The sequence below is a fragment of the Streptomyces sp. NPDC001219 genome (genome assembly GCF_053597915.1).
Window position 1 is genome coordinate 53125 of sequence record NZ_JBSFJF010000026.1, and the last position, 56118, is coordinate 109242.

General features: G+C 71.7%; 52 protein-coding genes (1 of these 52 only partly in view). 36 read left to right on the forward strand and 16 right to left on the reverse strand.

Going from position 1 to position 56118, the window contains the following annotated elements; genetic code table 11:
- The 10 genes from ACWC9R_RS19000 to ACWC9R_RS19045 form a co-directional block, all read left to right on the forward strand.
- Positions 1-1662, forward strand: partial view of an ABC transporter ATP-binding protein gene (locus ACWC9R_RS19000; RefSeq protein WP_450732898.1) — the 3' portion only. Its footprint begins 72 nt before the window's first position; only the last 1662 of its 1734 coding nucleotides appear in the window; the start codon falls outside the window, past its left edge; it ends in the stop codon at positions 1660-1662.
- Positions 1659-3677, forward strand: coding sequence for an ABC transporter ATP-binding protein (locus ACWC9R_RS19005; RefSeq protein WP_450732900.1), 2019 nt, complete (start codon positions 1659-1661; stop codon positions 3675-3677). The genes ACWC9R_RS19000 and ACWC9R_RS19005 overlap by 4 nt, the downstream gene beginning before the upstream one ends.
- A 210-nt stretch (positions 3678-3887) precedes the next feature.
- Positions 3888-4403 carry a hypothetical protein gene (locus tag ACWC9R_RS19010; protein WP_450732901.1) on the forward strand — a complete coding sequence of 172 codons (516 nt, stop codon included), beginning with the start codon at positions 3888-3890 and terminating at the stop codon, positions 4401-4403.
- 23 nt (positions 4404-4426) lie between these two features.
- Positions 4427-5677, forward strand: a complete 1251-nt coding sequence (locus ACWC9R_RS19015; RefSeq protein ID WP_450732903.1) for a sensor histidine kinase — start codon at positions 4427-4429, stop codon at positions 5675-5677.
- Positions 5674-6351 carry a response regulator gene (locus tag ACWC9R_RS19020; RefSeq protein WP_450732905.1) on the forward strand — a complete coding sequence of 226 codons (678 nt, stop codon included), beginning with the start codon at positions 5674-5676 and terminating at the stop codon, positions 6349-6351. Before ACWC9R_RS19015 ends, ACWC9R_RS19020 begins: the two co-directional genes overlap by 4 nt.
- A 762-nt stretch (positions 6352-7113) precedes the next feature.
- Positions 7114-7941: a response regulator transcription factor gene (locus tag ACWC9R_RS19025; protein WP_362609977.1), complete on the forward strand. Its 828-nt coding sequence runs from the start codon at positions 7114-7116 to the stop codon at positions 7939-7941.
- 24 nt (positions 7942-7965) lie between these two features.
- Positions 7966-8991: a LacI family DNA-binding transcriptional regulator gene (locus ACWC9R_RS19030; protein WP_450732907.1), complete on the forward strand. Its 1026-nt coding sequence runs from the start codon at positions 7966-7968 to the stop codon at positions 8989-8991.
- A 116-nt stretch (positions 8992-9107) separates the two neighbouring features.
- The gene (locus ACWC9R_RS19035) at positions 9108-10199 is read left to right on the forward strand and encodes a S1C family serine protease (protein WP_450732909.1); all 1092 of its coding nucleotides are present in this window, start codon (positions 9108-9110) and stop codon (positions 10197-10199) included.
- Between the two features lie 116 nt (positions 10200-10315).
- Complete coding sequence (locus ACWC9R_RS19040) at positions 10316-11050, forward strand: response regulator transcription factor (protein WP_450732911.1); 735 nt, start codon at positions 10316-10318, stop codon at positions 11048-11050.
- Positions 11047-12525, forward strand: a complete 1479-nt coding sequence (locus tag ACWC9R_RS19045; protein WP_450732913.1) for an ATP-binding protein — start codon at positions 11047-11049, stop codon at positions 12523-12525. Before ACWC9R_RS19040 ends, ACWC9R_RS19045 begins: the two co-directional genes overlap by 4 nt.
- A 129-nt stretch (positions 12526-12654) precedes the next feature.
- Here ACWC9R_RS19045 and ACWC9R_RS19050 read toward each other — a convergent pair whose 3' ends face one another.
- A complete protein-coding gene (locus tag ACWC9R_RS19050; RefSeq protein ID WP_450732915.1) occupies positions 12655-14052 on the reverse strand; it encodes an LmeA family phospholipid-binding protein in 1398 nt (465 codons plus the stop codon).
- A 299-nt stretch (positions 14053-14351) separates the two neighbouring features.
- Between ACWC9R_RS19050 and ACWC9R_RS19055 the strand changes: the two genes are divergently transcribed.
- The 4 genes from ACWC9R_RS19055 to ACWC9R_RS19070 all read left to right on the forward strand — a co-directional run bounded on the left by ACWC9R_RS19055 (position 14352) and on the right by ACWC9R_RS19070 (position 17687).
- Positions 14352-15209: an SDR family oxidoreductase gene (locus ACWC9R_RS19055; RefSeq protein WP_450732917.1), complete on the forward strand. Its 858-nt coding sequence runs from the start codon at positions 14352-14354 to the stop codon at positions 15207-15209.
- Between the two features lie 202 nt (positions 15210-15411).
- A complete protein-coding gene (locus ACWC9R_RS19060) occupies positions 15412-16338 on the forward strand; it encodes an aminoglycoside phosphotransferase family protein (RefSeq protein WP_450732919.1) in 927 nt (308 codons plus the stop codon).
- 314 nt (positions 16339-16652) lie between these two features.
- On the forward strand, positions 16653-17129 hold the full coding sequence (locus ACWC9R_RS19065; RefSeq protein WP_450732921.1) for a hypothetical protein: 477 nt from the start codon (positions 16653-16655) through the stop codon (positions 17127-17129).
- 75 nt (positions 17130-17204) lie between these two features.
- Positions 17205-17687, forward strand: a complete 483-nt coding sequence (locus ACWC9R_RS19070) for a hypothetical protein (protein ID WP_450732923.1) — start codon at positions 17205-17207, stop codon at positions 17685-17687.
- 148 nt (positions 17688-17835) lie between these two features.
- Here ACWC9R_RS19070 and ACWC9R_RS19075 read toward each other — a convergent pair whose 3' ends face one another.
- Entirely contained in the window at positions 17836-19653 is a 1818-nt protein-coding gene (locus tag ACWC9R_RS19075; RefSeq protein ID WP_450732925.1) for a bifunctional metallophosphatase/5'-nucleotidase, read from the reverse strand.
- A gap of 175 nt (positions 19654-19828) precedes the next feature.
- Between ACWC9R_RS19075 and mshD the strand changes: the two genes are divergently transcribed.
- Positions 19829-20746 (forward strand): mycothiol synthase, encoded by a 918-nt coding sequence (gene mshD / locus ACWC9R_RS19080; protein ID WP_450732986.1) that lies wholly within the window; start codon positions 19829-19831, stop codon positions 20744-20746.
- Between the two features lie 173 nt (positions 20747-20919).
- On the opposite strand, the gene ACWC9R_RS19085 is transcribed toward mshD, so the two are convergent.
- A complete protein-coding gene (locus ACWC9R_RS19085) occupies positions 20920-21537 on the reverse strand; it encodes a GNAT family N-acetyltransferase (protein ID WP_450732927.1) in 618 nt (205 codons plus the stop codon).
- Positions 21538-21637: 100 nt separating this feature from the next.
- Here ACWC9R_RS19085 and ACWC9R_RS19090 point away from each other — a divergent pair, with 100 nt between their 5' ends.
- From ACWC9R_RS19090 to ACWC9R_RS19110, 5 genes are all read left to right on the forward strand, one after another.
- Positions 21638-22756: an ABC transporter ATP-binding protein gene (locus tag ACWC9R_RS19090; RefSeq protein WP_450732988.1), complete on the forward strand. Its 1119-nt coding sequence runs from the start codon at positions 21638-21640 to the stop codon at positions 22754-22756.
- Entirely contained in the window at positions 22753-23799 is a 1047-nt protein-coding gene (locus ACWC9R_RS19095; protein WP_450732929.1) for an ABC transporter permease, read from the forward strand. The genes ACWC9R_RS19090 and ACWC9R_RS19095 overlap by 4 nt, the downstream gene beginning before the upstream one ends.
- A 787-nt stretch (positions 23800-24586) precedes the next feature.
- The gene (locus tag ACWC9R_RS19100; RefSeq protein WP_450732931.1) at positions 24587-26869 is read left to right on the forward strand and encodes an RNA degradosome polyphosphate kinase; all 2283 of its coding nucleotides are present in this window, start codon (positions 24587-24589) and stop codon (positions 26867-26869) included.
- Positions 26832-28202, forward strand: a complete 1371-nt coding sequence (locus ACWC9R_RS19105; protein WP_450732933.1) for a CHAD domain-containing protein — start codon at positions 26832-26834, stop codon at positions 28200-28202. The genes ACWC9R_RS19100 and ACWC9R_RS19105 overlap by 38 nt, the downstream gene beginning before the upstream one ends.
- 85 nt (positions 28203-28287) lie before the next feature.
- A complete protein-coding gene (locus tag ACWC9R_RS19110; protein WP_450732934.1) occupies positions 28288-28707 on the forward strand; it encodes an NUDIX hydrolase in 420 nt (139 codons plus the stop codon).
- A gap of 54 nt (positions 28708-28761) precedes the next feature.
- On the opposite strand, the gene ACWC9R_RS19115 is transcribed toward ACWC9R_RS19110, so the two are convergent.
- From ACWC9R_RS19115 to ACWC9R_RS19130, 4 genes are all read right to left on the reverse strand, one after another.
- Entirely contained in the window at positions 28762-29118 is a 357-nt protein-coding gene (locus ACWC9R_RS19115) for a hypothetical protein (protein ID WP_450732936.1), read from the reverse strand.
- Between the two features lie 105 nt (positions 29119-29223).
- Complete coding sequence (locus ACWC9R_RS19120) at positions 29224-30186, reverse strand: radical SAM/SPASM domain-containing protein (protein ID WP_450732938.1); 963 nt, start codon at positions 30184-30186, stop codon at positions 29224-29226.
- 131 nt (positions 30187-30317) lie between these two features.
- Positions 30318-30503: a hypothetical protein gene (locus ACWC9R_RS19125; protein WP_450732940.1), complete on the reverse strand. Its 186-nt coding sequence runs from the start codon at positions 30501-30503 to the stop codon at positions 30318-30320.
- Positions 30500-30709, reverse strand: coding sequence for a hypothetical protein (locus ACWC9R_RS19130; protein WP_450732942.1), 210 nt, complete (start codon positions 30707-30709; stop codon positions 30500-30502). Before ACWC9R_RS19130 ends, ACWC9R_RS19125 begins: the two co-directional genes overlap by 4 nt.
- A 201-nt stretch (positions 30710-30910) precedes the next feature.
- On the opposite strand from ACWC9R_RS19130, the gene ACWC9R_RS19135 reads away from it, so the two are divergent.
- Positions 30911-32245, forward strand: coding sequence for a hypothetical protein (locus tag ACWC9R_RS19135; protein ID WP_450732944.1), 1335 nt, complete (start codon positions 30911-30913; stop codon positions 32243-32245).
- Here the strand turns inward: ACWC9R_RS19135 and ACWC9R_RS19140 are convergent.
- The gene (locus ACWC9R_RS19140) at positions 32223-32756 is read right to left on the reverse strand and encodes an NUDIX domain-containing protein (RefSeq protein WP_393366652.1); all 534 of its coding nucleotides are present in this window, start codon (positions 32754-32756) and stop codon (positions 32223-32225) included. The two genes, ACWC9R_RS19135 and ACWC9R_RS19140, sit on opposite strands and share 23 nt — an antisense overlap.
- Positions 32757-32987: 231 nt before the next feature.
- The gene (locus tag ACWC9R_RS19145) at positions 32988-33995 is read right to left on the reverse strand and encodes an aldo/keto reductase (RefSeq protein WP_450732946.1); all 1008 of its coding nucleotides are present in this window, start codon (positions 33993-33995) and stop codon (positions 32988-32990) included.
- A gap of 198 nt (positions 33996-34193) precedes the next feature.
- On the opposite strand from ACWC9R_RS19145, the gene ACWC9R_RS19150 reads away from it, so the two are divergent.
- On the forward strand, positions 34194-35057 hold the full coding sequence (locus ACWC9R_RS19150; RefSeq protein ID WP_450732948.1) for a helix-turn-helix transcriptional regulator: 864 nt from the start codon (positions 34194-34196) through the stop codon (positions 35055-35057).
- Positions 35058-35073: 16 nt separating this feature from the next.
- Here the strand turns inward: ACWC9R_RS19150 and ACWC9R_RS19155 are convergent, their stop codons facing one another.
- Positions 35074-35910 (reverse strand): class I SAM-dependent methyltransferase, encoded by an 837-nt coding sequence (locus ACWC9R_RS19155; protein ID WP_450732950.1) that lies wholly within the window; start codon positions 35908-35910, stop codon positions 35074-35076.
- A gap of 177 nt (positions 35911-36087) precedes the next feature.
- Between ACWC9R_RS19155 and mshA the strand changes: the two genes are divergently transcribed.
- Both mshA and ACWC9R_RS19165 read left to right on the forward strand, forming a co-directional pair.
- Positions 36088-37458 carry a D-inositol-3-phosphate glycosyltransferase gene (gene mshA / locus ACWC9R_RS19160; RefSeq protein WP_450732952.1) on the forward strand — a complete coding sequence of 457 codons (1371 nt, stop codon included), beginning with the start codon at positions 36088-36090 and terminating at the stop codon, positions 37456-37458.
- Entirely contained in the window at positions 37451-38011 is a 561-nt protein-coding gene (locus tag ACWC9R_RS19165; protein ID WP_450732954.1) for a YbjN domain-containing protein, read from the forward strand. The genes mshA and ACWC9R_RS19165 overlap by 8 nt, the downstream gene beginning before the upstream one ends.
- Here ACWC9R_RS19165 and ACWC9R_RS19170 read toward each other — a convergent pair.
- Complete coding sequence (locus ACWC9R_RS19170) at positions 38008-39498, reverse strand: MDR family MFS transporter (protein WP_450732956.1); 1491 nt, start codon at positions 39496-39498, stop codon at positions 38008-38010. The two genes, ACWC9R_RS19165 and ACWC9R_RS19170, sit on opposite strands and share 4 nt — an antisense overlap.
- A gap of 247 nt (positions 39499-39745) precedes the next feature.
- Between ACWC9R_RS19170 and ACWC9R_RS19175 the strand changes: the two genes are divergently transcribed.
- Complete coding sequence (locus tag ACWC9R_RS19175; RefSeq protein WP_450732958.1) at positions 39746-40507, forward strand: phosphoglyceromutase; 762 nt, start codon at positions 39746-39748, stop codon at positions 40505-40507.
- A 260-nt stretch (positions 40508-40767) separates the two neighbouring features.
- Positions 40768-41412, forward strand: a complete 645-nt coding sequence (locus ACWC9R_RS19180; RefSeq protein WP_450732960.1) for a DUF4232 domain-containing protein — start codon at positions 40768-40770, stop codon at positions 41410-41412.
- 53 nt (positions 41413-41465) lie between these two features.
- Here the strand turns inward: ACWC9R_RS19180 and ACWC9R_RS19185 are convergent, their stop codons facing one another.
- Positions 41466-42230, reverse strand: coding sequence for a hypothetical protein (locus ACWC9R_RS19185; RefSeq protein ID WP_450732962.1), 765 nt, complete (start codon positions 42228-42230; stop codon positions 41466-41468).
- A gap of 198 nt (positions 42231-42428) precedes the next feature.
- Between ACWC9R_RS19185 and ACWC9R_RS19190 the strand changes: the two genes are divergently transcribed.
- Complete coding sequence (locus ACWC9R_RS19190) at positions 42429-42677, forward strand: SCO4226 family nickel-binding protein (RefSeq protein WP_362609912.1); 249 nt, start codon at positions 42429-42431, stop codon at positions 42675-42677.
- 406 nt (positions 42678-43083) lie between these two features.
- On the opposite strand, the gene phoU is transcribed toward ACWC9R_RS19190, so the two are convergent.
- Positions 43084-43761 (reverse strand): phosphate signaling complex protein PhoU, encoded by a 678-nt coding sequence (phoU, locus tag ACWC9R_RS19195; RefSeq protein ID WP_168480876.1) that lies wholly within the window; start codon positions 43759-43761, stop codon positions 43084-43086.
- Between the two features lie 534 nt (positions 43762-44295).
- Between phoU and ACWC9R_RS19200 the strand changes: the two genes are divergently transcribed.
- Both ACWC9R_RS19200 and ACWC9R_RS19205 read left to right on the forward strand, forming a co-directional pair.
- A complete protein-coding gene (locus tag ACWC9R_RS19200; RefSeq protein ID WP_450732965.1) occupies positions 44296-45618 on the forward strand; it encodes a sensor histidine kinase in 1323 nt (440 codons plus the stop codon).
- Entirely contained in the window at positions 45615-46295 is a 681-nt protein-coding gene (locus ACWC9R_RS19205) for a response regulator transcription factor (protein WP_018089768.1), read from the forward strand. Before ACWC9R_RS19200 ends, ACWC9R_RS19205 begins: the two co-directional genes overlap by 4 nt.
- 121 nt (positions 46296-46416) lie before the next feature.
- Here the strand turns inward: ACWC9R_RS19205 and ACWC9R_RS19210 are convergent, their stop codons facing one another.
- The gene (locus ACWC9R_RS19210; protein ID WP_450732967.1) at positions 46417-47055 is read right to left on the reverse strand and encodes a DUF461 domain-containing protein; all 639 of its coding nucleotides are present in this window, start codon (positions 47053-47055) and stop codon (positions 46417-46419) included.
- Positions 47056-47817: 762 nt separating this feature from the next.
- Here ACWC9R_RS19210 and ACWC9R_RS19215 point away from each other — a divergent pair.
- The 7 genes from ACWC9R_RS19215 to ACWC9R_RS19245 all read left to right on the forward strand — a co-directional run bounded on the left by ACWC9R_RS19215 (position 47818) and on the right by ACWC9R_RS19245 (position 54935).
- Complete coding sequence (locus tag ACWC9R_RS19215; RefSeq protein WP_003953493.1) at positions 47818-48300, forward strand: CarD family transcriptional regulator; 483 nt, start codon at positions 47818-47820, stop codon at positions 48298-48300.
- A gap of 453 nt (positions 48301-48753) precedes the next feature.
- Complete coding sequence (gene ispD / locus ACWC9R_RS19220) at positions 48754-49500, forward strand: 2-C-methyl-D-erythritol 4-phosphate cytidylyltransferase (RefSeq protein WP_450732969.1); 747 nt, start codon at positions 48754-48756, stop codon at positions 49498-49500.
- The gene (gene ispF / locus ACWC9R_RS19225; protein ID WP_450732990.1) at positions 49493-50005 is read left to right on the forward strand and encodes a 2-C-methyl-D-erythritol 2,4-cyclodiphosphate synthase; all 513 of its coding nucleotides are present in this window, start codon (positions 49493-49495) and stop codon (positions 50003-50005) included. Before ispD ends, ispF begins: the two co-directional genes overlap by 8 nt.
- A 142-nt stretch (positions 50006-50147) precedes the next feature.
- Positions 50148-50552 (forward strand): PPOX class F420-dependent oxidoreductase, encoded by a 405-nt coding sequence (locus tag ACWC9R_RS19230; protein WP_450732971.1) that lies wholly within the window; start codon positions 50148-50150, stop codon positions 50550-50552.
- 122 nt (positions 50553-50674) lie between these two features.
- Positions 50675-52069 carry a cysteine--tRNA ligase gene (gene cysS / locus ACWC9R_RS19235; RefSeq protein WP_450732973.1) on the forward strand — a complete coding sequence of 465 codons (1395 nt, stop codon included), beginning with the start codon at positions 50675-50677 and terminating at the stop codon, positions 52067-52069.
- 128 nt (positions 52070-52197) lie between these two features.
- Entirely contained in the window at positions 52198-53154 is a 957-nt protein-coding gene (gene rlmB, locus ACWC9R_RS19240) for a 23S rRNA (guanosine(2251)-2'-O)-methyltransferase RlmB (protein WP_362609898.1), read from the forward strand.
- Positions 53155-53309: 155 nt separating this feature from the next.
- A complete protein-coding gene (locus tag ACWC9R_RS19245; protein WP_450732975.1) occupies positions 53310-54935 on the forward strand; it encodes a DoxX family membrane protein in 1626 nt (541 codons plus the stop codon).
- Positions 54936-55102: 167 nt separating this feature from the next.
- On the opposite strand, the gene ACWC9R_RS19250 is transcribed toward ACWC9R_RS19245, so the two are convergent.
- Complete coding sequence (locus tag ACWC9R_RS19250; RefSeq protein WP_450732977.1) at positions 55103-55654, reverse strand: hypothetical protein; 552 nt, start codon at positions 55652-55654, stop codon at positions 55103-55105.
- Positions 55651-55896 (reverse strand): helix-turn-helix transcriptional regulator, encoded by a 246-nt coding sequence (locus ACWC9R_RS19255; RefSeq protein WP_227045847.1) that lies wholly within the window; start codon positions 55894-55896, stop codon positions 55651-55653. Before ACWC9R_RS19255 ends, ACWC9R_RS19250 begins: the two co-directional genes overlap by 4 nt.
- Positions 55897-56118: the final 222 nt, after the last annotated feature.

The window sequence follows — 56118 nt, forward strand, 5'->3', positions numbered from 1 at the left end:
CTGATCCAGACCCTGGCCACCCTCTACCTGCCCACCCTCAACGCCGACATCATCGACAACGGTGTCGTGAAGGGGGACACGGGCTACATCCTGCGCATCGGCGGCTTCATGGCCGCCGTCACCCTGCTGCAGATCGTCTGCGCCGTCGGAGCCGTCTACTTCGGCGCCCGGACGGCCATGGCGCTCGGCCGGGACATCCGCGCCGCCGTCTTCGACCGGGTGCAGTCCTTCTCCGCCCGCGAGATGGCCACCTTCGGCGCGCCGTCGCTGATCACCCGGACCACCAACGACGTCCAGCAGGTCCAGATGCTGGTGCTGATGACGTTCACGATGATGGTCTCGGCGCCGATCATGTGCATCGGCGGCGTGATCATGGCGCTGAACCAGGACGTGCCGCTGTCGGGCCTGCTGCTGGTCATCGTCCCGGTCCTCGGGATACTCGTCTCACTGGTCGTGCGCCGGATGCGTCCGCTGTTCCGCGGGGTGCAGGAGCGCATCGACACCGTCAACCGCGTGCTGCGCGAGCAGATCACCGGTATCCGCGTCATCCGCGCCTTCGTCCGCGACCGGCACGAGCGCGAGCGGTTCGCCGGGGCCAACACCGGTCTGTACGAGATGTCGCTGCGCGTCGGCCGGCTGATGTCGATGATGTTCCCGCTGGTCATGCTGATCGTGAACCTCTCCAGCGTGGCCGTCGTCTGGTTCGGCGGACTGCGCATCGACAGCGGCTCCATGCAGATCGGCGCACTGACCGCGTTCCTCAGCTACCTCATGTACATCCTGATGTCGATCATGATGGCGACGTTCATGGTGATGATGCTGCCGCGCGCCGAGGTCTGCGCCGAGCGCATCCAGGAGGTGCTGGCGACCGAGTCCGGCGTCACCCCGCCCGAGCACCCCGTCACCGGACTCCGCCGCCACGGCGAACTGGAGCTGCGCGGCGTCGAGTTCCGCTTCCCCGGCGCCGAGCAGCCGGTCCTCAGGGACATCTCGCTGGTCGCCCGCCCCGGCGAGACCACCGCCGTCATCGGCTCGACCGGCAGCGGCAAGTCCACCCTCCTCGGGCTCGTCCCCCGCCTCTTCGACGCGACCGGCGGCACGGTCCTGGTCGGCGGCGAGGACGTCCGCACCCTCGACCAGGAGACGCTCGCCGAGGCCATCGGCCTGGTCCCGCAGAAGCCCTACCTCTTCTCCGGCACCGTCGCGAGCAACCTGCGCTACGGCAACCCGGAGGCCACCGACGACGAGCTGTGGCACGCCCTGGAGACCGCCCAGGCGCGGGAGTTCGTCGAGCGGATGGAAGGCGGCCTGGACGCGCCCGTCGCGCAGGGCGGCAGCAACGTCTCCGGCGGCCAGCGCCAGCGGCTGGCCATCGCCCGCGCCCTGGTCCGCCGCCCCGGGATCTACCTCTTCGACGACTCCTTCTCCGCCCTGGACTACGCGACGGACGCCGCGCTGCGCGCCGCCCTCGCCCGCGAGACCGGCCGGGCCACCGTCGTGATCGTCGCCCAGCGGGTCGCCACGATCCGCGGCGCCGACCGGATCGTCGTCCTGGACGAGGGCCGGGTCGTCGGCACCGGCACCCACACCGAGCTGATGGCCGGCAACGAGACCTACCGGGAGATCGTGCTCTCCCAGCTCACCGAGCAGGAGGCGGCATGACCACCGCGGACAAGGGCGCGGCCCCCGGGGCCGGGACCCCGGCGGCCACCGGCGCGGCGCCGCCGGCCGCCACCCGGCGGGGCCCGGCCCCGGCGGTCGGCCCCGCCCGGATGATGGGCGGCCAGCCCACCGAGAAGTCGATGGACTTCAAGGGTTCCGGCACCCGGCTGCTGGCCCAGATGCGGCCGGAGCGCGGCATCCTGACCGTCGCGCTGGCCCTGGGCGCGCTGAGCGTGACACTGAGCGTCACGGGCCCCAAGGTCCTCGGCCACGCCACCGACCTGATCATGTCCGGCGTCATCGGCCGGCAGCTGCCCGACGGCCTCACCAGGGCCCAGGCCGCCGGCCGGCTCCGTGCCCACGGCCAGGACGGGCTCGCCGACATGATCGGCACGATGCCGGTCGTCCCCGGCCACGGCATCGACTTCGGCGCCGTAGGCCAGGTCCTGCTCTGGGTCACCCTGATCTACGCGGGCGCCTCGCTGTTCGGCTTCGTCCAGGCCCGGATCGCCACCCGCGTCGTCCAGCGGATGGTCTTCCGCCTGCGCGAACAGGTCGAGGAGAAGCTGGCCCGGCTGCCGCTGAGCTACTTCGACAAGCAGCAGCGCGGCGAGGTGCTCTCCCGGGCCACCAACGACATCGACAACATCCAGCAGACGCTCCAGCAGACCCTCAGCCAGATCGTCACCTCCCTGCTGACCATCCTCGGCGTGCTCGCCATGATGTTCTGGATCTCGTGGCTGCTGGCGCTGGTCGCCCTGGTCACGGTCCCGGTCTCGGTCGTCGTCGCCACCAGGATCGGCAAGCGCGCCCAGCCGCAGTTCGTCCAGCAGTGGAAGACCACCGGCAGGCTCAACGCGCACATCGAGGAGATGTACACCGGCCACAGCCTGGTGAAGGTCTTCGGCCGCCAGCGGGAGTCCGCCGCACTCTTCGCCGAACAGAACGAGGCCCTCTACACCGCCGGCTTCAGGGCCCAGTTCATCTCCGGCATCATCCAGCCCGCGATGATGTTCATCGGCAACCTCAACTACGTCCTGGTCGCGGTGGTCGGCGGCCTCCGCGTCGCCTCCGGCGCCCTCTCCATCGGCGACGTCCAGGCCTTCGTCCAGTACTCCCGCCAGTTCAGCCAGCCGCTCACCCAGGTCGCCTCGATGGCCAACCTCGTCCAGTCCGGTGTCGCCTCCGCCGAGCGGGTCTTCGAACTCCTCGACGCCACGGACCAGGACCCCGACCCCGCACGGCCGGCCCGCCCCGCACGCGTCGAGGGCCGGGTCGCGTTCGAGGACGTCTCCTTCCGCTACGCACCCGACCAGCCGCTCATCGAGGACCTCTCGCTGACCGTCCGCCCCGGCCAGACGGTGGCGATCGTCGGCCCCACCGGCGCCGGCAAGACCACCCTCGTCAACCTCCTGATGCGCTTCTACGAGGTACGCGGCGGCCGGATCACCCTCGACGGCGTCGACATCGCCGCCATGTCACGCGAGGAACTGCGCGCCCATATCGGCATGGTCCTCCAGGACACCTGGCTCTTCGGCGGCACCATCGCCGAGAACATCGCCTACGGGGCCCCCGCGGGCACCCCCCTGGACAAGATCGTGGCGGCCGCCCGAGCCACCCATGTCGACCGCTTCGTACGGACCCTGCCGGACGGCTACGACACCGTGCTCGACGACGAGGGCGGCAATGTCTCCGCCGGCGAGAAGCAGCTGATCACCATCGCCCGCGCGTTCCTCGCCGAGCCGGCCATCCTCGTCCTGGACGAGGCCACCAGCTCGGTCGACACCCGCACCGAGGTCCTCATCCAGCACGCGATGGCCCAACTCCGCACCGGCCGCACCAGCTTCGTCATCGCCCACCGCCTCTCCACGATCCGCGACGCGGACACCATCCTCGTCATGGAGAACGGCGCCATCGTCGAACAGGGCCCCCACGAGGCGCTGCTGGCGGCCGATGGAGCGTACGCGCGGCTGTACGCGGCGCAGTTCGCGGAACCCGCCTCTGAGACGGGGTGATTCCCCACGTTTTTGGCTGTCCCGCCGTGGGCGTTGCTCGCCGTTCGGTGCCCGCTTCGCGGTGCCCGCGCCGGTGGGGCGGTGCTTCGTTCGGGGAATGGGGGCGGCGCGCGTCAGAGGTTGTGGACCGGGGGTGGAGGCGAGGGATCAACCCGGGGCTCAACCCACGGGCTGACGCTTGGCGTGGCCGGGCCGAGCAGTGTGGCCGCCATGAACATCACCGAGTATTGCGTCAACGGGATTCTCGTCCTGCTCGTCGTGCGGCAGGTCCGGGGCGGCCGGCTGGATCTGACCAGCCTGGTGCTTCCGGTCGTCCTCGTCAGCGCCACCGCCCTGTACTACCTGCGGTCGGTGCCGACGGCCGGTAACGACCTCGTCCTTGAGCTGGTGCTGGCTGGTGCGGGGGCCGTTCTCGGGGTGCTCTGCGGGGTCACCACGCATCTCCGGCACAAGGACGACGGCGTGCATGCCAGGGCGGGGGTCGCCGCGGCGTCCTTGTGGGTGTTCGGCATGGCGTTCCGGATGGGCTTCGTCTTCGCCGCCGATCACGGCGGCGGTGACGCGATCGCCGACTTCAGCCGTGCCCACGAGATCACCTCGGCCCAGGCGTGGACGGCGGCCTTCGTCCTGATGGCGCTGGCCGAGGTGGTGGCCCGGCTGGTGGCGATCCGTTACCGCGCCTACCGGCTGGCCTCTTCCGCGGCCGTCGCCCGCCCGGCGGCGTGAACGGGCTGCCTATGCTCTCGGGCATGAGCTCAACGCCGCCCGTCGGCCCTCAGGAGGACAGTCCGGGAGTCGCGGAGGCGCGGGCGCGGGCCGCCGGTCGCGCCGCGCGTCAGCGCGTGCGGCTGCACCTGACGCTGTGGGGAGTCATGGCCCTCACCGTCGCCTCCGTTCTCCAGGGCCGGCCACACCCGGGACTGACCGGTGAGCGTCTCGTCATCAGCCTGGCGCTGGCCGGGTGCGTGGTGTCACTGGCCGTCGCGGCGTTCGCCCGCACAGCGGGGACGTCGGAGGTGGCCCTCGCGGCGGCCCCGCTGGTGCTCGGCGCCGGCGGCAACGTGCTGGCGCTCTTCCAGCCGAGCGCGACGGCGATGGTCCCGGTCTCCGCCGCGGTGGCGATGCTCTTCGCGCGCCTGCGGCCCCGGCTCGCCGTCCTGCTGGCCGCACCACTGACCGTGGCGATCGCCGCCATCAGCGCCCTGGTCAGCCCGTCCGGCTTCGCGGTCCAGACGTCGGTGGCCTGCGCGTTGCTGTGCGTGACGCTGGGCGCCGCGAAGCTCTTCGCCCGGGAGGCCCGGCTGCGGCACGACCACACCGAGCTGCTGCTCGCCGAGTTGCGGGACTCCCGGGCGGCGGAGGCGCGGGCCGCCGCCGGCGCCGAGCGCACCAGGATCGCGCGGGAACTGCACGACATCCTGGCGCAGTCGCTGTCGGCGCTCGCAGTGCAGTTGGAGGGCGCCCGCAAGCTCGCCGAGCGGGATCAGGTCGCCCCGGCCCTGCGACAGCTGATCGTGCGCAGTGGCGAACTGACTCGCGAGGGCCTCTCGGACGCCCGGCGGGCCGTCGCCGCCCTGCGCGGGGACGACGTACCCATGGTCGACCAGCTCACCGCCCTGGCCGGCCGGTGCCGCCGCGATCTCGCGCTGCCGATCACGCTGTCGGTGATCGGGCAGCCCAGGACGCTGACGCCGGAGGCGCGTCTCGCGCTCTATCGGGGAGCGCAGGAGGCCCTCACCAACACCGCCCGCTACGCCGCGGGTTCGCCCACCGCCATGGTGCTCCGCTACACACCACAGGCCACCACACTGACCATCTCGGACCAGGGCAGGCCTGCGGACGCCCACGACACCGCCCTTCCCGCGCCGTCCGCCGAGGCGTGGACGGGCGGCGGAAACGGATTGCGGGGCATGCGCGAGCGCGTCGAACGGGTCGGCGGCCGGACCCATGCCGGACCCGCGGGCCAGGGCTGGACCGTGGAGATGGAGATAACGGCATGAGCGATTCCGTGGCCCCGGTCAGGGTGCTGGTCGCTGATGACCAGCGGGTGACCCGCGAGGGCTTGATGCTGCTGGTCGGCCTGAACGCGGGCATGGAGGTCGTGGCCGGCGCCGCCGACGGCGCGGAGGCGGTGGCGCTGTCCCGGGAACACCGCCCCGATGTCGTGCTGATGGACCTGGCCATGCCCGGCACGGACGGACTCGCCGCCACCCGGACGCTGCGCGAGGAGGCTCCGGGAACCGCTGTGCTGGTGCTGACGACCTACGCGGACGACGCGTCGGTCTTTCCCGCACTGCGGGCGGGGGCGAAGGGCTATCTCACCAAGGACGCGGGCGCGGACGAGATCGAACGGGCCATCCGGGCCGTGCACGCGGGCCGGATCTGGATGGACCCGGTGGTCCAGGAACGCCTGGTCGCGGCCGTCACCGCCGTACCACCACACACCGAGACCGCTCCGGCCCTCCCCACCCCACCCCCCGACCGGTTGACCGCCCGCGAGGCAGAGGTCCTGGCACTGATCGGCCAGGGACTGTCCAACGCCGAGATCGGCGCCCGCCTCTACCTCACCCGCGCCACGGTCAAAACGCACATCAACCGCATCTTCGCCAAGACCGGCGCCCGCGACCGAGCCCAGGCCGTCCGCTACGCCCACCGCACAGGCCTGGTGACCTGAGCACCCTCCATCACGCCCCCAAGGGCCCATGCCCACCAACGATGCCCACGCCCCTCAGCGCCGCACACGACCACCGGCGCACGCCCCCACTCACCGTTTTTCCCACCCCCACCCGCCGCAGGCGCAACGGCGAGGAAGCGCAAGCATCACCCGCGCCCAAGCCCCGCGCAGCGGCAACGCCCGCCGCAGGCGCAACGCCGGGGGCACCGCGCAGCGGGCACCAGACGGCGACCAGCCACCACGGCGGGAAAGCCAAAAACGTGGGAAGCCATCCACATCGTGGAACGGCCCCGCGAAAAATTACGTGCCCTCCGCCACGTCGGCGACCGCACCCGCGAGGGCCCCGGCCGGGCCTCCGGCCAGGTGGGCCCCGCCGCGTCAAATGGGGCCTCCCGGGGGTGCGCGCCGCCCCCGGACCGGGGGCCGGGGGCGGTCAACGACCGCCCCCGATGACCACCCGAAGTGATCGGCGGAATACAAAAAGCTGCAAAAGCGCCCTCCGGTTCGGACCCGAAGTGAGCTATTCTGCTGGGCAAGAAGGATCCGGGCAGCGTAGCCCCCGGGTCCTTTTGTGCTTTCAGCCAGGTGCTTCCGGGGCTGTGAGGACCGTACGAAGCAGTGCCGCAGACTCCCCCGGCCAGGGCCGGGTGGTGCCCCCGTCGCAGGGACCGAGGAGGAACCAGACGTCATGGGCGAGCGAAGCAGGCAGGACCGCACGCAACGGAGGGCCGAGCGCCCCGAGAAACGGGCAGGTGGTCGGACGTGAGTTCGCTCCTGCTGCTGACCAACGCACTCCAGCCGTCGACGGAGGTGCTCCCGGCGCTGGGCCTGCTGCTGCACAGCGTGCGGGTGGCGCCCGCCGAGGGTCCGGCCCTGATCGACACCCCGGGGGCCGACGTCATACTGATCGACGGGCGCCGTGACCTGCCGCATGTGCGGTCGCTGTGCCAGCTGCTGCGGTCCACCGGGCCCGGCTGCCCGCTGGTCCTGGTGGTGACCGAGGGCGGGCTCGCCGCCGTCACCGCGGACTGGGGCATCGACGACGTGCTCCTGGACACCGCGGGCCCCGCCGAGGTCGAGGCGCGGCTGCGGCTGGCGATGGGCCGCCAGTCGATCACCACCGACGACAGCCCGATGGAGATCCGCAACGGTGATCTCTCGGTCGACGAGGCGACGTACAGCGCGAAGCTGAAGGGGCGGGTCCTGGACCTGACCTTCAAGGAGTTCGAGCTGCTGAAGTACCTGGCGCAGCACCCCGGCCGGGTCTTCACCCGCGCCCAGCTCCTCCAGGAGGTGTGGGGCTACGACTACTTCGGCGGTACGCGGACGGTCGACGTCCACGTCCGGCGGCTGCGGGCGAAGCTCGGGCCCGAGCACGAGTCGCTGATCGGGACGGTCCGTAACGTCGGCTACCGCTTCGTGACGCCGGAGAAGGTGGAGCGGGCGGCGGAGGCCAAGGCCAAGGAGGACGCGGCGAAGGCGGCGAAGTCCGCACCCGCCGCGGACCGTGCGCCCGGGGACGGTGACGGCTCCGGGAAGGCGGTCACCGCGGGCGTGGAATCCCGGGACGCGCGGCCTGCCCGCCGGTAGCACCACCCGCGTAGACTGCCGCGCGTGGCCAAGGTGACGCGGGATGATGTGGCAAGACTGGCGGGTACGTCCACCGCCGTTGTCAGCTACGTCATCAACAACGGACCAAGGCCGGTCGCCCCGGCCACGCGCGAGCGGGTGCTCGCCGCCATCCAGGAGCTCGGCTACCGGCCGGACCGCGTCGCCCAGGCGATGGCGTCCCGCCGTACCGATCTCATAGGCCTGATCGTGCCGGACACCCGGCAGCCGTTCTTCGCGGAGATGGCGCACGCCGTGGAGCAGGCCGCCGCCGAGCGCGGAAAGATGGTGCTGGTCGGCAACGCCAACTACCTCGACGAGCGCGAGGTGCACTATCTGCGCGCGTTCCTCGGGATGCGGGTCTCCGGGCTGATCCTGATCAGCCAGGGGCCCAGTGAGCACGCCGCCGCCGAGATCGACGCCTGGGACGCCCGGGTGGTGCTGCTGCACCGGCGGCCGGACGCCATCGACGATGTCGCGGTGATGACGGACGACGTGTGGGGCGCCCAGCTGGCGACCCGGCATCTGCTGGAGCACGGCCATCCGTACGTCGCCTTCCTCGGCGGCACGGAGGAGACCCCGAAGTCCGGCGACCCGGTCACCGACCATGTCGAGGGCTGGCGGCGGGCCATGCTGGAGTCCGGGAAGGCGACGGACGGGCGCTACTTCCAGGCGCCGTACAACCGCTATGACGCCTACCAGGTCGCGCTGAAGCTGCTGGCCGGTCCGGACCGGCCGCCGGCCATCATGTGCGCGACGGACGACCAGGCGATCGGGGTGCTGCGGGCGGCCCGTGAGCTGCGCATCGATGTGCCGGGTGAGCTGGCGGTCGCGGGCTTCGACGACGTGAAGGAAGCCGGGCTGACCGATCCGCCGCTGACCACGGTCGCCTCGGACCGCGAGGCGATGGCGCGGGCTGCGGTGGACCTGGTGCTGGACGACGGGCTGCGGGTGGTCGGCTCCCGGCGGGAGCGGCTGCGGCAGTTCCCGTCGCGGCTGGTGGTGCGGCGCTCCTGCGGCTGCGGCGGCTGAGGGGGCCCGGCAAGAGCCGCTGATCCGGGCGTCCTTATACCGGGCATACCCACTTCTGTCGGGTCTCTCAGGACGTTCTCAGGCAGCTCTCATGGAGCGGCAGCAGAGTCGTCTACATGACCCAGAGCCACCGCCGAAGCGGCGATGAGATGCCACAGGACCGGCCGTACGCGTACGGCGAGGAGCACGGCCAGGGCTACGGCCACGGCCCGGCGCAGGAGTACGGCCACGAGCCGTACGGGGGGACCGCCGGTGCCCCGGGCGCCCCGTACGCCGCCTTCGGCGAGCAGACGGTTCCGCCGCCGCCCCCGTACGCGCCCGCACCGCGGCGCCGGGCCCGGCGGCCGGTGGCGCTGATCGCGGCGGTGGCGCTCGCGTCCGGTCTCGTCGGGGGCGGCAGCGCGGCACTGATCGCCGGCGCCACCGGCACCTCGGCGCAGAACACCTCCTCCACCCCGCTCGTCAACGCGGGCAAGACCAGCGGCAGCGGGGTCTCGGGCGTGGCCAAGGCGGTCAGCCCGGCGATCGTGGAGATCAGGGCGCAGACCGCCGGCGGCGAGTCCACCGGCTCGGGCGTGGTCGTCACCAGCGACGGCGAGATCGTCACCAACAACCACGTGGTGTCCGGGGCGGACACCGTCACGGTCACCTTCAGCGACGGCAGCCGGAAGACGGCCGAGGTCGTGGGCACCGACCCGGACAAGGACCTGGCACTGGTGAAGGTGCGCGGCGCCAAGGGCCTCACGGCGGCCTCGCTCGGCGACTCCGACAAGATCACGGTCGGCGACCAGGTGGTGGCGATCGGCTCGCCCGAGGGTCTCACCGGGTCCGTGACCAGCGGCATCGTCTCCGCCCTCGGCCGGGATGTCACCGTCCCCAAGGAGGAGGGCCAGGGGCAGCAGCGCAAGCCGGGCGACCGCGGGGGCTGGCCGTTCGAGTTCGGCGGCAACGAGTACAACGGCGACACCGGCTCGTCGAAGACCTCGTACAAGGCCATACAGACCGACGCCTCGCTCAACCCCGGCAACTCCGGCGGCGCCCTGATCAACATGCAGGGGCAGATCATCGGCATCAACTCCGCGATGTACTCGCCGAGTTCGGCGTCGAGCAGCAGCGCGGGCAGCGTCGGCCTCGGCTTCGCCATCCCGATCAACACCGTCAAGGACGACCTCGACACGCTGCGCGGCGGCGGCAACGGCGGGGTCTGACCACCCGCCGGCCGCCGCGCGAGGAGACCGGGCGGCACCCTCACACATCCCCCGTGTTCGTGTAAGGGTTAAGCGCACCCCTCCGCAGCCATCCGAGGTCCGAGGTATCCACGCACATGAGCCCCGCCGAGCACGGTGACCACCCCGCCCGCATCCTGATCGTCGACGACGAGCCCGCGGTCCGGGAGGCCCTGCAGCGCTCGCTGGTCTTCGAGGGGTATGTGACCGAGCAGGCGGTCGACGGTCTCGACGCGGTCGAGAAGGTCGCGGCCTACGACCCCGAACTGATCGTGCTGGATGTCCTGATGCCCCGGATGGACGGCCTGACCGCCGCCCGCAGGCTGCGGGCGAGCGGGATGACCGTGCCGATCCTGATGCTGACCGCCCGGGACACGGTCGGCGACCGGGTCACGGGGCTGGACGCCGGCGCCGACGACTATCTCGTCAAGCCCTTCGAGCTGGACGAGCTGCTGGCCCGTATCCGTGCCCTGCTGCGCCGCAGTTCGTACGCGGCGGCCGGTGCGCCGCCCGAGGAGGGCGAGGTGCTGAGCTTCGCCGACCTGCGGATGGACCTGGCGTCCCGGGAGGTGACCCGGGGCGGCCGGAACGTCGAGCTGACCCGTACCGAGTTCACCCTGCTGGAGATGTTCCTCGCGCATCCGCGGCAGGTGCTCACCCGCGAACAGATCCTGAAGGCCGTATGGGGCTTCGACTTCGAGCCGACCTCCAACTCCCTCGACGTGTATGTGATGTATCTGCGCCGCAAGACGGAAGCGGGCGGCGAACCGCGGCTGGTGCACACCGTGCGGGGGGTCGGCTACGTCCTGCGGACGGACGGCGGGGCGGAATGAGCACGGCGACCACGTACGGGGGAGCGGCGGCGGGCGGTGCGCGCAGCCGGCTCGGCGCCTGGATGGCGCGGCTGCCGCTGCGCCAGCGGCTGACCCTGCTGACCGCGGCCGCGGTGGCGGTGGCGGTGGCGGTCTCCGCGCTGGCCTGCTGGCTGCTCGCCCGCGCCCAGCTGCGCGACGAGGTGGACAGCTCGCTGCAGAACGTCACCGTCCCCGCCGACTACCTCCAGCTGACCTACGCCAAATGCCAGCCCACCGACCCGACCGAGAGCAAGAACGCCCCGCCCTCCTACTACAACGTCCAGATCGTCCAGGTCGACGGCTCGCGCTGTATCGGGCCCAACTCCCAGCCGGTGCAGGTGCAGCGCGCGGATGTCGCGGTGGCGCAGGGCGTGGCGCGGGACACCCTGCACGACGCGGTCACCACCGGCGGCACGGACGTGCGGGTGCTGACCAAGCACATCGGCGTTCAGGGCGTGCAGTTCGCGGTGTCCATCTCGCGTCCGCTGACCGAGGTCGACAGCGCGCTGAACCGCCTCGCGCTGCTGCTGGCGGCCGTCGCGGGGCTGGGCGTCGTCGGCGCGGGCACCGCCGGTCTGGTCATCGCGCGCTCCGGCCTCAAGCCGGTGGACCGGCTGACCGACGCGGTCGAGCATGTCGCGCGCACCGAGGACCTGGCCATCCGCATCCCGGCCGAGGGCGAGGACGAGATCGCCCGGCTCTCCCGCTCCTTCAACTCCATGACCGCGGCGCTGGCCGCCTCCCGCGACCTCCAGCAGCAGCTGATCGCGGACGCGGGTCATGAGCTGCGGACGCCGCTGACCTCGCTGCGTACCAACATCGATCTGCTGGTGCGCAGTGAGCGGGCCGGCCGGCCGATCCCGCCCGCCGACAAGGAGGCGCTGCTGACCTCGGTGAAGGCGCAGATGGGGGAGCTGGCGGCGCTGATCGGCGATCTCCAGGAGCTGTCACGGCCGCCGGCGCCGGGGCAGAGCGCCGTCGCGGTGGTGGCGCTGCACGAGATCGTCGGGGCGGCGCTGGAGCGGGCCCGGCTGCGCGGCCCGTCGCTGACCATCGCGGCGGACCTCGCTCCCTGGTACGTCCGGGCCGAGCCGGCCCCGCTGGAGCGGGCGGTGGTGAACCTGCTGGACAACGCGGTGAAGTTCAGCCCGCCCGGCGGTACCGTCGAGGTGCGGCTGTCCGGCGGCGAGCTGACCGTACGCGATCACGGTCCCGGCATTCCGCAGGACGAACTGCCGCATGTCTTCGAGCGGTTCTGGCGCTCACCGTCCGCCCGCAGCCTGCCGGGCAGCGGCCTGGGGCTGTCGATCGTGGCGCGGACGGCGGAGCAGGCGGGTGGCGCGGTGCGGCTGCGGTCCGCCGACCTCGGCGGCACCGAGGCGGTGCTGACGCTGCCGGGCGCCGCGACGCCGCCGCCCGGGATGCCGGAGCCGCCGGGCGGCCAGGCGCGGTAGCGGGCCCGCCGGGCGCTCCCGGGGGCGCGGTGCCGACCCCGCCGCCATGCACAGGGGCCGCGGTGCCGGACCCGCCCCCTACGGCGTCCGTCACCGCGGCCCCAGGCCGCGAGTCCCCTGCTTCTGCGGCTACTTCTCCTTCTGCGGCTGCTTCTTCGCCGCGTCCCCGAACGGCAGCTCCGACCCCGTGATGTCGGCGCGGATGCCGTCCTCCTCCACGGAGATGTTGCGCAGCCGGACGTTCCCCGGCGTCTTGGGAAGCTGGAAGGACAGCGAGAGCTGGTCGGCGAGCTGCGGCTTGGTGAGCCCGGTCAGCGCGCCGAGGATCTTCGGGTCGATGCCGACCTTCTGCAGCAGCCACGGGTGGTCGGCCACCACGTCGACCAGGTTGACCTTCATCAGCTTCTCGATGAAGCGCGGCGAGCCGGTCAGCTGGTGCAGCTTCTCCTCGTTGTGCAGCGCCTCCTGGATGTACGGCTTGGGGATGCCGATCCGGTCGACGATCGCCGGGATGCTCAGCATCGACCTGACCTTGGCGGCCTGCCGGCTCAGCTCGGCGGCGGTCTTGCGGGTCAGCCGCAGGCCCTCCTCCTTGCCGGTGCCGGGGCGGTAGGTGGCGATGTCGCCGATGTCCAGGCGCATCCGGCTGATGTCGGTGGAGACACCGCGGTCACCGGCCCGCTGGATGCGCGCCTCGGCCCGTACGCCCAGTTCATGGCCGGCGATCGGCAGCTGACCGACCGCGCGCACCGCGTTCGGTCCCCTTTCGCTGAACTTCACCTGCGAGGCGCCCAGTTCGCGATTCATGTCGTCGAAGGCGAGCAGCACGCTGCCGTTCATGGTGCCGATCGTGGCGCCCTTGATGGAACTGGGCAGATCGCCGTCGATCCGCACGTCGTTCGCGGTGGCCTCGAATTTCGCCAGCGAAACGCGGTCGGCGGCCAGGTCGGGAATCGTGACTTTCACCTGGTCAACGTGCTTGTCGAGGACCTGGGTGAGGAACGGGAATCCCTTGATGTCGACCTCGGGAGTGGCGTTCAGATGCAGGGCGTCCTTCACCTTTTTCGCGGCCGCGTTCTGCACGTACAGCACCGCGAAACGGTCGAAGAGCGTCAGGAATGACACCCCGACCAGCGCCGTGACCAGCAGTTTCAAGGTGATCGACATGGCCGCGAAGCTGCCGAGACCGCGCTTCTTGCGCCGGTTCTTCCGGCGGTGGTTCGGCGGCTTCCAGGCTTCGGCGCTCTCGTCGTCCGAGCGCAGTCCGAGGCCCAGCGGGTCGTCGCTGTCGTCGCGCTCGTTGAGGTAGCTGCGGCGCCGGGGAGTGGTGTCGAACGCGCCGAATTCCGGCTCGGGCTCCGGCTCCGGCTCGGGGTCGGCGAGGGCTGCCAGGTCCGCGTACGGGTTGACCGCTGCGAAGCTTCTGGTGTCGCCGGTGGGGTCGTCCGGGGCGCCCGGGGCGACGGAATCGGGGTGCGTCGCGGCGGGCGTGGGCGAGGGTGAAGATATGCGTGTGGGGGTTCGCATCCGCTCATCTCACCATGAGCGGGTCCCTTGAACGCAAGTCGTACCGGAAGTAAGTCGGATACATGAGGCTTGTCCCGGCGGTCTTGGCAAAAAATTGCCGTACATCCAGGGGGACTTGAACTACCGTCACATCTCTTGGTGACCCGTGCAACAGTGTGCGGCTTGTCCGCCTCCATTGATCCATACCAGGACTCCCCGCGCCATTGCCCGGCTTTTTCGTTTCCTTCCTCGCATTCAGTGCATTCACCCAACAAACGGAAGACGGTCGTCATCCCATGAAGTCGCAGGAAGCTGCTCCCATGATCGTTGTGACCGGCGCAACAGGCAATATCGGCCGCCGACTTGTCGGCCGGCTCCTCGCGGACGGCGCCGCGGTACGCGCGCTGACCCGCGACCCGGAGCGCGCCGGACTGCCCGCGGCGGCCGAGACCGTCCGCGCCGACCTCACCGACACGGACGACCTCGTACCGCTGCTGACCGGTGCCGAGGCCCTGTTCCTCAACCTCGCGGCCGGCGGCGACCGGGCCGCGGTCGCGCTGACCGGGGCCGCCGTCCGGGCCGGGGTCCGCCGGATCGTTCTCAACTCCTCGATGGCGGTGACCGACACCCCGGACGACGACGCCCACCACATCGCCCGGCTGCACGCCGGTCTGGAGCGCGCGGTGCGGGGCTCCGGCCTGGAGTGGACCTTCGTCCGCGGCGGCAACTACGCCACCAACGCGCTGTCCTGGGCCCCGTCGATCCGCGCGACCGGGGTGGTCCGCGACGCGCACCCGGGCGCCCGGGGCGTCCCCGTCCACGAGGCCGACCTCGCGGACGTCGCGGCCGCCGCCCTGCTGGACCGCAGCGGCACACACCTCGGCCAGGCGTATCTCGTCACCGGCCCGGAGGAGCTGACCGTGGCCGAGCAGGTCGCCGAGATCGGGCGGGCGACCGGCAAGGAGACCCGGGTCGAGCAGATCTCCGAGGAGGCGGCGGCCGAGGCGATGGCCGGGCCGCACTTCCCCAAGGAGGCCGCGCTGGAGCTGGTCCGGCTGTTCGGCCGGTCGGTCGACGCCCCGCCGTTCCCGGCCTCGGACGCCGTCGAGCGGATCACCGGCCACCCGCCCCGGACGTTCGCCGAGTGGGCGCGGGACCACGCCGCCGACTTCTCCTGACCGGACGGGCCGCCGGTGCGGATGTGCCCGCCGGGCTGCCGGTGCGGCTGTGGCCGGCGGTGCCGGTGCGCCCGGCGGCCCCCCCGGCCGCGGTGTCTCGCCCGCCGGGGAATCCCCAACTCCCTCCAGGGCAAACCCCCATCGCTCCCTCCCCGCCGAAAATCCTTTGCCGCCGCCCGGCCCTCCGCCATACCGTCCGCGCATGCTGCCTCGCGTGGACACGGACGACGAGTGGGACGCGGTCGTCCCCGACGAAGCGGTGATGCGGCCGGGCGCCGAGGCGCTCTGCGCCCGGCTCGGCATCGGTGCCCACCCCCTGACCCGCTTTCCGGCCGGCTCCCAGCCCGTCTACGCCGTCGGGCGGCGCTACGTCCTCAAGCTGTTCCCCGCCGCAGCCGCCGACGACGGCGTGACCGAGGCCCGGGTGCTCACCCAGCTCCAGGGACGGCTCCCCGTCCCCACCCCGTACGTCCACGACGCCGGCGCGTACGAGAACGGCTGGCGCTACGTCCTGATGTCCCGGCTGCGCGGCACCGACCTGGCCGTCTGCTGGCCCCGCATCCCCCGCGCCGACCAGGACCGGATCGCCACCGAGGCCGGCGAGACCCTGGCCGCCCTGCACGCCCTGGACCCGGCACCGCTCACCGGGCTCCTCGGCCCCGGCGACTGGGACGCCTTCCTCGACCGGCAGCGCACCACGGCGGTCGACCGCCAGCGCGCCCACGGCCTGCCCGAACCCTGGCTGGAACAGATCCCCGCCTTCCTCGCCGCCGCACCCCCTTCGGCCCCCGGGCCCGACGTCCTCCTCCACACCGAGTTCATGCGCCAGCATCTGACCGTCGACGAACACGACGACTGGCGGCTGACCGGACTCCTCGACTTCGAACCCGCGATGCTCGGCCGCCCCGCCTACGACTTCGTCGCCGTCGGCCTCTACGTCTCCCGCGCCGACCCCCGCCTCCTCGCCCGCGTCTTCCGCGCCTACGGCGAGACCTTCACCCCCGAAGAACTCCTGTCCCACACCCTCCTCCACGTCTACGGCAACCTCCCCCGCTACCTCCGCGAACTCCCCGCCCCACCCGAACCGACCTTGGAGTCCCTGGCGGAAACGTGGTTCGGGGTGGGGTGAGGGCGGGTCGGGGTCAGTGCGCCTTACGCAGGGCTCGGCCGGTGCGGTGATGACGGCTGGGCATGAGAAGCAAAGAGCATTGTTGACACTCGATGTAGCGTCCGGGCATCTGGCAGGTGGTCGCTTGGACGCAGCGTTCGGATTGGGCGCGCGTGCTTTGGAGATCGGCCTGCGATACAAGTCTGGCCGGATCGTTGAACGGGCACGTGCGCTACGTAGGGGCTACACATCGGCAACGCCGGCGAAGATCGTGCGTGATTTCGATGAACGCCTCTATGGAGTCTTCCTCTGACCACGACGAAAGGTGCGCTGCTGTGAAGGTCGGGATCACGGGGCATCGTGGGCTGTCGGCCGCGGTCGAGAAGCTCGTCAGGGCGAGTCTGGAGGCCGAGGTGACGAAGTATGAACCGACGGAGCTGTGCGGTGTCTCGTGCGTCGCTGACGGGCCCGACGCATGGTTCGCCGAATCCGTGCTGGCCATCGGCGGCCGGATCGAGGTGGTGATTCCCGCTGAGCGGTACCGCGACGGTTTGCCGTCCGCGCATCACGCCACCTACGACGCGCTGCTACGACAGGCCGTGGAAGTGCACCACACGGGCATGGACGAATCGACCTCACAGGCGCATATGGCGGGGAGCGAGATCTTGGTAGGGCTGGTTGACCGGCTGATCGCAGTGTGGGACGGGGAGGCGGCGCGTGGCTTCGGCGGAACCGCTGACGTGGTCGCCTACGCACGACGCACCGGGGTGCCGGTGGACATCGTCTGGCCCGACGGGGCGGAGCGCGATTAGCTCTGCCCCGGCCCACTCCGCGAGGCCCGGGACCGCATCCGCGAGTTGCTGGCGACATAGGGAGACATGGAGAGAATGACCACCATCGCCGTCACCGGGCACATGGACCTCTCGGAGAGCACCGTGCCCCTGGTGGAGGAGGCACTGCGGGACTTGCTGCGCGAACACCGTGCAGGCGAGTTGACCGGGGTCACCTGCCTGGCACGCGGCTCCGACACCCTGTTTGCCGAGGCGGTCGTCGAGGCCGGGGGGCGTCTGGTCGTCGTCCTGCCCTCGCGGGATTACCGGCAGGTGAAGGTCAAGCCCGATCACGCCCCTGCCTTTGACCGGTTGGCTGCTGCTGCTGAGGTGGTGGCCATGCCGTATGACGCGGCGAGTCGGGAAGCGTACGAAGCCGCCAACGGTGAGCTCCTGAAGCGGGCCGACCGGCTCGTTGCGGTGTGGGATGGCGTGCCGTCCACAGGGAAAGGCGGCACCGCCGACACCGTTGAGCAGGCCCGCGGTGCCGGCCTGCCGGTCGATGTCGTATGGCCGAGCGGGGCAGAGCGCGGCGCCTAGGGGAGGGGCCGTAAGGGGTGCGGGTTCCCCGCTCCGACGCCAACGTCCCCGCCCCGGCAGATTCGCCGGAGCGGGGACGCGTGTGTCTGGCGAGTTGGAGCCGCGTGACGCCCCCCCCGGTTGCGGGCTGCCGGCTGCCTCTCGTGTGCTACTTCACGACCGTGATCCGGTCGGCCTTAGGTGGCGTGAGGGGCTTGTCCTTTGAGGAGTGGGCCGTGAGGTAGGCGGTGAAGGCGTCGAGGTCGGAGGGGCCGACGTACTTGTTCTTGGCGTCCTTGAAGGCGGGGAAGCCGTCGCCGCCGCCGGCCAGGAACTCGTTCATCGCGACGCGGTAGGTCTTGGCCGGGTCGAGGGCCGACCCGTTCAGCTTCACCGAGTCCTTGACGACGCGGTCGGCGCCCTTCTTGGTCATGTCGAGGGTGTAGGTGAGGCCCTCGGAGACCTGGAGGATCTTGGGGGAGGCCTCGTTGGGGCCGCTGACCTGCTGTTGCAGGGCGGTCAGCAGCTGGGCGCCGGTGAGGTCGACGACGTTCGTCATGTTGGTGAACGGCTGGACGGTGAAGGCCTCGCCGTAGGTCACCACGCCGTCCCCCTCCGAGCCGGAGGCCTTGAAGGCGAGGTCGGAGCGGATGCCGCCGGGGTTCATCAGGGCGAGCTGGGCGCCGCCCTTGCCGTCCGCCTTGGTGGCTTCGAGCTGGGCGTCGGTGATGATGTCGCCGAGCGGGGCCTCGGGGGCGTTCGCGCCGCGGCCGGCGATGTCGGCGGAGATGTGGCCGACGGGGCGGCCGGCGACCGGCGCGGCCAGCTTGTTCCAGCGGGTGATCAGCGACGTCATGTCCGCGGCCTTGGGCTGCGTCCGGTCGACGACGTGGTTGGCCGCGTGGGGTGCCTTGACGGTGGTCCGCACGATGTCGCGGGTGCGGCGGTCGTAGGTGAGCGTGGTGTCGGTGTAGAGCTTGCCGTACGACGCGGCGGAGGTGACGGTGCGCGGCCGGCCGGACGGGTCCGGGATGGTGCAGGCGTAGGCCTGGTGGGTGTGGCCGGTGACCAGCGCGTCGACCTTCGGCGTGACGTGCTTGGCGATGTCGGTGATCGGGCCGGAGATGCCGTCGCCGGGGCCGGGGCTGTCGCAGTTGTAGTTGTACGAGGTGGAGGCGGGCAGGCCGCCCTCGTGGATGAGGGCGACGACCGACTTCACGCCCTGCTTGTTCAGCACCTTGGCGTACTTGTTGATCGTGGCGACCTCGTCGTGGAACTTCAGGCCCTTGATGCCCTCGGCGTTGACGATGTCGGGGGTGCCCTCCAGCGTCACGCCGATGAAGCCGATCTTGACGCCCTTGTGCTTCCAGACGGTGTACGGCTTGAGCAGCGGCTTGCCGGACTTCTCGTCGGTGACGTTCGCGGTGAGGTAGGGGAACGCGGCGCCCCGGTACTTCCGGCCGTCCTCGTAGCAGCCGTCCTTCGGGTGACAGCCGCCCTTCTGAAGGCGGGTCAGCTCGGTGCGGCCCTCGTCGAACTCGTGGTTGCCGACGGAGGTGACGTCGAGGCCCAGCTTGTTCATCGCCTCGACGGTCGGCTCGTCGTGGAACAGCCCGGACAGCAGCGGGCTGGCCCCGACCAGGTCGCCGGCCGCGGCGGTCACCGAGTAGGGGTGGCCCTTACGGGCCGTCCGCAGCGACTGCGCGAGGTACTCGGCACCGCCCGCCGGGACGCTCTTCTTGCTGCCGTCCGCCTGGAGCTCCTCGACCGTGCCGGACGAGCCCTGCGGCGGCTCCAGGTTGCCGTGGAAGTCGTTGAAGGAGAGCAGCTGTACATCGACCGTGCGGCCTGTGCGGCCGTGGCGGGCGGCGCCGCCGGTGTCGGCGCCGGCCGGCAGGGCGGTGGCGGCGATTCCTGCGGCGGCCAGTACGGCGGCGCCGATCGTCAGTCTTCGTACGGTGCGGCGCCGTTGCGGTGTCGCTGGCATGGGTTCCCCTCCTGGGCGTTGCTGAGCGGACGGCAGCTTATTGTCGACGCGCGTAGTGCAACAGGGGTGCGTGGGTGACGGGCGGGTTGCCGAGAAGAGGCCGGAGTGCGGGTGATGCTCCTCCGGGGGCCCGGTGGGGTCGTACGCTGCACACATGAATGACGCTGGACAGGAGATGGGCCGGGCCGCCCGCAGGATTCAGGTGGTCGACGAGCCGGCACCGGAAGCGGGCGCGGCCGTCCTCGAACTGATCGAGCGGGCCGCGCGGACGGACGGGCAGCCCGCCGTGTCCGAGCAGGGCCGGCTGCAGCTGCGCGGCGGCGCACGCGAGGGCGTGCGCCATGTGCTGGTGTACGCGCGCGTCGACGACGCCGAGGAACTGGTCGCCTACGGGCAGCTGGAGGACACCGACCCGGTGGAGGCACCGGCCGCCGAACTGGTGGTCCACCCCGGGCACCGCGGCCGTGGTCACGGCCGGGCGCTGGGCGGCGAGCTGCTGGAGCAGTCCGGGCGCCGGCTGCGGGTCTGGGCGCACGGCGGGCATCCGGCCGCCCGGCACCTCGCCCAGACGCTGGGGCTGACGATGTTCCGGGAGCTGCGGCAGATGCGGCGGTCGCTGACGGACCTGGAGCTGCCCGAACCGGTGCTCCCGGAGGGGGTGTCCGTACGGACCTTCCAGCCGGGCACCGATGACGCGGCCTGGCTGGAGGTGAACGCGGAGGCGTTCGCGCACCACCCGGAGCAGGGTTCGCTGATCCAGCGCGATCTGGACGACCGCAAGGCCGAGGCGTGGTTCGACCCCAAGGGCTTCTTCCTGGCGGAGAAGGAGGGGCGGCTGGTCGGCTTCCACTGGACCAAGGTGCACGCCGACGAGGGCCTCGGGGAGGTCTATGTGCTCGGGGTGCGGCCGGGCGCGCAGGGCGGTGGCCTGGGCAAGGCGCTGACCTCGCTCGGGCTGCGCCATCTGGCCGGTCAGGGGCTGCCGACGGCGATGCTGTACGTGGACGCGGACAACAAGGCGGCGGTGACCGTGTACGAGCGGATGGGGTTCGCGACGCACGAGACGGACCTGATGTACCGGTCGGAGACCTGAGCGCGGCGGAGGGGCCGGGCGCGGCTCGGACCTGAGCGTGGATCGGGCCTGAGCGCGGCTCAGACCCTGAGTGTGGCGGCCGGAGGCCGGGCGCGCGCCGGAGCGCGGTGGAGGGGGCGGTCCCATGAGGGGGCCGCCCCCTCCACCGCGTTCCCCGTTTCTGCGGCGCCGGCCTACTCCTGCCGCCGCCCGTCCTCCTGCTGGTCCCGCCACTCGCGCGCGAGCATCGCGTAGACGACCTCGTCGCTCCACTCCCCGTCGAGGAACTCGTTCTCCCGCAGATGGCCCTCCCGGCGCATCCCGAGCCGTTCGAGCAGCCGGGCCGAGGCGGTGTTGCGGCCGTCCAACTCGGCCTGGATGCGGTGCAGTCGCAGCTCCTCGAAGCCCAGCTTCAGCAGCGCCCGGCTCGCCTCGGTGGCGTAGCCGTGGCCGGCGTGGCCGGGGTGGAAGACATAGCCGATGCCGCCCTGGCGGTGCTCGCGGCTGGTCCAGACGAAGGTGACATCGCCGATCAGGGCGCCTCCGTCCCGGACGACGACGGCGAGCTGGAGGACGTCGCCGGACTCGCGCAGCGTCGTCCGCGCGGCCTTGGCGGCGACGGAGGCCCGGGAGCCGGTCTCGTCGAGCGGGCCCCAGTAGAGGTAGCGGCAGACCTCGGGGAGCCGCTGGTAGGCGTGGATCGCCGCGAAGTCCTCGTCGGTGACGGGGCGCAGATCCAGGCGTTCGGTGCGTATCGGATAGGCGGGGGTGTACGGCAGCGGCGGCGTCGAGGGTGCGGAAGAGGTGGCCACGCCCGGAGCGTAGGCGGCGGAGGTTGACAGCCGCAGCCCATTTCCCCCACCCTTTCACTACTTAATTAGTGGAATGGCTCAGGGGGGCGGGATGCGGCCGATGGCCATGGACCAGGTGACCGGCCGGGCTTCGGGGCGTACGGCCGTCGAGGCGGTCGGCCTCGGCAAGCGGTACCGCCGCCGCTGGGCGCTGCGCGACTGCACCTTCCGGCTGCCGGCCGGCCGCATCTGCGCACTGGTCGGGCCCAACGGCGCGGGCAAGAGCACCCTGCTCTCGCTCGTCTCCGGGCTGGCCCGCCCCCGCGAAGGGGCCGTACGGGTCTGGGGCGAGTCCCCGGCCGCCGCCCCGGCCCGCGTCCGGGTCGCCCACCTCACCCAGGACAAGCCCCTCTACCCCCGGCTGACGGTCGCCGAGACCCTGCGGCTGGGCCGCGCACTCAACCCCGGCCGCTGGAGCGGGCGGTGCGCCGAACGGATCGTCCGGGACGGCCACCTTCCCCTCGACGCCCGGGTCGGCACCCTCTCCGGCGGCCGGCGCACCCGGCTCGCGCTCGCCCTCGCCTTCGCCCGGCGCCCCGAACTTCTGCTGCTCGACGAGCCGTTCGCCGGTCTCGACCCGCTCGCACGGCACCGGCTCACCGCACTGCTGCTGGCCCAGGCCGCCGAGCACGGCACCACGGTCGTGCTGTCCTCGGACCTGCTCGCCGAACTCGACGGGGTCTGTGACCACCTGCTGGTGCTGGGCGGCGGCCGGGTGCGGCTCGCGGGCGAGGTCGATGACGTCATCGGGGCGCACGCCCTGGTGATGGGGCAGCGCCGGGGCGAGGCGCTGCCGCCCGGGGTCGCCAGCGAGGCGCTGCCGCCCGAGATCGCCGCGCATCCGGTCGTCGAGGCACAGCTGTCGGGGCGTCAGTTCACCGCGGTCGTACGGCGGAAGGGCCCGGTCGCCGCCGGGCCCTGGGAGGCCGCCGAGCCGTCCCTGGAGGAACTCCTGCTCGCCTATCTGCGCGCGCCCGGCGTGCCCGATCTGATCGCACCGAGCGCGGAACCGGCCCCGGCGCCGCAGCGCCGCCGGCCCGGCCACAAGCCCGGCATCCCCGGCATGCCGCGCAACGGACCGCCCGGCCCGCCAGGCCGGCGCAACACCTGGAAGAACCCGCCGGACGGCCCGGCACGCACACGGCACACCCATCACAGCGGCAAGGGAGCGGCGGCATGACCACCACAGCACACCTCGGGGCGAACGGGACCGGACCCGTCACGGGCGGTCCCGGCGCGGGCCGGGAGCCGGGTGGCCGCGGACGGCTGCGCGGTCTCGTCTGGCTGGTCTGGCGGCAGCACCGGCTGTTCTTCGGCCTGCTGCTCGCCGCCGTGGTCGGCGGCGCGGCCTGGTGCGTGGTGCTGCGCGGCCGGATGGCCGGGTTCATCGCGTCCCACCACATCGACGGCTGCTCGCTGATCTCCCTCGTCCCGCGCTGCGACGGTACCCAGGAGGCGGTCACCGAATTCCGCGGCACCTACGGCTGGGCCCTGCAACTCGCCGAGATGGGGCTGCTGTTGCTGCCCGTGCTGATCGGCCTGTTCCTCGGCGCACCGCTGATCGCCCGCGAGCTGGAGGCCGGCACCCACCAGCTCGTGCTGACCCAGTCGGTCGGCCCGCTGCGCTGGCTGGCGGCGAAGGCCGCACTGCCCGCGCTGGTCGTGCTGAGCGGTGTCACGGCGCTCTCGGCGGTGTTCACCTGGCTGTGGCAGGCCGCGGGCGACGAGGTCTCCGGCGCCTACTGGTACTCGACCGTCGACTTCGCCGTCCTCGGCCCGGTGCCGGTCGCCTACGCGCTGCTGGGCCTGGCGGTCGGGGTGCTGGCCGGTCTGCTGCTGCGCCGTACGGTGTCGGCCATGGGCGTGACGCTGGGCGCCATGATCCTGACCCCGTTCGTGCTGAAGCAGGTCAGGCCGTATCTGATGCCGATCAGGACCGCCGAGTTCGGGCCCAAGGAGTCCGCCCAGCTGCCGGACAACGCCTGGCTGGTGGGGCAGGGGTACTACACCCGCTCCGGCGCCCATCTGCCCGACACCCTCTGCGATTCCTTCGGCGACATGGAGCCCTGCCTGCGCGCACGGGGCGCGGTCGGCCAGTACATGGACTACCAGCCGGCGTCGCACCACTGGCCGCTGGCGTGGATCGAGAGCGGCCTCGTGCTCGCTCTGGCGGCCGTGCTGACGATGATCGCCTTCCGGGTGATGCGGCGTCGGCACGGCTGAAAAGCGGCCGGGGGAGTCCGGAGGCGGACCTGAGGGGCGATCCTTGATCGCCCCTCTTGGCTATTCCCGGACCCCTGGCTCGTCGTCGCATTCGCCGTGGCATTCGCCGTGGCATACGACGTGGTGTTCGCCGTGGCATTCCGTGCTCCGGCAATTCCAGCTCCGGTGGGGGGAGGGAAAGGCGAGGAATCGGCGCCCCATGGCCACCGGCCCGTACCGTGCGGCCGTGAACCGGCAGCGATGCCGGGGCCTCCCCGGAAGGGCAGCCCCCGGCCGCCACGGCTCGCCCAACCCGAAGCGCCGCAGAACACGGACTCCGGACGCCCCGGCCGCATTCCCCTGCCGGAGCCCGCAGCGCACCGGACCACATTCCACCGGACCACATTCCACCGAACCGAATTCCCCACCCGCCTTCCCGCCCGAATTCCCCGGCCTCGCCACTCCCCGTTCCTTGATCAGAAAAGCCGGAAAGTTCTCCCGCCCCACCACACGTGTTACAAAGACAACCCAGGGGGAATCACAAGGGACGCGGCCCGCCGTGCGGCCTCCGGTCCCGGACTCCCCGCCTCGCCGCCCCGGCGTGGCAGCGGGCCCGGCCGGTCCGGACACCCCTGGGGGCAACACCCCGCTTGCCTGTCCGCCATATCCGCGTTACCGGCGATTCAACGTCGCTTGCGAGCATCGCTGAATGCAGCCCGCTGTGCCGAACGTCCCGAACCCGAGGCTCCATCTCGCGCCGCCACCTTCCGACGCGCCTGGAACCCCCGGAACGCGGAAGAATAAGGCCATGAACCAGCAGCCCAGCGCTCAGGCACAGGTCCAGCCCGAGGTGCCCCCCACGAAGCCCCCGCAGGCACCGGCCCCCTCGGCCCAGCCTTCCGTGGGCTCGATCGCTGCGCACCGCCCGCACGCGGTCCGGGGCACGGTGCCCGGCCTGGAGCCCGACCTGGACGCCGACCCCGACGCGTACGAGGACGAGGGCGTGGTGGGCGCGGACGGCGAGGAGCTGCCCAGCGGCCGGTTCCTGGACCGCGAGCGGAGCTGGCTGGCCTTCAACGAGCGGGTGCTGGAGCTGGCCGAGGACCCGGCCACCCCCCTCCTCGAACGGGCTAACTTCCTGGCGATTTTCGCCAGCAACCTGGACGAGTTCTTCATGGTCCGGGTCGCGGGACTGAAGCGCCGCATAGCCACGGGCGTCGCCACCCGCTCCGCGTCCGGGCTGCAGCCCCGTGAGGTGCTGGACCTCATCTGGACGCGCTCCCGCGAGCTCATGGCCCGGCATGCCGCCTGCTTCCAGCAGGACATCGCCCCGGAGCTGGCTGACCAGGGCATTCATCTGATCCGCTGGCCCGAGCTGACCGAGAAGGAGCAGGCCCGCCTGTTCACCCTCTTCCGTCAGCAGATCTTCCCGGTGCTGACGCCGCTGGCGGTGGACCCCGCGCACCCCTTCCCGTACATCTCCGGCCTCTCGCTGAACCTGGCCGTCGTCGTACGCAACCCGGTCAGCGGCCACGACCACTTCGCGCGGGTCAAGGTGCCGCCGCTGCTCTCCCGCTTCCTGGAGGCCTCCCCGCAGCGCTACGTCCCCATCGAGGACGTCATAGCGGCCCACCTGGAGGAGCTGTTCCCGGGCATGGAGGTGCGGGCGCACCACATGTTCCGGGTGACCCGCAACGAGGACCTGGAGGTCGAGGAGGACGACGCGGAGAACCTCCTCCAGGCGCTGGAGAAGGAGCTGATGCGGCGGCGCTTCGGGCCGCCGGTCCGTCTGGAGGTCGAGGAGTCCATCGACCCGGCCGTGCTCGATCTGCTGGTCCAGGAGCTGAAGATCTCCGACGCCGAGGTCTACCCGCTGCCCGGCCCGCTGGACCTGACCGGCCTCTTCGGGATCGGCGCGCTGGACCGGCCCGAGCTGAAGTACCCCAAGTTCGTGGCGGGCACCCACCGCGACCTCGCCGAAGTGGAGTCTGCCTCCGCACCGGACATCTTCGCCGCCCTGCGCTCCCGCGACGTCCTCCTCCACCACCCCTACGACTCCTTCTCCACCTCCGTGCAGGCCTTCCTGGAACAGGCCGCCGCCGACCCGGACGTGCTCGCGATCAAGCAGACGCTCTACCGCACCTCCGGTGACTCACCGATCGTGGACGCCCTGATAGACGCCGCGGAGTCCGGCAAGCAGGTCCTCGTCCTCGTCGAGATCAAGGCCCGCTTCGACGAGCAGGCCAACATCAAGTGGGCGCGCAAGCTGGAGGAGTCCGGCTGCCATGTCGTCTACGGCCTGGTCGGCCTCAAGACGCACTGCAAGCTCTCGCTCGTGGTCCGCCAGGAAGGCGAGATGCTGCGCCGCTACTCCCATGTGGGGACCGGCAACTACCACCCCAAGACGGCGCGGCTCTACGAGGATCTCGGGCTGCTGACCGCCGACCCCCAGGTCGGTGCCGACCTCTCCGACCTCTTCAACCGGCTCTCCGGCTACTCACGCCGCGAGACCTACCGCCGTCTCCTGGTCGCCCCCAAGTCCCTGCGGGACGGCCTGATCCAGCGGATCAACAAGGAGATCGCGAACCAGCGCGCGGGCCGGCCCGCCTACGTCCGCATGAAGGTCAACTCGATGGTCGACGAGGTCGTCGTCGACGCGCTCTACCGCGCCTCCCAGGCCGGTGTGCCGGTCGACATCTGGGTCCGCGGCATCTGCGCGCTCCGGCCCGGAGTCAGCGGCCTGAGCGAGACCATCCGGGTCCGCAGCATCCTCGGCCGCTTCCTCGAACACTCCCGGGTCTTCATCTTCGGCAACGGCGGGGAGCCCGAGGTGTGGCTGGGCAGCGCCGACATGATGCACCGGAATCTGGACCGCCGGATCGAGGCGCTGGTGCGGGTCACCGACCCGGCACACCGCGCCTCCCTCAACCGGCTGCTGGAGATGGGGACCTCGGACTCCACCTCGTCCTGGCATCTGGGCGAGAACGGTGACTGGACCCGGCAGGCGGTGGACGCGGACGGCGCGCCGCTGCGCAACGTACAGGAAATGCTCATTGACGCCCGGAGGCGCCGGCGTGGCCCAGCGACATGACCAGCCGACCGGAGGGCCGGCAGGTCTCATCGGAATCGGATACGAGCCCGGCCGGGCGCCCGGAGCCCGCTCCGCGGTGGTGGACGGGCCGTACGGCGGGCCCGACGGCACGTACGGGCCGGACGACGCCGCGTACGGACCGGTGACGGCCGCCCGCGCCGGCGACGACGGCGGCGACCGCGGCAGGGACGGCGACCGTGCCACGGACGGTGGCAGCGGACCCGGCGGCGACCGCGGACCCGGCGGCGAACCCGGCCCCGGTCCCGACACCGAGGACGGCCTCGGCTCCCGTACTGCCGACGAGGTGCTCGCCGCCTACCTGCACCAGCAGTCCGCGGACTTCCTGCGCAGTCTGCGGCTGCACCGGGAGAGCGGTTCGGATGCCGAGGGCGCCGGTGAGGCCGCCCGGCAGCTGCGCCGCGCCGCCCGCCGGATCAGCGCCACCCTGCACACCTTCCGGCCGCTGACCGAGGAGGACTGGGCCGACCAGCTCCGCTCCGAACTGGGCTGGCTGTCCGGCACCCTGGCCCGCGAACAGGCCTGCGCGGCCCGCCGTGAACGGCTGATGGCGGCCCTCCAGCGCCTCACCGGCCGCGGCCCCGAACGCGGCGACCGCCCCGGCCGGACCGAACGCCCCAAACGCGGCGACCGCCCGTCCAAGTCCCCGGCCACCACACAGGCGGCCACCCCCTCCTCTCCCTCCACCGACCCGGACCCCGACGGCGCGCTGTCGGCCGGTGCGGCGCGCGCCGGGGCGCTGCTGGACCGCCAGCTCACCCTCGCCCGCACCCGCGCTCACTCCGCCGCGCTGCAGGCCCTGGGCTCCTCCCGCTTCCACGCCGTCGCCGACTCCGTGGCGGTGCTCGCCTCCGAGGTGCCACTGGCCCCCAGGACCGCCGAGCTGGCGGCCGCCGAGGCCCTGCCGCCGCTCGCCGAGCAGGCGCACCGACGGCTCACGGAGGCGGTCGCCGCCCTCCCGCTGTCCCGCGCCGGCTACCCGTACAACGCCGCCGCGCTCGCCGCCGACCAGCGCCAGGACGCGCCCTGGCACCAGGTCCGGATGCTGGTGCGGCTCAGCCGCTACGCCCGCGAGCTGCTCGCACCGGAGACCGGAGATCTCCGGCTCGCGGAGGCCGGCCGGGCCCTGGAGTGGCACCGCGACGCCGCGGAGGCCGCCGCCGCAGCCGCCGCCGCGGCCCGCACCCCCCGTATCGCCCCCGCCACCGCCTACGCCCTGGGCGTGCTCCACGCCGACCAGCGGCACGAGGTCGAGGCGGCCCGCTTCGCCTTCGGCCGCGTCTGGCTGCCCCGGACCCCGGACCGCAAGGGCTGACGAGACACGGACCATGAACACGCGGACGGGAGACGGCCGGGACGGGGAGGATGGCCATGACGACCGCACGCAAAGGAGCGCCGAGGTGACCTCCCCCCAGAAGCCGGTACGGGCCGCGGGCTGCGTCCTGTGGCGCCGCGCGACGACGGACGAGGGGCTGGAGATCGCCCTGGTCCACCGGCCCAAGTACGACGACTGGTCGCACCCCAAGGGCAAGCTGAAGCGCGGCGAGGGCGCGCTGGCCGGAGCCGTACGCGAGGTGGCGGAGGAAACCGGCATGGACTGCCGCCCCGGCGCCCCCCTCCCCACGTCCTACTACTACGCCAACGGCCGCCCCAAGACGGTCCGTTACTGGGCCGCCGAGGCCCTCGCCGGCGCCTTCACCCCCAACACCGAAGTGGACCGCCTGGCCTGGCTCTCCCCCACAGAGGCCCGCCACCGCCTCACCCAGGAACGCGACCGGCCGCTGGTGGACGCGCTGTTGGCGGCGTTGCATGTGGCGTGAGGTCTGGCCCGTTGCTCAGTGGGCGCCGTCCGGTATTGAACGGATTGCTGTGGGTCAGGAACTCAGCACTTCCTTGAGGTGCATCCGGCATGCGTTCACAAACACCTCGCGTGCCTTCTTGAACGACACCCAGTCTTGTTCCTGGGTGTCGGCTCGCCCTAGACAACGAAGCTGTTCCACGAGGGCCTCAGCCTCTTTGTGGGGGCCAGTGGGTTCGACCGTGATCCGGTTGAAGGCGTCGCGCGTCACGGCGTAGGCCTCATCGCGCGCGGTGACGGCCGCTTCCGGCGTCTCGTAGCGCTCCTCAGCCTCCCAGTAGCACACGGACGATTCCTGGTCGGCCGCGCTCAGAAAGGCGGTGTAGGCGTCGAGTCGCGCCAGGTACAGCGTGAGAGTGGTGGGGGTGCTCATGACGTACTCCGAGCGTCCGAGAACTGGGACGCACTCACGCTACTTGGATGCGTCCCAGCCGGGAGAGATCCGCCAGATGTTTCTCTCTTGGAATGCGGTAGGGCGTCAGCAGTCAGTACCTGCGACGTACGGACTGCGGTACCGCACCGACCGATGCGGCGACATGATCGGGGGTGTCAACTGGCCCGACTCTTCGGTCGGGCCGCAGGCCGCATCTGGAGCGCAAGCGAGCTGCGGCGCGCAGGTTTCAAAGCTCGGACCGCAGTCCGGCAGGCAACTCGGGTCGCCACCGGTCGTGGCCTTCTCTGGGAAGGCGCGGGCCAGCTCCGCCCGCGCGCCTTGCATGGGCACGCCGCTGTAGATCTCCCGAATACTTCGCTCGTGCACGTTGCCGACGGGCATCCAGCGGGCGAACACGCATGGCCACACGTCTCCGGTCGGGGAAATGGCGAGCTTGTTCCGGCCACACCTGCCGCACAGCTTCTTGATGTCCGGGGCAGCGCCCTGTGAGGCCCGGCCGAATGGCCTGATGTTGTCGGTACGTACGTCACGCATCCCGATATCCAACAGTTCGCGACGTCCTTCCATGCCGCGCTGGCCCTCCAGAACATTGATCACGTTGCCGCGCATCGGGATGCCGAATGCCTTGGCACGGTCGATGTTGACTCGGGTGCGGTGCCGGGAACCGCGGTTCTCCGTCACGTCGTCGTGGTCGTCATCGCTATCGGAGTAGTAGCTGAAGGCCAGGCTGACGCCCGGCATCCGTAGTGCTTCCCACGCTTCTTCGGTGACGTGTGTGAGGTTGCTGAAGACCTCAACTTGCAGATGGCGGGCACGGGCGTGCCTGACGATCTCCGGGAAGTCCGGATGCAGGGTGGGTTCGCCGCCGATGAGCTGCCCGTGTTCGGTTCCGAGGGAGGCTAGTTCGTCGATGACACGAAACCAGTCGTCGAGCGCCATCGTGCCGTGGTCCCCCTGCGGAGACGAGTCGGCATAACAGTGCCGACAGTTGAGATTGCAGAAACCTGTGATTTCGAACCAGACGAATCGCGGGGTGAGTAACGACATGACATCTCCTGTGGTCTGTGCAGGGAGCAGCGGGGACGAGGCCCTTGTGGTTGGGGGTGGCAGTCGCTTTGCGGAGCCGGACGGCAGCCCGCCGCTGGCCGACTGCCCTCAGCTACGCGTGCGGGAATCTCTCACCGGAAGTCACCGTCCGTGTTCCGCTGTGCCCGCGTCCGAATGACCCGCAGTCCTGTGGCCTCCGAAGCGGGCCACACGCGCGGCCCATGTCGCAGCAGGTAGATGCCCTGGCTGATGTCGGTCACGATCGCCCGGCGGCCCTCGTATTCCACCTCGTCACCGACCTCGGGAAGGGGATTCACCGCGAGGCGCCTTCCTGCGTCCTCTTCCGCTCAGCAATCGCCCGGTCCAACTGGATGGCGTACAGCTCCACCTGGCCCGGGTCCATGACGAGCAAGGATGGTTCCGTGGCGCCGTCGCGGTGGTGGATGGTCACAGACAGCGCGGCCTGTTGGGCGCGGGAGTCGTAGGCGATGTCCCGCTGATCAATCGTGATGTGTGAGATCACAACGTGTCTCCTCCTCGGGGTCGGGGGGATGGCCTCGTCGGATCGTTCGCCAGGGGCGGACCTGGACGGGGCACGTGCATCAGAGTCGCGATCTGAGCGGTGCTGCTGAAAGGTCAGACTGATTACCCAACTTGGGTAACATCACTTGAGGTCATGGAGCAGCTACGATCCGTAGATCAGCATTCCGCTGGAGCGTGTCCGATGCCCGAGTCACCCCATCCGCCAGAACTTCCCGTCCGGCTCCTCACAGATCCGGAGATGATCGAGGCGTGTCGACTGCGCGATTTCACTCGCGTCTTCCGAATGGTCAAGAAGCATGCCGGGATCTATCCCTCGATGATCGCCAGGCGCTGCGATCTGACTCCGAGCCGTGTCGGCGAGGTCATGTCCGATAGGCGCAGGTTGCTGCACATGGACGTCGTCGAGCGCATCTCGGATGGCCTGCGGATTCCTGGGCACATGCTCGGACTTTCGTCACGTGCATGGGAGTCGCCGCCGGCACCTTACGCAACTGACCGAGAGCCTTCCTCGCGCCGGACTGAGCTGGCTCCCGTCGGCTCAGTGCCCACGCACGATGTAGAGGACACCCTTGCATCGGTCGCCTGCGCCAGCCCCAGTACATTGACTGCGCAAGCGCTCCGGTCATCCATCGAAGATTACTGGCGACGTGATGACGAACATGGCGGCGAAGCCCTGCGTCCGGCCGTTGTCGGGCAGCTTCGCTACGTCGAGAGCCTGCTCACGCGATGTCGCGGAGGCGGCGTCCGGCGTGAACTCCTGGGCGTGGCAGCTGAATTGTCACGACTTACTGGATGGACCTATTTCGACGCCCGTCAGTTCAGTCAAGCCCGCCTCTATTTCGGCCAGGCATTGGGGTTTGCGAAGGACGTTGACGACCGCCAGTTCATGGCCAACGTATTGGCCTGTATGAGCCTGCAAGCCACATACCAGGACCGACCGACGGATGCCCTTGCCCTGGCTGCCGCGGCTCAGGACCACGCACGGGCCAGTGGCACTCCCCGCGTGCTGTCCATGCTGTCAATGCGAGAGGCCTTCGCCCATGCCACCCTGGGCAGCCGCAGTGGGGCGCATGCAGCTATCGGTGAGGCGCACCGACAGTTCGAGCGGATCTCCGAAAGCGACTCCGACCCGTCGTGGGTGATGTACTTCGATGAGCACAAGCTCACCGTGGATACCGGTATCGCGCACGCCCAATTGGGCGAGGCGGGTGTTGCGGAACCCCTCATGGCCCAAGCGCTTCACCCGGAGCGCAGTACCAACCAGCGCGGTCGCGCCTTTCACGCAATCTGGCTGGCCCGTACGCAGCTTCAGCGGGGAAAATTAGAGCAGGCGTGTCACACGGCCGTGAATGCCCTCACCCCTGCCTCGGTGGTGACATCCGAACGGGTCACCGGACATCTGCGGGAATTCTCACTGCAGTTGACGCCATACCGCGCTGAACCTGCCGCAGTAGCCTTCGACTCGCAGTTGCGGCAGGTAGTTCCCTCGGGCGTCAGCGGATCGACTCTTCCATGAGGACATACAGCAGACCGACGAGCGAACCACTGCTGACGACCTCACGGCGGTCGATCATTCCGCGCACCCGCTCCAAGGGAACCCACTCGATACGGTCGGACTCGTTCTTCTCCGTGGGCGGGCCGATGTGCGTCGCGCCGTCTGCCCGGAACACGTAGTGCTGGGAGTCGGTGATTCCATTCGCCGGCTCCGCATAGATCAACGGCTTCATCGGGCCGGGACGCCAGCCGGTCTCCTCCTCCACCTCCCGAGCCGCTGCCTCCTCCGGCGTCTCGCCCGCCTCGATCAGCCCCATGGGCAACTCCCATGCCCAGGAGTCCGTGATGAACCGGTGCCGCCACATCATCAGGACTTCATGGCGTTCATTGACCACTGCGGCTACGGCCAGGTGACGCAGACGTACGACGTGATGCTCCCAACGTCGCCCATCCGGCTGTTCGACATCGACGAGGCACAGGTTCACCCACTGGTTGGTGTAGATCTGTCGTTCCCCATGGGTCTTCCACAGCATGGATGCCGCCCCTTCTCGCGTGGGGGCCAAGCATCTCAGAGGAGCCGCCCGCGAGCTGGGCAAGGGATTCCTCGTCGTATGACGTCACTCATGGACTCCGGTCCCTGCGAGACGAGTTCGGGCAACGGCAGGATTACCGGGCTGGAGAGTGGGTCAACGCGCTGAACGTGCGTGTGATGCGCGGTCGAGCGTGGCTGAGAACGGGGCGGGACCGCACCCGCCCCACCCCCCTCACCGCCTCCGCAGCGAAGGGTCCGTGATGGCCGGCGGCAGGTAGTAGCTGTCCTCCCGGTTGAGGTCGGTGCCCGGCGGGACGATGGTGTCGATGCGGTCCAGGATGTCCGTGCCGAGGGTGAGTTCCGACCCTGCCAGCATGCTGTCGAGCTGGTCGAGCGTGCGCGGGCCGATGATCACGGACGTCACGGCGGGGTGGCTCCGTACGAACGCGGTCGCCAGGTGCGGCAGCGACAGGCCCGCCTCCGCCGCGACCTGGGAGAGGGCGCGGACCGCCTCGGCCTTCCGGGCGTTCCCGGGGAGCGAGAGGTCGAACTTCCGGCTCTCCAGGCCGGCCCGGGAGCTGGCCGAGAGGTCCCGGCCGGACAGCCAGCCGGCGCTGAGCGGGCCCCAGGTCAGCACGCCCATGCCGTAGCGCTGCGCGGTCGGCAGCACCGCGTTCTCCACGCCGCGCGCCAGCATCGAGTACGGCGGCTGCTCGGTGCGGAAGCGGGAGTGGCCGCGGCGGTCGGCGGTCCACTGGGCCTCGACGATCTGCTCGGCGGGGAAGGTGGAGGAGCCGATGGCCCGCACCTTTCCGGCGCGTACCAGGTCGGAGAGCGCGGCGAGCGTCTCGTCGACATCGGTCGCCGGGTCGGGGCGGTGCATCTGGTAGAGGTCGATGTGGTCGGTGCCCAGACGGCGCAGACTGTCCTCCACCGCCCGCGCGAGCCAGCGCCGGGAACTGCCGCTGTGGTTGGCGTCCGTCCCCATGGAGCTGACGGCCTTCGTGGCCAGGACGACGTCCTCGCGGCGTCCCTTGAGCGCCTTGCCGACGATCTCCTCGGACTCCCCGGCGGCGTACACGTCCGCGGTGTCCACGAAGTTGATGCCGGCGTCCAGCGCACGGTGCACGATCCGTACGCAGTCGTCGTGATCGGTGTTGCCCCAGGCACCGAGCATCATCGCGCCGAGCGCGTACTCGCTGACCGAGATGCCGGTGCCGCCGAGGATTCTGCGCTGCATGAGGTGCTCCTTCTGCGAGGTGTCGGGGTCTCGGGGTCGTCCCGTACGGCGTCCCCGGGGGCGCCCCGGAGCGGACGCCGGGGGCGCCCCGGAGGCTTCCGGGCACCACCTTGCTGTCCGTACGGGGAGCGGACCAGGCCCGTCGCAACCTGGGCCGGCGGGAACCACCCAACCGGCCGTGCGCCGCATACTGGACCGATGCTGTACGCGGAAATCGAGATCAGCGCGTTCCTCAAGGCGCGCCGCGCGGCGCTCGACCCGGCCGACCTGGGCCTGCCCGGCGGGGTGAACCGGCGCCGGGTGCGCGGGCTGCGGCGCGAGGAGGTCGCCCAGCTCGCCGGCATCAGCGTCGACTACTACACCCGGATCGAGCAGGGCCGGGCACCCGCCATCTCCGACTCCGTCCTGGACGCCATCGCGCGGGCGCTGCGGCTGTCCGACGGCGAGGTGACGTATCTGCGCAACATCGCCGTGCCCCGGCGCCCCGCGGCGGACTCCTGCGCCGTCCCCGCGCGCGGGCGGACCGTACGCCCCGAGATCCAGCAGGTCCTGGACGCGATGGCGGACACCGTCCCGGCCATGGTGGTCGGCCGCGGGCTGGACATCCTGGCCTGGAACGCGCTGGGCGGGCGGATCGCCTTCGACCTGGAGGCGCTCGCCCCGGAACGGCGGAACACCGCGCTGCTGGTCTTCCTCGACCCGGCGGCGCGCGCCCTGCACCCGGACTGGGAGGCCAAGGCCGTGGAGGTGGTCGGCAACCTGCGTGCCGACAGCGGCCGGCACCCCGACGACCCGCGGATCTGCGAGGTGGTCAACGAACTCCTCGCCCACAGCCCGGACTTCCGGCGGATCTGGGAGACCCAGTCGGTGCACGAGTGCCTGCGCGGCACCAAGCGGATTCGGCACCCGCGGGTGGGCGAGCTCGTCGTCACCTTCGAGAGCTTCCGGCTGAGCACCGATCCGGACCAGGCGCTGGTGACGTACACGGCCCCGGGCGGCTCGGAGACGGAGCGGCGCATCCGGGAGCTGGGGGCGCCGGCGGAGGCGGCGCTCACCGCGTAGGCCGCGGCACCCGGCCTCACCTCCTGGGGGCCAGTGCCTCCCACCGCACGGTGACCTCGCCTTGACGGCGCCGCCGCGGGTCACCGGCCAGCGGCCAGTCCGCGCCCAGCGCCGCCACGGCGGCCCGCCAGCGTTGGCGGGCGCCCAGCGCGCCCAGCGGGGCGGCGGTGGCCCAGGCGCGGTCGAAGTCGCGGAGGAAGGCGTACACCGGCTCACCCGGCACATTGCGGTGGATCAGCGCTTTGGGGAGGCGTTCAGCCAGGTCAGAGGGGCTTTCCAGGGCGCTGAGGCGGGCGGCGAAGGTGACCGTGCGCGGGCCCTCGGGACCCAGCGCCACCCACACGTGCCGCCGCCCGATCTCGTCGCAGGTGCCCTCGACCAGCAGCCCGCCGGGCGCCAGCCGGGCACACAGCCGCCGCCACACGGCGGCCACCTCGTCCTCGTCGTACTGCCGCAGCACGTTCGCGGCCCGGATGAGAACCGGCGCCCGCGCCCCCCGGCCCGGCAGCGGCACCTCGAAGCCCCCGTGGACGAATTCCAGCCCCGGCCGCTCGTGGACCCGCGCGGCCGCGACCCGCGCCGGATCGATCTCGATGCCGACGACCCGGGCGTCCGGCCGGACGGTCCGGAGCCGGCCCAGCAGCTCGACCGCGGTCCAGGGGGCGGCGCCGTAGCCGAGGTCGACCGCGACGGGGTCGGCGGCGCGGCGCAGCAGGGCGCCGTGTTCCGCGGCGATCCAGCGGTCCATACGGCGCAGCCGGTTGGGGTTGGTGGTGCCGCGGGTGGCGTTTCCGACGGGTCGGGACGGTGCGGTCGCCGGGGCGGCGGCGGGGACGGAGGGGCGGCGGGCCATGCTCTTGAGAGTATGGGGTGGCCGCGGGCGCACGGTCCGCCGAGGTCCCGCGGGCCCCGCTTGGTCACGCTTTGGCAAAGTGCGCGGAGTGTGCGCCGGACGGAAATGGATGGCCGGGGTCTTTTGTTGGACGGGGTCGGAGGCGCGCCGCCCGCCCCGCCTAGGAGGTAGCCCGACGTGAGCCAATACGTGTCCCGGCTCCGCAGTCGTCCCCATGGCCAGTTCCCGGGCCAGGCCCGGCTGCGGCTGCCCGGCAGCGCCCGCCGCCCGCGCCGGGTGGCGATGCTCAGCGTGCACACCTCCCCGCTGCACCAGCCCGGCACCGGCGACGCCGGCGGCATGAACGTCTACATCGTCGAGCTGGCCAGGAAGCTCGCCTCGCTCAACATCGAGGTGGAGATCTTCACCCGCGCCACCACGGGCACCCTCCCGCCCGCCGTCGAGCTGGCCCCCGGCGTCCTCGTACGGCATGTGGACGCCGGCCCGTACGAGGGCCTGGCGAAGGAGGAGCTGCCCGCCCAGCTGTGCGCCTTCACCCACGGCGTGATGCAGGCCTGGGCCGGCCACCGCCCCGGCTACTACGACCTGGTGCACTCCCACTACTGGCTCTCCGGCCATGTCGGCTGGCTGGCCGGCGAACGATGGGGCGTCCCGCTGGTGCACGCCATGCACACCATGGCCAAGGTCAAGAACGCCGCGCTGGCCGTGGGGGACACCCCCGAGCCGGCCGCGCGCGTGATCGGCGAGACCCAGATCGTCCGGGCCGCGGACCGGCTGATAGCCAACACCGCCGAGGAGGCCGGCGAGCTGGCCCGGCATTACGAGGCCGAGCCGGGCAAGATCGCGGTGGTGCACCCCGGCGTCAACCTCGACCGCTTCCGGCCGGCCGGCGGCGACGTCGCCGCGAGCCGGGCCGCCGCCCGCGCCCGCCTGGGTCTGCCGCAGGACGCGGTCATCCCGCTCTTCGCCGGCCGCATACAGCCGCTGAAGGCCCCCGACATCCTGCTGCGCGCGGCCGCCGCCCTGGTGGCCGAGGACCCCTCGCTGCGCTCCCGTCTGGTGGTGCCCGTGGTCGGCGGGCCCAGCGGCAGCGGACTGACCAAGCCGGAGGGGCTGCAGAAGCTGGCCGCCCGGCTCGGCATCGCGGACCTGGTGCAGTTCCGCCCGCCGGTCGGCCAGGAACAGCTCGCCGACTGGTACCGCGCCGCCTCCGTGCTGGTCATGCCCTCGTACAGCGAGTCCTTCGGACTGGTCGCCATCGAGGCCCAGGCCTGCGGCACCCCGGTCGTCGCGGCCGCGGTCGGCGGGCTGCCGGTGGCGGTGCGCGACGGCGTCAGCGGCTTCCTCATCAGCGGCCACGACCCGGCCGACTACGCCCGCGCGCTCACCCGCTTCGTCGCGGACCCCGACCTGCCCGCCCGGATGGGCACCGACGCCGCCCGCCACGCCCAGTCCTTCGGCTGGGACACCGCCGCCGCGGCGACCGGCGACGTCTACACCGCCGCCATGCAGGAACACCGCCGTCACCTACGATCGCTCCATGGGTGACACGGGCGAGGAGCACGGTGTGAGCGGGACGACGGGGCAGGCCGGGACGCCCGCGCCCCCGGGGGCGGCCGCGCGGACCGTCGTCGAGGAGACCCTGAAGGACGCCGGCCTCGAATGGGAGTCCCCCTCCGAAGGCAGCTACGTCATCAAGCTCCCCGGCACTCGCAAGCTCTCCACGACCTGCTCGCTCATCGTCGGCCGGCACTCCCTCTCCGTGAACGCCTTCGTGGTCCGTCGCCCCGACGAGAACCACGAGGCCGTGCACCGCTGGCTCCTCGAACGCAACACCCGCCTCTACGGCGTCGGTTACGCGATCGACAAGCTCGGCGACATCTACCTCGTGGGCAAGCTCCCGCTGGCCGCCGTCACCCCCGACGAACTCGACCGCATCCTCGGCACGGTCCTGGAGAACGCCGACGGCAGCTTCAACACCCTGCTGGAGATGGGCTTCGCCACGGCCATCCGCAAGGAGTACGCCTGGCGGCTGTCCCGCGGCGAATCCACCCGCAACCTCGACGCCTTCGCGCATCTGACGCAGCGGCCTTCGGCCTAGCCGGGCGGGGAGGGAAGGGGCACCGGCTCGCCCGTCCCCGCCCCGGCCCCCGCGGTCGCCCCGGCCTCCCGTCCCCGCACCGGCACCTCCACGGACTCCGAGGGCTCCGACGGCTCCGACCGATCCCGCGCGCCTACACCCGCGCCTGCACCTGCGCCCGCACCTGCACCTGTGCCCGCGTCTGCACTCGCACCCGGCTGCCCCGCCCCCGGCCGCCCCGTCAGACCCCGCAGCAGCACCCCGTACCCCACCGCCGCCACCGTGCCCACGACCGCGCAGCCGCCCCACAACGCATCGGCGCCGTAGCGGTCGATCACCACACCGCCGAGCAGAGGGGCCGTCAGGGAGGCGACGGACCAGGAAAGCGAGTACATGCCCTGGTAGCGGCCGCGGCCGTGCAGCGGGGACAGCCGTACCACCAGGCCCATCTGGGTGGGGGAGTTGATGATCTCGCCCAGGGTCCAGACGGTGACGGCGACCGCGTACATGGCGACCGAACCGGCGAGCGCGGTCAGCCCGAAGCCGTAGCCCGCGAGCAGGGCGGAGCCGATGAGCAGCAGGGCCGGGCTGCGGTGTTCGATGAAGCGCGTCACGGGGATCTGGAGCAGCACCACGAGCACGCCGTTCAACCCGATGACCAGGCCGAAGTCGGTGCTGGAGAAGCCGTCCTGACCCATCGCCACGGGCATCGAGACGTAGGCCTGCTGGAAGAGCAGCGCGAGCAGCAGGTTGAGGCCGACGACGGTCATGAACCGGCCGTCGTGCAGGACGGTCCGCATGGAGACCGGCGCGGGGGCCGGACCGTCGCCGCCGTCCGCCCCGCCCTGCGCGCTCCCGGTGGGGCGCGATTCCGGCAGCTTCCGGTAGACGACCAGCGCGCAGGCCAGCACGAGCGCGGCCTCGCCGAGGAAGAGGGCCAGATAGCCGTGCTCGGCGATGAGTCCGGCGGCGGTGGAGGAGATGGCGAAGCCGAGGTTGATCGCCCAGTAGTTGAGCGAGAAGGCGCGGACCCGGTCCTCCGGGGCGACGATGTCCGCCATCATCGCCTGGACGGCGGGGCGGGAGGCGTTGCTCGCCATCCCGACCAGGCCCGCGACCAGCGCGATGGCGACCGGGTCCGTCATGAAGCCGAGCAGCGCCACGGACGCCGCCGTCGACAGCTGCGCGATCAGCATGGTGGGCCGCCGCCCGAGCCGGTCGGCCATCACCCCGGCACCCACGGACGAGATCACCCCGCCCAGCCCGTGCAGCGCGGCCACCAGCCCCGCGTACGAGGCGGAGTAGCCGCGCTCGACGGTCAGGTAGAGGGCGAGGAAGGTGGCGACGAAGGCGCCCAGCCGGTTGATCAGGGTGCTGGTCCACAGCCACCAGAACTGCCGGGGGAGGCCGGAGACGCTCTCCACGGCGGCCCGCCGGAGACCGGACCGCCTGGTGGGTCCGGAGGGTCCGGAGGGTCCGGAAGCGGGTCCGGAAGTGGATGCGGACATGACAGTTCCCCCGTCGAGTGGCGTGGCGGTGCGGTGGTGGCAGGGATACGGGCGGGCGGCCGCGCCGTGTGGTGGAAGGACGGGCGCGGAAGCGGTAGGCGGGTAAGTGGTGCGGGCAGATTCCGCACGCTACTGAGAGCCCGGCTTCAGCCGCCACCCAATTGACGGGACACGTCAAACGCCGCCGGGATGCCCAGCTCCTGGACCCGCGGAGGGGCGATTCCGGATGTCGATTACGCTCGACGCCATGGCCGACGCACCGTACAAGCTGATCCTCCTCCGCCACGGCGAGAGCGAGTGGAACGCGAAGAACCTGTTCACCGGCTGGGTGGACGTCAATCTGAACGAGAAGGGCGAGAAGGAGGCAGTCCGCGGCGGAGAGCTGCTCAAGGACGCCGGCCTGCTCCCCGACGTAGTGCACACCTCCCTCCAGAAGCGCGCCATCCGCACCGCGCAGCTGGCCCTGGAGTCCGCCGACCGGCACTGGGTCCCGGTCCACCGCAGCTGGCGGCTGAACGAGCGCCACTACGGCGCGCTGCAGGGCAAGGACAAGGCGCAGACGCTGGCCGAGTTCGGCGAGGAGCAGTTCATGCTCTGGCGCCGCTCGTACGACACCCCGCCGCCCGCCCTGGAGGACGGCGCCGAGTTCTCCCAGTCGGACGACCCGCGCTACGCGTCGATCCCGCCGGAGCTGCGCCCGCGGACCGAGTGCCTCAAGGACGTCGTCGTCCGCATGCTGCCGTACTGGTACGACGGCATCGTCCCGGACCTCGTCGCCGGCCGCACCGTCCTGGTCGCCGCCCACGGCAACAGCCTGCGCGCCCTGGTCAAGCACCTCGACGGCGTCTCCGACGAGGACATCGCCGGCCTGAACATCCCCACCGGCATCCCGCTCGCCTACGAGCTGGACGCCGACTTCCGCCCGGTCAACCCCGGCGGCACCTACCTCGACCCCGAGGCCGCCAAGGCCGCCATCGAGGCCGTGAAGAACCAGGGCAAGAAGAAGTAAGCCCAACGCTCCCGAGCCCCCTGCCCGCGGAATTCCGGCGGGCGGGGGGCTTGATGCTGTGCTGGGGAGGGCTCGGGGCCGCCAGGCACACGATGCGGAACCCCAGGCCGCCCGCGGCTCAACCCCGCCCGTTCGTGCGGTGCGTTTGCGGGACGTGAGTGAGGCGTTTCCGGAACGTCAGTGGTGCCGGGAAGAGTGGTGTCCACACCGCGGGAACGGCCGAAGAGGAGTCCCGCACGGACCACAGGGGGAACCTGACCATGCGTACTTCCCGGATTCGTACCGCCACCCTGGCCGCCGTCACCGCCGCGCTGGCGCTGGGCCTGACCGCCTGCGGCGGCGCCGACGGCGACTCGAAGGCGGCGGGCGGCGACAACGCCGCCGGTACCGCGCAGTCCATGTCCAGCGGGGACGGCAAGGAGAGCGCGCGCTCGACGACCGCCTCGGGCGGCACGGAGGCCGGGAGCAAGGGCACGACGGCCGGCGCCCAGCAGTGCCGCGGCGACGAGATGCTGCTCACCGCGGTGCACCGGTTCGCCGGGCAGCAGGGCGACCACCTGCTGGTCACCGCGTCGAACAAGGGCAGCAAGCCCTGCTGGGTCACCTCGTACCCGGCCGTGAAGCTCGGCGACGCCGGCACCGTGCTGCCGCACTCCAAGAAGGACAAGACGGGCACCGGCAAGCGCATCACGCTCCAGCCCGGCGGCACGGCGTACAGCGCGGTGAACCTCTTCGACTACGGCTCGAAGAACCACACGGCGCAGTCGTTCGCCCTCGCGCTGCGCGGCCCGGAGGGTCAGGACGGCCCCTCGTACTCCGTCGCCCTCAAGGGCGGGAAGCCGCAGTTCAGCTGGAACGAGGCCGACGTGCTGAACTGGAGCACCACGAAGCCGTACGACTTCTGACGGTCCGTCGGCCCGTGATCAGTCGGGGACGCGCCGCACGGCGCGTCCCCGCCCTATGTCTCCCGGCCCCCCTGCCACACCACACACGTGATCGCGTCCAGGCCGCCGTTCGCCAGGCCCTTGTAGGTCACCGTCCGGGCGGGGCCGAGTTCGTGGGCGAGCCGGCCGGCCAGGGCGCGGCCCTCGTGGAAGAGGCGTTGCCAGGTGGCGTCGTACCTGCCTTCCACCCGGTCGCGGAGGGCCAGGTTCAGGGTGCTGTCGATCTCCTCCGCCCAGGCGTGGAAGGCGGCGACGAGGGCGTCGGACAGGTCCAGGGCGGCGGCCGGGTCGTCGGGGAAGAAGTCCCCGAAGCCGTCGGAGCGCAGCGGGCCGAACCGGAACTCGCCCTCGACGACGAGGTCCACCGGGTGCGGAGGTGTGCCATGACTGTCGCGCTCCCAGTGGAGGCGCGGGCAGCCCCAGCACACCCAGGCCGTCGTCCGGCGGCGCTCGTCCCAGTGGCACACCGCCCACGACGGGCCGAGGTGCCGGGCCAGCCGCTGCGCCGCCGCCAGGCCCTGGGCGGCGTGTGTGCGCAGTTCGGCGCGGGAGCCGAAGCCGTCCGGCGGGCGGGAGAGCGACCAGGAGCGGAGCGTGGCGATCAGGTCGTCCGGCAGGGCCAGGGCGGCGTCGTCCAGGGGCACGCCGTCGGTGAAGGGCTCGGCGCGGGCCTCGTTTCCGGGATACGCGGCGGGGCCGGGCGGCGCGTAGAGGGGGGAGGGCTCGGAGCGGGCCCGTACGAGCAGGGGGCGTGGTTCGGCGAAGGCCGTACGGATCATGGATCTCCACACTCCCGTCGGGCGCCCGGGGCGCCGGCCCCGGGGAGTTCGGCTGCAAGCGTCGCATCCGGCCGGGTGCGGCCGGGCGCCGGGAGCGGAGCCGTGGGGGCGAAGCCCGCGGCGTCCGGATGCAGCATGGAGGGAGGGGCGCGGGGAGCGCCGGGGCACTGATCGTCTGCAACCGGAAGGATGAGCCCGATGCCCAAGTTCATGGACATCCACCACGGTATGAAGGGCCTCACGGCCGACGAGTTCAACGCGGCGCACCAGGCCGACCTCGCCATTCAGAGCGAGGAGGGCGTGACCTTCGAGCACGCCTGGGCCGACACCGAGTCCGGGGACGTGTTCTGTCTGTCGGAGGCGCCGTCGGCCGGAGCGGTGCAGCGCATCCACGAGCGCGCGGGCCACAAGGCGGACGAGATCCATCCGCTCGCGCTCATGATGTGACCGGGCCGCGAGCCGGCCCTTACGGGGAGACCCGTAGCCCAGGCACAGGGCGGCGGCCCCGGCCGGAGAACCGTCCGGTCGGGGCCGCCGTGGCGCTGTGCCGTCGGGGTCGCTAGCAGCCGCCGCCGCATTGGCACGGTCCGCCGGCCTGGCAGCCGCAGCTGCAGCCGGAGCCGCAGCCGCAGGCGCCGAGCAGAGGGAGCCGCGGGCGTTCGACAGCCGTCGGGGCGTCCTGGGCCGCGGGGTTGGGGGAGTCCGCCATGGGTGCCATGCATTGCCTCCTAGGGGTCACCTGCCGCCCATTGCAAGCCCGGGTGACGAGGCGCGTCAACGGCGCGCGGAAGCACACGTCAACGGCGCACGGTGGCTCAGGGGGCGGACTCGTGCCCTCCGCTCGCGGACGCCGTTACGCGCCCTCCACCGCCGTCGGCGGGGCGATCTCGTCGGCGTGCTCGCCGGTGACCAGGTAGACGACCCGCTTGGCGACGGACACCGCGTGGTCGGCGAAGCGCTCGTAGTAGCGGCCCAGCAGCGTCACGTCCACGGCCGTCTCGATGCCGTGCTTCCAGCGGTCGTCCATCAGGTGCTGGAAGAGGGTGCGGTGCAGCATGTCCATCGCGTCGTCGTCCTGCTCCAGCTGGAGCGCGAGGTCGACGTCCTTGGTGATGATGACCTCGGCCGCCTTGGCCATGAGGCGCTGCGCCAGCTGCCCCATCTCCAGGATGGTGGCGTGCAGGTCCTGCGGCACGGCCGTCTCCGGGAAGCGCAGCCGGGCCAGCTTGGCCACGTGCTGGGCCAGGTCGCCCGAGCGCTCCAGGTCGGCGCTCATCCGCAGCGAGGTGACGACGATCCGCAGGTCGGTGGCGACCGGCTGCTGCCGCGCCAGCAGGGCGATCGCGCGGGCCTCCAGGTCGCGCTGGAGGTCGTCGACCTTCTCGTCGGCGGCGATGACGTTCTCGGCCAGCTTGAGGTCCGCGTCGAGTATCGCCGTGGTGGCGCGCCCGATCGCGGAGCCGACGAGCCGGGCCATCTCGACCAGGCCCTCGCCGATCGAATCCAGCTCCTCGTGGTACGCGTCCCGCATCTTGACCTTCTCTCGCTTCGATGTGGTGGTGTGGCGTGGTGGGAGGTGGAACGGGGTGCAGGGTGACCTGTGCCCACGCTCTCACGGCCGGTGCCCGCGCGGCCGGAGTCCCGGACGGAGGCTCCGCGGAGCCCGTACGCCGCGGTGCCGGGCTCCGGAGGGCCGGCCGTCCGCGGTCGCTCAGGGTGTCCGGTCGCGCGCCGGTGCGGGACCGTTCCGGCACCCGCACCCTCACCCTGCGGGCACCGCGCGACCTGCGGTGCCACCGGGGGTGAACCGGCACCGACGTGAAGGTGAATTCTGGGCGACGCGACCGCTGCCCCGAGGGCGGCCGGGCGGTTCACCTGGCCGTGCGCCGGAGCGGCGGGCCGTGCGCGCCGGTTTCCCTAGGGGCGTCCGGCGGGCGGCCGCACGTGCCCGACCGGCCTCCGGAGTGAACCCGCGCGGACGCCACGGTGAACTCTGGGCGACGGCTGTTCGTGCGGGGCCTCGCACGGCTGGGGAAGTGTCCGACCCGGCGCATAACCTGGAGTCATGAACGTGGACGCGGCCGTCGCCGCAGTGGCAGCGATCGCCGGACTGTGCACCGGCGTCTTCGCCATGCTGGCGTTCCGCTGGAGCGAGCGCGACCAGGCCAAGCCCACCCGCAGCTCGCTGCACACCGACGCCGTCCTGCCGCCCGGCGTCGACACCGTGCTGTCCGTGCTCCGCTCCTCCGCCGTGGTGCTCGACGAGGCCGACGCCGTCGTCAAGGCCAGCTCCGCCGCCTACGCCCTCGGGCTGGTCCGCGGCGGCAAGCTCGCCGTCGAGCCGATGATGCAGATGGCCCGCGACACCCGCAGGGACGGCGAGATACGCCAGGTCGAGCTGGACCTCCCGCGTCGCGGCACCGGCCGCGGCGAGGCCCTCGCGGTCTCCGCAAGGGTCGCCCCGCTCGGCTCCCGGCTCGTCCTGCTGCTGGTCGAGGACCTCACGGAGGCCCGCCGCATAGAGGCGGTCCGCCGCGACTTCGTCGCCAACGTCAGCCATGAGCTCAAGACGCCGGTCGGCGCCCTGTCGCTGCTCTCCGAGGCCGTGATGGACGCCAGCGACGACCCCGAGGCCGTCGAGCGCTTCGCGGGCCGCATGCAGAACGAGGCGACCCGCCTGACCAGCCTGGTCCAGGAGCTGATCGACCTCTCCCGGGTGCAGAACGACGACCCGCTGGAGGACGCCGAGCCGGTCCGGGTCGACGAGCTGGTCGCCGAGGCCATGGACCGCTGCCGCCAGCAGGCCGGCGCGAAGCAGATCACCATGGCCAGCGCCATCGGCGGACCCGAGGGGGCGGCCGCCAGGGCAGCCGCCGGGCGCCGCACCGGCAGCGCCGCCGACCTGCGGATCTGGGGCAACCGCGGCCAGCTCGCCGCGGCCCTGGGCAACCTCGTCGAGAACGCCGTCAACTACTCCCCGGCGCGCACCCGCGTCGGGATCGCAGGACGCCGGGTGTCCGCACCCGGCGGCGACCTGATCGAGATCGCGGTGACCGACCAGGGCATCGGGATATCCGAGAAGGACCGGGACCGCATCTTCGAGCGGTTCTACCGCGTGGACCCGGCACGCTCGCGTGCCACCGGCGGGACCGGCCTCGGCCTCGCCATCGTCAAGCACGTGGCCGCCTCGCACGGCGGGGAGGTCACGGTGTGGAGCGCCGAGGGACAAGGCTCCACCTTCACCCTGCGTCTCCCGGAAGCCGGGTCCGTACGCGACCGCGAACGGCCCGCCGACCCCTCCGCGGAGGGCCTCGACGACGAGGACCGCCCGTACGAGACCTTCAACGATCCGCTCCCTGCTCACCCAGCCCCGGAGGTCCTTCCGTGACCCGAGTGCTTGTCGTCGAGGACGAGGAATCGTTCAGCGACGCACTGTCGTACATGCTTCGCAAGGAGGGCTTCGAGGTCGCCATCGCGGCGACGGGCCCTGACGGACTGGACGAGTTCGAGCGCAACGGCGCCGATCTCGTGCTGCTGGACCTGATGCTGCCCGGTCTGCCCGGCACCGAGGTCTGCCGCCAGCTGCGCGGCCGCTCCAACGTCCCGGTCATCATGGTGACCGCCAAGGACAGCGAGATCGACAAGGTCGTCGGCCTGGAGATAGGAGCCGACGACTACGTCACCAAGCCCTTCTCCTCCCGCGAACTGGTCGCCCGCATCCGCGCCGTGCTGCGCCGCCGCGGCGAGCCGGAGGAGGTCGCCCCGCAGGCCCTGGAGGCCGGCCCGGTCCGGATGGACGTGGACCGCCATGTCGTCACGGTCGCCGGCGGCAAGGTCGATCTGCCGCTGAAGGAGTTCGACCTCCTGGAGATGCTGCTGCGCAACGCCGGGCGCGTGCTGACCCGTATGCAGCTCATCGACCGGGTCTGGGGCGCCGACTACGTGGGCGACACCAAGACCCTGGACGTGCACGTCAAGCGGCTGCGCGCCAAGATCGAGCCCGACCCGGGCGCCCCGCGCTACCTCGTCACGGTCCGCGGCCTGGGCTACAAGTTCGAGCCGTAAACCGCGCCGTGCACCGCTGGGCCGCTCAGCGGTGCGGCGTCGTGCGCGCCGGGCCCGTACGCGTCAGGGGCGCCCCTCCGATCCCGGAGGGGCGCCCCTGACGCGTGCTGGGAAGGCCGGCTCAGTGACCGGTGTCCTCGGACGGCTTGCCGGACCCGGACGGGGACGCCGACCCCGACGGCTTGCCCGACTGCGAGGGCTTGGCGGACCCGGACGCCGACGGCGAGCCGGACGGCGACGGCACCTGCGAGGGCCCGTAGCCCTGGAAGTAGCTCTTCGCCGGGACGACGAAGGCGTTGATCCGCACCTGGCCGGTGGAGCTGAACTTGAAGGTCAGGGGCTGTGCGTTGCCGTCCTGGACGGCCTCCCGGCCGCTCGCGAGGACGGCCGAGGCGTTGCCCTCGCCGCCGATCACGACGGAGCCGCCGGCGGGCACGGTGATCGGGCCGGCGCCGTGGTTCGCCCGTGCGAGCTTGGCCGTCTGGCCGGTGCCGTCGACGGAGATCGCGGTCAGCTTCTGGTCCCTGGCGCCACTGTTGAACACCGTCGCGGCGACCACGGCCGGGCCCTTGGCGTCGACCTCGGGCTGGGTGATCACGTTGGCGTTCTGAATCTTGATGTCGCCCACGGAGGTCGCGGCGTTGTCCGGCTTGACCTCCAGCGTCTGGGCGTCGTTCCCGGCCCCGCACGCGGACAGCGTGGCGATCGAGAGCGAGAGGACGGTGGCGGCGAGGACGCCGCGTCGAAGGCTGCGGCTCACGGCGGCGGCATCTCCTTGACGAGCTACGGCGGCCGAACGTTCGTGCCCGGTCGCGGATGGACGGCTGGGGCGGCGCTCCGTACGCGTCGTACGACGGGTGCGTAGGGCCGCCCTAAGGGTGTGTCAGCGCCGCTAGGTTACCGAGCCGCCCGCACGCCGCCGCACCCGACCCGCCCCCAGCGTGATCAGCGGCCCGCCACCGCCCTCCCGACGCCGTTCCACGGCCCCTTCCGCGCGCCCCGGACGGAAAGCCGGCCGGGCGGCCCCCGGGAGTCCCGAGAACCCGCGACCTCCGAGAAGCGGACTGCGAGAACGTTCCTCAAGAACGGGCAGGAATTTTCGGCGTGGGGCCGTTCGGGTGACGGGCGGCCGGTTTCCTTCCTGGGAAAAGCAGTATTCGCAGGGAATGTGAAGGGCGCGCGGAATTGATCACGCGGTTCGTCCGCCGGTTCGTGATCAATTCGAGAAACGGCCCCGAGAGGCCCGTGAGCAGCCGAACGGAGTAGCGGAACTCGCTCGGGTGGATCTGTGCAAAACGGGACGTTCGGCCAGTCGGCCGCCGCCTTCCCGGTGTGTGACGGGCACGTTTCCGCTCACCCGTGCAGCCCCTCCGACCTGCGAATACCCGCTTCCGGGGGTCCCTCGCAGCACGTTCCGGTCACTGTTGTCAAGCCCCGAGATATGCCCTGACCTGCGAAAACGCCATTCAGAACGGTCCGTTCCCGTGTTAGCATGGATAGCCACGGAAGGGGTACCTGTCACATGACGTTCAAGGTTGGCGACACCGTGGTCTATCCCCATCACGGGGCCGCGCTGATCGAGGCCATCGAAACTCGCCAGATCAAAGGCGTGGACAAGACCTACTTGGTGCTGAAGGTCGCCCAGGGCGACTTGACTGTTCGTGTGCCAGCGGACAATGCGGAGTTCGTCGGCGTACGCGACGTGGTTGGTCAGGACGGGCTGGACCGGGTCTTCGAGGTGCTTCGTGCACCGTATGCCGAAGAGCCGACGAACTGGTCCCGTCGCTACAAGGCAAATCTCGAGAAGCTCGCTTCCGGCGACGTGATCAAGGTTGCCGAAGTAGTCCGTGACCTGTGGCGGCGTGAGCGTGAGCGCGGACTTTCCGCCGGTGAGAAGCGCATGCTCGCGAAGGCGCGACAGATCCTGGTCAGCGAACTCGCCCTCGCGGAGAACACCAACGAGGACAAGGCCGAGGCCCTGCTCGACGAGGTACTCGCGTCCTGACGACGCCGGAACGTTGGCGCTGTCCGGCGTGGGACACATCCAGCCCACCGGGATCGCATGCCGTGGGGTCGAACCCAGCGAGACCCACGCGGTGAGATCCGATGTCTGAGATCCAACGCCTGAGATCCAACACGGCGACGACGTAGCAATGCCGCGGTGCCCGAGTGACGATCGACTCCCCGAGGGGAGCGGTCCGTTGCCGGGCGCTGCGGCATATCTGCGGGTGCTGCGACGGATGCACGGGGGGCCGGACGGTGTTGGCGAGAACCGCCGCCCCCCTGTGACGTGCCGGGCCCGGGCAGCTGTCTCGACCGCTGTCACGGAAGGGTCCGGTCAAGGCGTCGCGCCCGGCACTCCCCCCGTAGGGGGCACGCCCAGGCCATACCCACCTCGCCCGAGGAAACAAACCTGTCTGCGTCAATTCCGGGCTCGCCCCGGACTCCGGAGCCATCGATGTCAGATCCTTCCCGTCCGATCCGCACCGCCGCGGTGATTCCCGCCGCCGGCCGCGGTGTCCGGCTCGGTCCCGGCACCCCCAAGGCGCTGCGCACCCTGGGCGGCACCCCGATGCTGGTGCACGCCGTCCGCGCGATGGCCGCCTCCCGCGCCGTCTCCGTGATCGTCGTGGTCGCGCCGCCCGACGGCGCCGCCGAGGTCAGCCGCCTGCTCGACGAGCATCCGCTGCCCGAGCGCACCGACCTGCGGGTCGTTCCCGGCGGCGCGACCCGCCAGGAGTCCGTACAGCTCGGTCTGGCGGCGCTCCCGGACACCATCGACGTCGTGCTGGTGCACGACGCCGCGCGGCCGCTGGTACCGGTCGACACGGTCGACACGGTGATCGCCGCCGTCCGTGCCGGTGCGCCCGCCGTCGTTCCAGCGCTGCCGCTGGCCGACACCGTCAAGCAGGTCGATCCGCAGCCGCAGGGCGCCCCCGAGCCGGTGGTCGGCACCCCGGAGCGGGCCCTGCTGCGCGCCGTGCAGACCCCGCAGGGCTTCGACCTGGCGACCCTGCGCAAGGCGCACGACACCGTCGTCGAGGGCGAGGGTGCCACCGACGACGCCGGGCTGGTCGAACGGCTCGGATCGCCGGTCGTGGTCGTCCCGGGCCACGAGGAGGCGTTCAAGGTGACCCGGCCGCTGGACCTGGTCCTGGCCGAGGCCGTACTCGCCCGTAGGAGGGCCACCGATGGCTATGTCTGAACCGTTCCCCGCCGCCCCCGTGCTTCCGCTCGTCGGTATCGGCACCGATGTGCACGCCTTCGAGCAGGGCCGGGAGCTGTGGTGCGCCGGCCTGCTCTGGGACGCCGCGGAGAGCGACGGCTACGGCCTGGCCGGCCACAGCGACGGCGACGTGGCCGCCCACGCCGCCTGCGACGCGCTGTTCTCGGCGGCCGGCGTCGGTGACCTGGGCGCGCACTTCGGCACCAGCCGCCCCGAGTGGTCCGGCGCCTCCGGCGTGACGCTGCTGGCCGAGGCCGCGCGGATCGTGCGGGCCGAGGGCTTCACCATCGGCAATGTCGCGGTGCAGGTCATCGGCGTCCGCCCGAAGGTCGGCAAGCGCCGCGACGAGGCCCAGAAGGCGCTGTCGGCGGCCGTCGGGGCGCCGGTCTCGGTCTCCGGCACGACCTCGGACGGACTGGGCCTGACCGGCCGCGCCGAGGGCCTGGCCGCGGTCGCCACGGCGATCGTCTTCCGTACCGCCTGACCGGTCCCGCAGGGACCCGAAAAGGCGGACGCGGCGCCCGGCATTCCCCCGTATGGCGCGGGAATGCCGGGCGCCGCACGGGTGTTGGGGGGAGCATCGGAGTACTCGTGTTCCTCGGAACGGCCCGCAGGAAGGACCCCTTGTGACCGCCACCCTGTCCGACGACCTCAAGCAGCTCCTCGACTCCCCGGTCTTCGTGACCGTGACGACCGTCCAGCCCGACGGCAGCCCGCAGGCCTCCCCGGTCTGGGTGAAGCGGGACGGCGACGACCTGCTGTTCTCGACGACCATCGGCCGCCGCAAGGAGAAGAACCTCCGCCGCGACCCCCGGGTCTCCGTCCTCGTCCAGCCCTTCGACGCGCCGTACACCTACGCCGAGGTCCGCGGCTCCGCCTCGCTCAGCACCGAGGGCGGGCAGGAACTGATCGACCAGCTGTCGCGGAAGTACACCGGCAAGCCGTACGCGGAGTTCAATCCGGCGTCGGCCGACGACGCCGAGCGGGTCGTGGTGCGGATCACCCCGCGCAAGGTGGTGGGCAGCATCTGACCTGGCCCCGGGCCCGCCCGGAGGGGGCGACACTTCCGGCTAACCGGACGGTTGTGACAGATCTGTTTCCCCGTGGCCCAATGGGTCGCGGGGCACTGCCTCGTTCCGACTACCCTGGTTCCGTGACGATTCGCCTGTACGACACCAGCGCCCGGCAGATTCGCGACTTCACCCCGCTCGTGCCGGGCTGTGTCTCGATCTACCTGTGTGGCGCGACCGTGCAGGCCGCCCCGCATATCGGGCATATCAGGTCGGGACTGAACTTCGACATCATGCGCCGCTGGTTCGCGTACCGCGGCTACGACGTGACGTTCGTGCGCAATGTCACGGACATCGACGACAAGATCATCAAGAAGGCGGAGGAGCAGGACCGCCCCTGGTGGTCGATCGGCTACGAGAACGAGGTCGCCTTCAACACGGCCTACGACTCCCTCGGCTGCCTGCGTCCCACCTACGAGCCGCGCGCCACCGGCCACATCCCCGAGATGATCGAGATGATGCGCGGCCTGATCGAGCGCGGCCACGCCTACGCCGCCGACGGCAACGTCTACTTCGACGTGCAGTCCTTCCCGGAGTATCTCCAGCTGTCCAACCAGGAGTTGGACAACCTCCGCCAGCCGTCCGGCGAGGGCGAGACCGGCAAGCGGGACCCGCGCGACTTCGCGATGTGGAAGGCGGCCAGGGAGGGCGAGCCCAGCTGGGAGACCCCCTGGGGCCGCGGCCGCCCCGGCTGGCACCTGGAGTGCTCGGCGATGGCCCACAAGTACCTGGGCACCGTCTTCGACATCCACGGCGGCGGCGTCGACCTCGTCTTCCCGCACCACGAGAACGAGATCGCGCAGGCCAAGGCGTACGGCGACGACTTCGCCCGGTACTGGTCGCACAACGCCTGGGTGACCATGAGCGGCGAGAAGATGTCCAAGTCGCTGGGCAACTCCGTGCTGGTCGCCGAGATGGTCAAGCGCTGGCGCCCGATCGTGCTGCGCTACTACCTGGGCACCCCGCACTACCGCTCGATGATCGAGTACAGCGAGGAGGCGCTGCGCGAGGCCGAGTCCGCGTTCGCGCGGATCGAGGGCTTCGTCCAGCGGGTCGTCGAGAAGGCCGGGGTCGTCGAGCCGGCGGACGAGGTGCCGCTGGCCTTCGCCGAGGCCATGGACGACGATCTGGGCGTCCCGCAGGCGCTGGCGATCGTGCACACCACCGTCCGCCAGGGAAACTCCGCGCTGACCGCCGACGACAAGGAGTCGGCGGTGGCCCGCCTGGCGGAGCTGCGGGCGATGCTCGGCGTGCTCGGCCTGGACCCGCTCGACGAGCGCTGGTCCGGCGGCGGCACGGACCGCGGCGAGGACCTCCACGGCGTGGTCGACTCCCTGGTCCGCCTCGTCCTGGAGCAGCGCCAGGCCGCCCGCGCCCGCAAGGACTACGCCACCGCCGACGCCATCCGCGACCAGCTCCAGCAGTCCGGACTCGCCATCGAGGACACCCCGTCGGGCCCGCGCTGGTCGCTGTCCTGACCCCCGTCCCGCTCGCCGCCGGCCACCCGGATTCGACCGTCCCGGTGGCCGCGGGCGACACTCAATCCATACGTACGTACCCACTCCACGTCGCGAGACGTCGAGAGCAGTGAAGAAACAGGTGACCCATGGCCGGCAACAGCCAGCGCAGGAACCGCCGCACGTCCAACAAGAAGGGCGCGCAGGTCGGCAGCGGCGGCAAGCGGCGCCGGAGCCTGGAGGGCAAGGGCCCGACCCCGCCCGCCTCCGAACGCAAGGGACACGTCAAGAACCGCCTGGCCAACGCCAAGGCGAAGCAGGCCGCCTCGCGCCGCCCGGCCCCGCGCCGCGGCGGTGCCAAGGGCACGGCCGAGCTGGTCGTCGGCCGTAACCCGGTCTTCGAGGCGCTGCGCGACGGCGTGCCCGCGACGACCCTCTACGTCCAGCAGTTCATCGACACCGACGAGCGGGTGCGCGCCGCACTCCAGGTCGCCTCGGAGCGCGGCGACATCCACTTGATGGAGGCGCCGCGCCCCGAGCTGGACCGGATGACCAACGGTCTCAACCACCAGGGCATGGTCCTCCAGGTCCCGCCGTACGACTACGCGCACCCCGAGGACCTGGCCGCGGCGGCCTTCGACAACGGTGACGACCCGCTGATCGTCGCGCTCGACGGCGTCACCGACCCGCGCAACCTCGGCGCCGTGGTCCGGTCCGTGTGCGCCTTCGGCGGCCACGGCGTGGTCGTGCCGGAGCGCCGGGCGGCCGGGATGACGGCCGGTGCGTGGAAGACCTCGGCCGGCACCGCGGCCCGTACGCCGGTCGCCCGCGCCACCAACCTGACCCGGACCCTGGAGTCGTACCAGAAGGCCGGTCTGACGGTCGTCGGCCTGGCCGCGGACGGCGAGCTGGAGCTGCAGGACGTCGAGGCGCTGGACGGCCCGGTCGTGATCGTCGTCGGCAGCGAGGGCAAGGGCCTGTCGCGGCTGGTCGGCGAGACCTGCGACGTCCGGGTGCGCATCCCGATGCCGGGCGGCGCGGAGTCGCTGAACGCCGGTGTCGCGGCCGGTGTCGTTCTGTGGGAGGCGGCCCGCCGCCGCGCCTGAGCCCCGCCGCCCCGGGGCGGCCGGCACATCGCCGTGCCACCCCGGGGCAAGGCCTGACCCTGCGTACGTCTTCGCCGTATCCCGTGATCTTTTGACGGGTCTCGGACAGATCGGCCCGGTCAAGGCAGTGTCTTATACGCGAGTCACTCGGTTAGATGAGCGTGGACACCAGAACACCCCGCACGCCTACGGGGGGACGCTCGCCGGGTTTCGATGATGAGCCGGGCCTGAGCTCGGTCAAGGTGCCGTGCGATCCCGCGCAGGTCATCGTCAACCACGCCAGCTTTCGCGTACAGCTCGCCAGGCCCACGGCGGCCCGCGCCATGGCCGACACCGCGCACATCCCCGCCGTCCGGGGTTCGGCCGCCGGTGCCAGACGCCGGGCGCCCGTGGTGTGGAGCGGCCGCACCGCCCCGGGCGGCACGGCCGGCGCCACCACCCAGCTCCTGCACGCGGTGCGCGACGCGGGCATCGGCCTCGACGGCGGTCCGGGCGAGGACGTCGGCACGACCCAGGTCCTGCCCCGCGTCCGCCTCGGCGACGCGCCCCCCGCCCAGACCGTGATCGGCCAGCGCGGCCCCACCGACGACAGCAAGCTGCTGCGCGGCGTACGCCCGGTGGGCAGCGCGTACGGCGACACCCACCGGAACACCTCGTACGGCGGCCACGGCCCGCTCGACGACGGCTACGACGACGACCCCTTCGAGGCCCGGGATCACTACGACCCGAGCGGCAGGCGGCGCGGCGCCGACACCGTGCGGCACGCGTACTACCCCGGCCGCCGGATGAACCTCGGCGTAGTCCTGCTGCCGCTGCGCATCTTCCTCGGCCTGATCTCCGTCTACGCCGGTATGGGCAAGCTCTGCGACCCCGTCTACTTCGACGGCGGTGAGCGGGGCTCGATGGTCAAGTGGCTGCAGTCGCTCGACCCCTGGGAACTGGCGGTGCCGCTGCGCGACTTCGCCGTCTCGCACCCGGTCGGCGCCGGACTGACCGTCGCCTTCCTCCAGGTCGTCGTCGGCGTGCTGACCATCTGCGGACTGTGGCAGCGGGTCGCCGCGTCGATCGGCGCGCTGCTGTCCGCGGCGCTGCTGATGACCGTCACCTGGCGCACGGTCCCGGCCTACGACGCCCCCGACATCATCTACCTCGCCGCCTGGAGCCCGCTGATCATCGCGGGCGCCCCCGTCTACTCCGTGGACGGACGGCTGGCCGGCGAGGCCTGGCGGCGTCTCGGCCCCCGCGTCGAGGTGGCCGACCTGCGGCGCCGGGTGCTGCGCCGCGGCGCCGTGATGACCGCGATGGTGGCCGGACTGACGCTGATCATCGGCTCGCTGCTCGGCGGCGCCGTACGCTCCGCGACGGTCGCGACCGTCCCCCGCCCCGGTGAGCCCGCGATCAACAACCTGCCCGGCTCCCCGCTGCCCCGCCCCGGCAAGCGCACCGCCAAGCCCGGCCACCGGCACACCGGCAGCACCGCCCCGCGCCCCGGCAAGCCCACCGCGGGCGCCTCCCACAAGGCCCGCAAGCCCGGCGCACCGTCCTCCTCGACCCCCGGCACCGGACGGTCGACGGGCAGCAGCAGCGGCCTCGCCGAGCAGCCCGGCGCGACCACCAGCGCACCGCAGCAGACCGTGCCGACCCGACGGGCCCCGCTGCCGAGCCGGGTACCGCCCTCGGCCGGTGGCACCGGCGGCGGCACCACCGGCAGCAGCGGCAGCAGCGACTCCGGAGGCGACTCCGGCCGCGGCAGCAACACCCTGGGCGGCCTCCTCGGCTGACCGCCGCCCCACCCCCGTCCCCGACCGCCCCACCCTCCCCACACAGCTCTTCTGCACCGGCTGTTGTGGGGAGGGGAGCGGTCGGGGGCTGTTGTTTGTGGGGCGCGATGGAGGGACGCCAGGGCCCCGGGGCCTGGCCGGCTTCGTCACGACGCGGACGGGTCGCGTCAGACCGCCTCGGGCGCCTGCTCCGAGTCCTCCGTCAGTTCGTCCCGGGCCGCCAGGCCGGCCACCCACAGCGGCATCAGCCAGTGTGCGACGAACACCGCGGTCAGGACCGGAACGAGCAGCGTTCCGGGCTGTACGTGACCGGTCCAGCCGTACACGGCGACACCGACGACGGCGACCGCCAGCAGGTAGGTGGTCAGGCGGTGCGCCAGTGCCCGTACCCGGTCCCGCTCCGCCAGTTGGCGTTCGTCCAGGACGCGTGTCCGCAGTTCGAGGAGGCCGCGGGTGGCGCCGTTGATCACGCCGGTGGCCACACACCAGGGGAGGACCAGGGCGGGAAGGACGAAGGCGAGCCAGTGCCGGTCGGTCACGAACAGGCCGATGCCCGTGGCCACGGACGCCGCCGTGAGCAGCACGTGGACCGTGACGGCCGTGCGACGGCGGGCGGCCGTCGCGTACAGCGCGCGCCCCTCAGGGTTGTTCATGATGGCGAACATGCGCGCGTCGTAGCGCGTGCGCCGGCCTCGCTGGGTCGTGCCTGTGGCGGTCATTGCTTCCTCCCGTATACCTCGTCGGTGAGCGGGCGGAACGGCCGGAGGGAGAAGAGTGCCTCCACCGGCAGCTCGAAGAACTCGGCGATGCGCAGGGCGAGATCGAGGCTCGGGTTGTACTGCCCGCGCTCGATGTAGCCGATGGTCTGGTAGTGGGCGCCGACCGCTTCGGCCAGTGCCTGTCGCGACACCTTGCGTTCAGCGCGCACCATCGCCAGTCTGTTGTGAACCTGCTCGCTCATGTATAAGAAGTACTACATGTGGGCGCAGGATGGCAACGGGCGGAGTGAGCCCTGAGAAGCTGCTGCGGAGTGCGCCCTGAGCCCTGGGGACCGCCGACCCGCATGCTCGACCTGTTGGGCGGCACGACTAGGCAGTTTCGTTTGGATCATCTGGCTGACCAGAGGAAGATGCCTGCGATGTGGAGTCCGGCCAGGTAGATGGTTGCGGTCTTCTCGTAGCGG

Bases quoted from the DNA above. Each gene is read 5' to 3' on its own strand.
- ACWC9R_RS19005 (WP_450732900.1), top strand. From the start codon at position 1,659: ATGACCACCGCGGACAAGGGCGCGGCCCCCGGGGCCGGGACCCCGGCG.
- ACWC9R_RS19010 (WP_450732901.1), top strand. From the start codon at position 3,888: ATGAACATCACCGAGTATTGCGTCAACGGGATTCTCGTCCTGCTCGTC.
- ACWC9R_RS19015 (WP_450732903.1), top strand. From the start codon at position 4,427: ATGAGCTCAACGCCGCCCGTCGGCCCTCAGGAGGACAGTCCGGGAGTC.
- ACWC9R_RS19020 (WP_450732905.1), top strand. From the start codon at position 5,674: ATGAGCGATTCCGTGGCCCCGGTCAGGGTGCTGGTCGCTGATGACCAG.
- ACWC9R_RS19035 (WP_450732909.1), top strand. From the start codon at position 9,108: ATGACCCAGAGCCACCGCCGAAGCGGCGATGAGATGCCACAGGACCGG.
- ACWC9R_RS19040 (WP_450732911.1), top strand. From the start codon at position 10,316: ATGAGCCCCGCCGAGCACGGTGACCACCCCGCCCGCATCCTGATCGTC.
- ACWC9R_RS19045 (WP_450732913.1), top strand. From the start codon at position 11,047: ATGAGCACGGCGACCACGTACGGGGGAGCGGCGGCGGGCGGTGCGCGC.
- ACWC9R_RS19050 (WP_450732915.1), bottom strand. From the start codon at position 14,052: ATGCGAACCCCCACACGCATATCTTCACCCTCGCCCACGCCCGCCGCG.
- ACWC9R_RS19055 (WP_450732917.1), top strand. From the start codon at position 14,352: ATGATCGTTGTGACCGGCGCAACAGGCAATATCGGCCGCCGACTTGTC.
- ACWC9R_RS19060 (WP_450732919.1), top strand. From the start codon at position 15,412: ATGCTGCCTCGCGTGGACACGGACGACGAGTGGGACGCGGTCGTCCCC.
- ACWC9R_RS19070 (WP_450732923.1), top strand. From the start codon at position 17,205: ATGACCACCATCGCCGTCACCGGGCACATGGACCTCTCGGAGAGCACC.
- ACWC9R_RS19075 (WP_450732925.1), bottom strand. From the start codon at position 19,653: ATGCCAGCGACACCGCAACGGCGCCGCACCGTACGAAGACTGACGATC.
- mshD (WP_450732986.1), top strand. From the start codon at position 19,829: ATGGGCCGGGCCGCCCGCAGGATTCAGGTGGTCGACGAGCCGGCACCG.
- ACWC9R_RS19090 (WP_450732988.1), top strand. From the start codon at position 21,638: ATGGCCATGGACCAGGTGACCGGCCGGGCTTCGGGGCGTACGGCCGTC.
- ACWC9R_RS19095 (WP_450732929.1), top strand. From the start codon at position 22,753: ATGACCACCACAGCACACCTCGGGGCGAACGGGACCGGACCCGTCACG.
- ACWC9R_RS19100 (WP_450732931.1), top strand. From the start codon at position 24,587: ATGAACCAGCAGCCCAGCGCTCAGGCACAGGTCCAGCCCGAGGTGCCC.
- ACWC9R_RS19115 (WP_450732936.1), bottom strand. From the start codon at position 29,118: ATGAGCACCCCCACCACTCTCACGCTGTACCTGGCGCGACTCGACGCC.
- ACWC9R_RS19120 (WP_450732938.1), bottom strand. From the start codon at position 30,186: ATGTCGTTACTCACCCCGCGATTCGTCTGGTTCGAAATCACAGGTTTC.
- ACWC9R_RS19135 (WP_450732944.1), top strand. From the start codon at position 30,911: ATGCCCGAGTCACCCCATCCGCCAGAACTTCCCGTCCGGCTCCTCACA.
- ACWC9R_RS19140 (WP_393366652.1), bottom strand. From the start codon at position 32,756: ATGCTGTGGAAGACCCATGGGGAACGACAGATCTACACCAACCAGTGG.
- ACWC9R_RS19145 (WP_450732946.1), bottom strand. From the start codon at position 33,995: ATGCAGCGCAGAATCCTCGGCGGCACCGGCATCTCGGTCAGCGAGTAC.
- ACWC9R_RS19150 (WP_450732948.1), top strand. From the start codon at position 34,194: ATGCTGTACGCGGAAATCGAGATCAGCGCGTTCCTCAAGGCGCGCCGC.
- ACWC9R_RS19155 (WP_450732950.1), bottom strand. From the start codon at position 35,910: ATGGCCCGCCGCCCCTCCGTCCCCGCCGCCGCCCCGGCGACCGCACCG.
- ACWC9R_RS19165 (WP_450732954.1), top strand. From the start codon at position 37,451: ATGGGTGACACGGGCGAGGAGCACGGTGTGAGCGGGACGACGGGGCAG.
- ACWC9R_RS19170 (WP_450732956.1), bottom strand. From the start codon at position 39,498: ATGTCCGCATCCACTTCCGGACCCGCTTCCGGACCCTCCGGACCCTCC.
- ACWC9R_RS19175 (WP_450732958.1), top strand. From the start codon at position 39,746: ATGGCCGACGCACCGTACAAGCTGATCCTCCTCCGCCACGGCGAGAGC.
- ACWC9R_RS19180 (WP_450732960.1), top strand. From the start codon at position 40,768: ATGCGTACTTCCCGGATTCGTACCGCCACCCTGGCCGCCGTCACCGCC.
- ACWC9R_RS19185 (WP_450732962.1), bottom strand. From the start codon at position 42,230: ATGATCCGTACGGCCTTCGCCGAACCACGCCCCCTGCTCGTACGGGCC.
- ACWC9R_RS19190 (WP_362609912.1), top strand. From the start codon at position 42,429: ATGCCCAAGTTCATGGACATCCACCACGGTATGAAGGGCCTCACGGCC.
- phoU (WP_168480876.1), bottom strand. From the start codon at position 43,761: ATGCGGGACGCGTACCACGAGGAGCTGGATTCGATCGGCGAGGGCCTG.
- ACWC9R_RS19200 (WP_450732965.1), top strand. From the start codon at position 44,296: ATGAACGTGGACGCGGCCGTCGCCGCAGTGGCAGCGATCGCCGGACTG.
- ACWC9R_RS19215 (WP_003953493.1), top strand. From the start codon at position 47,818: ATGACGTTCAAGGTTGGCGACACCGTGGTCTATCCCCATCACGGGGCC.
- ispD (WP_450732969.1), top strand. From the start codon at position 48,754: ATGTCAGATCCTTCCCGTCCGATCCGCACCGCCGCGGTGATTCCCGCC.
- ispF (WP_450732990.1), top strand. From the start codon at position 49,493: ATGTCTGAACCGTTCCCCGCCGCCCCCGTGCTTCCGCTCGTCGGTATC.
- rlmB (WP_362609898.1), top strand. From the start codon at position 52,198: ATGGCCGGCAACAGCCAGCGCAGGAACCGCCGCACGTCCAACAAGAAG.
- ACWC9R_RS19245 (WP_450732975.1), top strand. From the start codon at position 53,310: ATGAGCGTGGACACCAGAACACCCCGCACGCCTACGGGGGGACGCTCG.
- ACWC9R_RS19250 (WP_450732977.1), bottom strand. From the start codon at position 55,654: ATGACCGCCACAGGCACGACCCAGCGAGGCCGGCGCACGCGCTACGAC.
- ACWC9R_RS19255 (WP_227045847.1), bottom strand. From the start codon at position 55,896: ATGAGCGAGCAGGTTCACAACAGACTGGCGATGGTGCGCGCTGAACGC.